Genomic DNA, 57,671 nt, shown 5'->3' on the forward strand with positions numbered 1-57,671 from the left:
TTCTACATATTCTTAAGATACCGCTGCAAAAATGTTGCTAAGAAATTCACCCGGTCGTTATGGATGGCTCTCCATTTTCCTACACTGGTCAATGGCATTGGTTATCTATGCCATGTTCGCCCTGGGATTATGGATGGTTGGGCTGAGCTATTACGATACCTGGTATCACAATGCGCCAGAAATTCATAAGAGCATCGGGGTCATTCTGATGCTGGCCCTGATTATTCGTCTGATATGGCGCGTGGTTTCGCCGCCGCCTAAACCCCTGAGCAGTTATTCCCCTCTTGTGCGCATCACGGCTGTCGTGGCGCACGGATTACTTTATGGCCTGCTGATCGCCATCCTCTTCAGTGGCTATTTAATCTCTACCGCCGACGGCAAACCGGTTTCGGTGTTTGGCTGGTTCTCTCTGCCTGCTGTGCTGACCGGCGCGGGCGAACAGGCAGATTTAGCGGGAGATATTCATTTATGGCTGGCCTGGAGCATCGTGATCCTGTCGGTGTTACATGGCCTGGCCGCACTAAAGCACCACTTTATCGATCGCGATATCACCCTGAAAAGGATGCTGGGTCTGGGCATCCGTTCACCCTCTGAAAAGGAAAAATAATATGTTCAAAAAAACGCTTCTGGCCATCACAGGTGCCGGCCTGCTGCTGGGTTCCCTGACCGCCAGTGCCGCTGATTACAAAATTGATAAAGAGGGCCAGCACGCCTTTGTACAGTTTCGTATCAAGCACTTAGGCTACAGCTGGCTGTACGGCACCTTTAAAGATTTCGACGGTTCGTTCAGCTTCGATGCCAGTAATCCTTCAGCCGATAAAGTGGATGTGACCATCAACACCAACAGCGTGGACACCAATCATGCCGAGCGTGACAAGCATATTCGCGGTCCTGAATTCCTGAATGTGGCTAAACATCCCACTGCGACCTTTAAATCAACCTCGGTGAAGAAAGACGGCGATAAACTGGCCGTTACAGGGGATTTAACGCTGAATGGCGTGACCAAACCTGTGACGCTGGAAGCCAAAATGATGGGTGAAGGTAAGGATCCGTGGGGCGGCTATCGTGCCGGTTTTGAAGCGGAAGGCGAGATTGCGCTGAAAGACTTTAATATTACTCAGGATCTTGGGCCAGCCTCTCAGAACGTTGAGTTAATCATCTCAGTAGAAGGCGTACGTCAGTAATCTTAAGCCGCCTGAAGCCAGGCTTCAGGCGGCTCCGGCTATTTGCGGGTTGGCGCAGGAATGGTCATGTTCAGCAAGCCACGCGACTTGTTGAAAATTTTATTGCCATTCTCACGTCCTGCCCGGCGAGCGCGTTGCTCTTCGGGTGACAGGCGGGCTTCCTCCTGACAGAGCGGGCTACAGCAGTGCTCGTACTTTTCGGCACAACGTTCACACTGGATAAACAGCAGGTGACAGCCGTCATTAACGCAGTTTACGTGGGTGTCACACGGCGTCCCGCACTGGTGGCAGTGGGATAACACATCATCCGAAATACGCTCGCCCATGCGTTCATCAAAAACAAAGTTCTTGCCTTTGAAACGCACCGGAAGATTTTGTTCCCGTGCGCGGCGTGCATACTCAATAATGCCGCCTTCGACGTGATAAACATCTTCGAACCCGTTATGGCGCATCCAGGCGCTGGCTTTTTCACAGCGAATCCCCCCGGTGCAGTACATGACGATTTTTTTATCCTTCTTATCCTTCAGCATGTCCACCGCCATCGGCAACTGGTCACGGAAGGTATCGGCAGGCACCTCAAGCGCATTATCAAAGCGCCCGACTTCATACTCGTAATGATTTCGCATATCCACGAATACCGCATCGGGATCGTCAAGCATAGCGTTCACTTCCGCCGCTTTCAGATAGTTGCCAACGTCGCTGGCATCAAAAGTTTCATCGTCGATGCCGTCCGCGACAATGCGGTCACGTACTTTCAGTCGCAATACCCAAAACGATTTGCCATCGTCGTCGAGCGCGATATTCATACGCAGATGATTTAACGCCGGATCAAAACCGTATAAATAGGCCTTCATCGCCTCGTACTGGCTGGCGGGCACGCTCAGTTGGGCGTTGATGCCTTCGTGCGCAACGTAAATACGCCCAAACACCTTCAATGCGGTTAACCCGAGATAGAGTTCGTCGCGAAACGCTTTTGGATCGGCAATAGTGAAATACTTGTAAAAAGAGACTGTGGTGCGCGGCTCGGTTTCCGCCAGCATGCGCGCCTTCAGCTCTTTATTGGAAACAAGGTTGTGTAACACTGGCATGGTGTTCGTTCCTGTTATCAATAGAAGAAATTTAGCGCGCACATGATACCTGAATTGAAAAAAATGCGAAGCGTATAAGAAAAATTGATAGTTTAACCTGTACATTTTCGGCGGTCCGGGTATTCATACTTCTCTTTTTGCTCCCGACAACAACCTGCGAAATGCTGTAACATTTCAGCAGTGGGAAAAAAATGGCACAATAACCGCAACTGACGAAAAACAGCACCGCTGGTGCACGACGCAGGATAATAATATTTAAGATGACCCAATTGCCCCAATTTTCACGCGCGCTTTTGCATCCCCGCTATTGGTTAACCTGGCTGGGCATAATTCTGTTGTATATCCTGGTATTGCTGCCCTATCCACTACTCTATGCACTTGGTTGCCGTATTGGTCGCCTTGGTATGCGCTTCATGAAGCGACGCGTGGCCATTGCGCGCCGTAATCTGGAGCTCAGCTTTCCCGAGATGCCGGAAGTCGATCGCGAAGCCATGATTAAGCATAACTTTGAATCGGTAGGGATGGGGCTGATTGAAACCGGCATGGCCTGGTTCTGGCCCGACTGGCGCATCCACAAATGGCACAAACCTTCTGGTCTGGAACATATTCAGCAGGCCCATGATAGCCAGCGCGGCGTGCTGTTAATTGGCATGCATTTCTTAACGCTGGAGATCGGTGCTCGCATGTTTGGCATCCATAATCCCGGCATTGGCGTCTACCGGCCTAACGACAATAAATTAATCGACTGGCTGCAGACGCGCGGTCGTATGCGCTCAAACAAAGGGATGTTAGATCGTAAAGATCTCAAAGGCATGATTCGGGCGTTAAAGCGCGGCGATATCATCTGGTACGCGCCCGACCATGATTATGGCCCGCGCAGCAGCGTATTTGTGCCCTTCTTTGGCGTGGAAAAGGCGGCAACAACCGTGGGTACGCATATGCTGATCCGCACCGGTAAACCCGCCGTCATCCCCTTTGTTCCACGTCGCCTGCCCGAAGGACGCGGCTACGAACTGATTATTCTGCCTGACGTCAGCGCGAATTTTCCCCTGACCAGCGACGAAGACACGGCTCTGCGCATGAACAAGGTGGTTGAAGAAGGCGTGCTCATCGCCCCTGAACAGTACATGTGGCTGCACCGCCGTTTCAAAACCCGGCCAGAAGGTGAGCCTTCACGCTATTAGGTCCGCTGCTCAGCCGCTGTTCGCGCTTACTGCGAGCAGCGGCTGCCGGGCGATAACGGACTGAACAGTTCCAACGTAATCAGGCGATGAATATGATTATCCGAGGCGGCGATGTCCAGCCCTGGCATATTGAGTATGCAAAGCCCGTCGAGCCCACAGACCAGACTAATTAGCCGCCAGGCAATATTGTCCGCTTTATCAAGTAGCCTGAACTCACCGGCTTCCTCCCCCGCCTTGATGACGGCGACGGTTTCCTGCTGCCACATCTCCATTGCAACGATATAGGCGCCGCGCATTTCTGCATCGCGTCCTGCCAGGATCTGGGCTTCGCGCCACAACCGAATGTAGGGCTCAAACCGGCCATCATCGCTACCCAGCATGGAGAAGAGTCGCTCACGCCAGCTGGCGTTTTCCGTTACGGTTTCGGTGTCCAGTATTCTTCGGCTCAGGCGAATAAACGCCTGGGACTTAAGCTCGCCAATACCCGAGAAGTGATGATGCACCTGACCGACGGCAACCTGCGCCTCTGCGGCGATACGTCTTACCGTCATGGCCGCATAGCCTTCCTGAAGGGCAACGGTCATTGCGGCCTGCAGTATGCCTTCCCGGCGCTCATCGCGACTTAAATAGTTCATCTCAACCTACCTGAAACGGTAAAGCGACGAGTCTAACAAAAAGCTGGACAAGCGTTCAACATTAAGTAGGATCCGTCTTGGACATGTGTTCAACTTTATTTCAAAGGGATCGTAATGCTTCGTCAGTGGGTCGCGTTGGTGATTATCGTCATGCTGTATATCCCGGTCGCAATCGATGCCACGGTGCTGCATGTTGCCGTACCGACGCTGAGCATGACGCTAAACGCCAGTGGCAACCAGCTGCTGTGGATCATTGATATCTACTCACTGGTCATGGCCGGTATGGTGTTACCTATGGGTGCACTGGGCGATCGTATCGGATTTAAACGCCTGCTGATAACGGGTAGCCTGCTGTTTGGCCTGTCATCGCTGGCGGCGGCGCTGGCCCCTTCGGCTGCGTGGCTGATAGCAACCCGCGCGTCACTGGCTATCGGGGCGGCCATGATCATCCCGGCAACGCTTGCCGGGATCCGGACACTGTTTGTTGAAGCGCGCGATCGCAATATTGCGCTGGGCGTCTGGGCCGCCGTCGGTTCCGGTGGCGCCGCGTTTGGCCCGCTGCTTGGCGGTGCCGTACTGGAACATTATGACTGGGGGGCGATTTTTTTCATTAACGTTCTGCTTGTCGTTGTGATGGTTGCGCTCGCCGTCTGGCTGATTCCAGGACAGCCGGGGCGACCGGAGCAAAAACTGAATCTGCCCCATGCGCTGCTGTTGATCGCCGCCATACTGCTGTTGGTCTACAGCGCCAAAACGGCGCTCAAGGGTGATGTATCGCCGTCGCAGGTCACGGCAGCCCTGATCGCAGGCGCCGCGATGCTTGCCTTGTTTATCCGTCTTCAACGGCGAGCGGAACAGCCGATGATCGATTTGCAGCTGTTTTGCCATCGCATAATTTTAAGTGGTGTGGTGATGGCCCTGACCGCGATGATCGCGCTGGTGGGGTTTGAACTACTTATGGCGCAGGAGCTGCAGTTTGTTCATGGCTTTACGCCCTTCGAAGCCGGAAAATTTATGTTGCCGGTCATGATTGCCAGCGGCTTCAGCGGCCCCATCGCAGGGATCCTGGTCGGCAAGCTGGGTCTGAGGCCGGTCGCAGTTGGCGGCATGGGATTCAGCGGTATCAGTTTTCTGGGGCTGTCGATGCTGGACTTCAGTACCCAGCAGTGGCAGGCCTGGAGCCTGATGGTGCTGCTGGGCTTTAGCGCATCCAGTGCCCTGCTGGCGTCGACCTCTGCCATTATGGCGGCCACGCCAAAAGAAAAAGCCGCCGCAGCCGGCGCCATTGAAACCATGTCCTATGAGCTGGGTGCCGGACTGGGCATTGCCCTCTTTGGTCTGCTGCTGACCCGTAGCTTTACCGCTTCGATTGTGCTGCCGTCGGTACTGGATCCTGGGCTTGCAGAAAAAGCCTCATCCTCCATCGGTGAGGCCATTAAAGTGGCACAGACGCTGGATCCTGCACTCGCCGGGGCAACGATTCAGGCGGCAAAAGCGGCCTTTATCACCTCTCACAGCGTGGCGCTCATCAGCGCGGCTGTGCTGTTACTCCTGCTGGCTGCCGGTATTGGATTTAGCCTGGCAAAGAGCACGCAGAAGTAACCGATGCGTTGCCGCGAACCGGCGCTGCAACGGGAGAACGATCCCGCAGTAACGATCGTGATAATATTCGCGATCGTTACTGCCTGAAGCCCTGTGATCAGGCTGGCGATAGCGCCGCTGAGCGGCTCAACAACGGAAAAATCTATGCTCTGGCTTATCTCTAAATATGCGATAACTGCCCTGATGGTGGTGATTATTTCTGAAGCGGCTAAACGTAGCGATCGCCTGGGTGGGCTCCTGGCCGCCCTGCCGCTTGTCACCATCCTGGTGTTGATCTGGATGAAACTTGAAGGACAGAGCCAGACGAAGATCGCCGCTCATGCCTGGTATACATTCTGGTATGTGGTACCGACCCTGCCGATGTTTATCCTCTTCCCGTTTTTGTACCAACGTACCGGCTTCTGGCTCACGCTGGGGCTGAGTTGCCTGATCACGATCGTCCTGTTCATGCTGTGGGCAGGTTTTCTGAAAAGGTTTGGTATTGACCTGTTGTAGCCTGCCGGTATGGCCAGCAGGTGTTCACACAACACCGAGCTAGAGCAGCTAACGGATGCGATTCAGGACTGGCTGTATGTGCAGAACGTTCGTCCTCTAAAGTGGCCCGACTTTCCCTCCTGAGATTTTCGTCTATTCTTCACTGAAATCACGTTAATCAGGCAAGGAGAGAAGCATGAGTATGTTCACTACACTGGAAGAAGCGATTGATGCTGCGCGTGAAGAGTTTCTCGCCAGCCATCCGGATATTGAGCAAGACGATGCGGCCATCAACCAGTTTGGCCTGCAAAAATATGTGATGCAGGACGGTGACATCATGTGGCAGGCAGAGTTCTTCGAAGACGAAGGGGATTCGGGCGAGTGTTTGCCTGTGCGCAGCAATGAAGCCGCTCAGGCTATCTTTGACGGCGATTTTGATGAGATTGAACTGCGTCAGGAGTGGTTAGCAGAAAATACGCTGCACGAGTGGGATGACGGTGAGTTTCAACTTGAACCTCCGCTGGACAGCGAAGAAGGTAAAGCCGCGGCGCAGGAATGGGAAGACGATAACAGCGACTCTGACCGCAGTTACTCATAAGGTCCATGGCTGGCATCTACCGGAATCAGCAGCGTGTCGACCACCAGTGACAGCGGCAGGTCGAGAATGGTGATAACCCGCCATGCGCCATCACGGATATCCCACTTTACGCCGGGGTAAAACTGATTACCGTGTCCCTGCCCGGGCACGGTGCGGCTGATGATACTGCCACAGCCGCTCAGCGTAACGACGGCGAGGGATAACAGGATGACTTTAGCGAATGTATTCACAATAGCGACTCAGGTTAAACAGGCGCTATTTTAATCATGAGTTGAGCCGGGTTGCCATCCCCATTCGTGCAAAGTGCAAAATAATGTTGCCGTCTGTAACCGGCGACGGGCGTAAAAAAAGCGGCATTTCTGCCGCTTTCTTCGTTGCTACGCCTGATGCGGTAAGGCATCGGGGTTGAGAGGCATTTTTTGATAGCTCTCTACCCACTGATGATACTTTTCACCACTTTCCCACAGGCGAGTATGTACACGCGCCAGCACCACCGGATCGCTGATCAGCTGCAAGCGCTGCTCTCGATTCAGTTTTTCCGGCGCATCGCTCAGTGCCTGATCGACGCGGCGATCGCGCGCATGATCCAGTAACTGGCTCTGCTTGTGGCGTGAGGTCGCAAGCGCGGTCGCCAGGGCGTTAAACGCAGGATGGAACAGCGCATGCATAAAGCCATTTTTCAGCACGCGCTGACGGTTGAGTTCCACATAGCGATCGGTATCCACCAGCTCTTTCGGCGGATCGTACTCTTCCGGGATCAGGAACAGCTTCGCTTTCTTACTCTTGATGCCGAGGCCAGAGCGGCTCGACATCACCGATACAAACGGCGACAGAATAAGCGAGAACACGATTGGCGCCAGCCACCACAGGAAGTTGAGATCCAGCCATCCCATCCCGGCAGCCCAGACAATGCCCAGGGCCATCTGCGAACCGTGACGCTTGAAGGCTTCGCTCCAGGGTGTGGCATCATCGTCACGCTGCGGTGAGTTCCAGACCACTTCCCAGCCCAGGAACGCGCTTACCACAAATACGGTGTGGAACAGCATACGCACCGGTGCCAGCAGCACCGAGAACAGCATCTCCAGCAGCAGCGAGACGAACAGACGTAGCGCACCGCCGTAGGGTTTCGCCCCCTTACACCAGATCAGCACGACGCTGAGCAGTTTCGGCAGGAACAGCAGCACCAGCGTGGTCGAGAACAGCGCAATCGCCAGCTCAGGACGCCACTGGGGCCAGACCGGGAACAGCTGCCTTGGCTGCAGGAAGTAGGTGGGCTCCATGAGCGTATGCACCACCTGTAACGCGGTGGACAGTGCCAGGAACAGGAACCACAGCGGTGCCGACAGATAAGACATCACGCCCGTCAGGAAGACGGCACGGTGCACCGGGTGCATCCCTTTCACCAGAAACAGGCGGAAGTTCATCAGGTTACCGTGACACCAGCGGCGATCGCGCTTAAGTTCGTCCAGCAGGTTTGGCGGGAGCTCCTCATAGGAACCCGGCAAATCATAGGCGATCCATACGCCCCAGCCAGCACGGCGCATCAGTGCCGCTTCCACGAAGTCATGCGACAGGATGGAACCGGCAAACGAGCCTTCACCCGGCAGCGGTGCCAGTGCGCAGTGCTCGATAAACGGCTTCACACGAATGATGGCGTTATGGCCCCAGTAGTGCGACTCACCCAACTGCCAGAAGTGCAGACCGGCGGTAAACAACGGGCCGTAAACGCGGGTCGCAAACTGCTGACAACGCGCATAAAGCGTGTCCATGCCCGAGGCTTTTGGCGAAGACTGGATGATACCGGCATTAGGGTTAGCATCCATCATGCGCACCAGGCCCGTCAGACATTCACCGCTCATGACGCTGTCGGCGTCCAGCACCACCATGTAGCTATAGTTGCTGCCCCAGCGACGGCAGAAGTCATCGATGTTGCCGCTTTTACGCTTCACACGGCGACGACGACGGCGATAGAATATCTTGCCCGCGCCACCGACGTCACGTACCAGCTCCATCCAGGCTTTCTGCTCAGCGATAGCGATATCGGCATCGTAACTGTCACTCAGGATGTAAACATCAAAGTGCTCAGCATTGCCGGTACGCACCACTGATTCCCAGGTCGCCCGTAAACCGGCAAAAACGCGTCCTACATCTTCATTACAGATCGGCATGATCAGCGCGGTACGGTGCGCGGGATTAAGGGGTTCATCGCCGACGGTAGAATAGGAAATGCTGTATTTATCCCGACCAATCAGCAGTTGCAGGAAGCCCATCAACGCCGTCCAGAAACCCGCTGAGACCCAGCAGAACAGGATCGCAAACAGGAACAGAATCCCGGTCTGCAACACATAAGGCAGAATCTGCATAACAGACTGCTGCCAGTTCTGGTTGATCATGTCCATGGGATCCAGCAGCGTCCAGCCCTGGTAAGGCAAAATGGTTTTCATGTACCACGTCGCCACCACGGTCTGCATAATCGTGAGGATCAACAGAATATAACGACGAATGGACCCCACGTGGCGCCACTTCTCTTCCGCGCGCTGCTCTTCGGCCGAAGCATAACGGGGAACAGACTTGTGTCCCCGTAGCGAGTCCCAGGCGCGAGCCAGCGGGTTAGTGCGCCAGGCTTCCGGGAACATCAATGAACGCTTCACTTTTGGCATCGCCTTTAACGTGGTGCGATCAAGATAGTCCTTGCCTAACTGTTGTCCCCCGGCAAGTGAATCGGGCCAGGCCATTTCCACTCGCGACGACACCGATTTTAAAGGTGCATCCTCAGGGCGATCGCTGGCAGCCACATCCTGGCCCAGCGATTCGTGTAACTGGTGAAACGTCTGCGCATTTTGCAACGAAGCGGCCAGACGCGTTTTTCCTGCCGCATCCAGCGGCAGGGCTTCTACATAGCGTTGAGGTGTAAAAGTCAAATTATTCATTGGCAGGTAACTGATAGCTCCAGGTTTCCGTCAATGTCTTGTCACCGCTGACCAGCGCTGCACGCATCTCTGTCGCCTGCTTGTTATCTTTCACGCGCAGACGCAATACCAGACGCCAGCCTTTGGTGACCGGATTGTAGCGAACGCTTTGTTCGACCACTTCGGCGTTCTTGCCTACGCTGACCTGCGGCGCAACCTGACTGTCGGCAGGCATTTCACTCATGTCTTTGCCGACGAAATCGATGGTGAATGCAACAGTGCCATCCGGTTGACGGACTAAATTCGACTGCTTCACATCGCCCGCTGAACGCAGCGTATCTTTCACCCAGGCAACATCGTCAGAATGCAGTTTGTTTTCATTACGGCCAAAGTGCAGACGGTATTTGAAATCCATCGCTTTACCCGGTTCCGGCAGGTTTTCCGGTGTCCAGAACGTCACGATGTTATCGTTCGTCTCATCTGCGGTAGGAATCTCAACCAGCTCAACGCGTCCTTTACCCCAGTCGCCGATTGGCTCAACCCAGCCGCTTGGACGCAGGTCGTAACGGTCATCCAGGTCCTGATAGTTATTGAAATCACGTCCGCGCTGTAACAGCCCGAAGCCTTTTGGATTTTCAATGGTATAGGTGCTGACGGCCAGGTGACGCGGGTTATTCAGCGGACGCCAAATCCACTCACCGTTGCCGCTGTGAATCGACAGACCGTCTGAATCATGCAGTTCAGGACGGAAATTAGACACTGGCGACGGCTGATTGCGGCCAAACAGGAACATGCTGGTTAACGGTGCGATACCCAGTTTACCTACGTTGTCGCGTAAATAGACTTTGGTCTGCACATCAACCGTGGATTCCTGGCCAGGATGGATGGTAAAGCGATAAGCACCGGTCGCGCGTGGAGAATCAAGCAGTGCGTAGATCACCAGCTGCTTGTCCTGCGGTTTGGGTCGTTCAATCCAGAACTCTTTAAAACGCGGGAACTCTTCGCCTGATGGCAGCGCGGTGTCGATAGCCAGACCACGGGCAGACAGGCCATAAACCTGACCGGCACCGATCACGCGGAAATAGCTGGCGCCGAGGAAGCTGGCGATTTCGTCATCTTTCTTGTTCTTGCTGTTCAACGGATACAGCACTTTAAAACCCGCAAAGCCGAGGTTTTTCACCGCATCGGCATCGTGTTTCACATTGCCGAAGTTGAAATAATCAGGACTGTATTTGATTTCGCGTACGGTATTGGCGGTGATCTCGTTAATTTTCACCGGCAGATCAAAGTACATCCCCTGATGGTAGAATTCGAGTTTGAACGGCGTACGCAGTTTGCCCCAATACGCTTTATCGTGGTTGAACTGAATCTGCTGGTAGTCAGCAAATTTCATATCACGAAATTGAGAGGGTAAATTGCTTTTTGGCGCTTCGAAGCTTTTTCCGGACAGATCTTTGGCTTGTTTTGCCACATCATCAAAATTAAACGCCCAACTGTTGTTGGCATACAAAGCCAGCAGGACTGCCGCGCCAATCCAGCGCATTTTCGTCAGCCCAACATTATTTTTTTCTTTAGTCAGCACATCCCCCCCTTTCGTGTGCTTAATACAAACCCGCTTATCTTAATGGATAATTCGGCTTTCCGACAGCACATGCACAACAATGTTCCCGATAATCCTCTGCTCGAGGGGTGATTTTAGGACAATTAAACGTTACGGGCTCAACTGAGATTCAACTGATAGTATACTCTGTTATCTGCAGCTAGAATTTCCTTCCGACATAATACGGTTTCAGGGCGAAACCGGCTAAAAACGTACTAACGAACTGGAACTTTATGAGTACAACAAAAACTGAGCGTGAGTATTTTCTCGACTCGATCCGGGCCTGTTTGATGTTATTGGGCGTGCCGTTTCACGTTTCCCTGATCTATTCGTCGCAGAAATGGGCCGTCAACAGCAGCGACGCTTCGCTATGGCTTACGACCCTGAATGATTTTATTCATGCGTTCCGCATGCAGGTGTTTTTTGTCATCTCCGGCTACTTCTCTTACATGCTCTATCTGCGCTATCAGCCCCGACGCTTTCTGAAAGTTCGTCTGGAGCGGGTCGGCATTCCGATGCTGACGGCGGTGCCCTTAATTACGCTGCCGCAGTTCTTTATGCTGAAGGCATGGACAAGCAAATACGCGGACTGGAGCGCCCTGCCGCCCTACGCGAAATTCAACAACCTGATGTGGGAGCTGATCTCCCACCTGTGGTTTTTACTGGTGCTGTTAATTCTTACCACACTCGGCATGATCACGTTCCGCTGGTTGCGGGATCAAAAGCGTAACATTGATTATCAACACGTGGGCTGGGGGAAACTGGCGCTTGGCCTGTTGATCTGGGGCCTGATGTGGGGCGCTTTTCGACGTGTTGTCTTTTACACGAATCCAACCCTGTTAAGCGATGCGCTGTTTAATTTCGTGGTGATGCAGTCCCTGTTCTACCTGCCCTTTTTTATGCTGGGCGCACTCAGTTGGAAACATCAGGCGCTGAAACAGCTGTTCGTGCGGGTGAATCCCGTGCTGTTCATTGGCGCAGTGCTGCTGCTGGTGGCATATATTGTCAATCAACGCACAAGCAGTGGTGAAGGCTGGTTGTATGAGCTGGACGCGTTAATCAGCAGCATGATGGGACTTTGCATGCTGAACGTCTGTTACAGTCTGGGACATAAACTGCTTAACTCACATTCGCCAGGCATTATGTATCTGGTTAACGCCTCGCTGTTTATTTATCTGGTGCACCATCCCCTGACGCTGTTGTACGGCATTTATGTGACGCCTGTACTGCATAACAATACGCTGGGCTTCCTGCTGGGTCTGGTCATGGTATTTGGCGTGTCATTCACGTTGTATGAGTTGCACCTGCGTATTCCTCTTCTGCGTTTTCTGTTTTCCGGTAAGCCGCAGAAGCGCTAATGATAAGGCGATCGCTGCCGATCGCCTTGCTTCAAAGCAGCCACTCAATAGGCAATCGCCACACCAGTCGAACCTGCAGACGCTGCCACCAGCTGCAGCCGGGTTCATGCTTGTGAACAACCTGCTGCGCCTCGCCGGGATACTCCAGCCAGTTTACTCTTCCCCACTTGTCCAGCCGCAACGTCCAGGCCCGATCGCGCATTGAGTCGCTAAAACGCTGATGGGTTTCGGCGGCCAGTTTTTCACTTTCAATGACCAGCCCCATTTCGGTGTTGAGCACCGCCGAGCGTGGATCGAAGTTAAATGAGCCGATAAACAGGATTTTTTCATCCACTGAAAAGGTTTTCGCGTGCAAACTTGAGCCTGAATTACCGGTCAAGCCGCGATCGTGCGGCGTGTCATTCAGGCCGGCCTGGGGTTTTAATTCGAAAAGCGAAATCCCGTGCCGCAACAGTTTTTTCCGCCATTTTGCATAGCCCGCATGCACAATGGACACATCGTTTGCCGCCAGCGAGTTCGTTAACACCGCGATCTTCACCCCTTTGCGCTTCATCGCCAGCAGTTGGGCAACCCCCGCGCGGGTCGGCACAAAGTAAGCGGAAATGATGTCGAACTGATGCTGAGGCGCGCCGATCACTTCCATCATACGCTGAGGCAGAAGTGACTTGCGTCGCGCTTTTCCCAGGCCCTTGCGCGGATCGTCACTCAACAGTCGCGTTTTGGCCCAGACAAAAGGCAGATCGTCCTGAGTCAGTTGATCGATCAGCGAGGACTTATTCAGGCGCTGAAGATAATGCTGTACGGTCTCGCTTTCACGCCACTCCGGCGGTAACACCACATCCGGATGCGCCGACATCGGCTGATCCAGCACCTCGCTTAGCGGCGAAACGGGTTTACTGTTCCAGTAGCGTTCAAAATCTTCGGCCACTTCGTTAACCACCGAGCCGATAGCCAGCACGTCGAGATCGGCAAACAGGGGTTCGTTGCCCGTACCAAAATATTCGTCGCCAATGTTACGTCCACCGACTACCGTCGTGACGCCATCCGCCGTGAAGCTCTTATTATGCATCCGCCGGTTGAGGCGGGCGAAGTCGGTGAGATAGCCCAGCGCGCGCAGGGTACGAAAGGAGAACGGATTGAACAGCCTGACGGTAATGTTGGGATGGTGATTCAGCTGCGCCAGCGTATCATCCAGCCCTGGCGTATTGTTATCGTCCAGCAGCAGCCGTACGATCACCCCGCGATTGGCGGCCTCCAACATGGCACTGAACAGCAACCTGCCCGACATATCGTTTTGCCAGATATAGTATTGTATATCCAGCGTCTTCGCGGCTTTCTCCATCAGCAGGTAACGTGCGGCAAAAGCATCCAGCCCGTCACTGAGTGGATGAATGCCGCTCAACCCCGGATGGTGCAAACAAAGCGGAACCAGCCGCTCTTCAAGCCAGCTCTGCCGTGATGGGCTCTGGGGCAAATCAAACGCTTCGGTCATGAATATTCCCTGAATCATACTGTCATTTATTATTATTCCTCCGGGCGCCAGAGTATGCCAGCGCCGGTTGCACATCAGCCATGCTGATGGCACCGTTTTTTAGTCTAGACTTAGTCGAACGATCTGTGACTGTCATTTGCCCGGCAGGAGAGGAATATGAGTCAATCGCCCTTAACTGACGACCGTTTACGCCATCATCCCCGCCTGTTTCAGAGCTTTTTTCAGGGCAGCTTCCCCTGTTCCACCGCCTGCCGCACGCCGGGCAAACGGCTGGATATGGTGATCAGCAGCGGGCACGATATGCTGCTTAAAAAAGACTATGCGGCACTGGTCGATCTGCATCTGTTGACCGCGCGGGATGGTGCACGCTGGCACCTGATTGAAAAAACGCCTAACCAGTACGACTGGAGCAGTTTCCTGCCAATGGTCGAAGCGGCACGGGATAACCAGTTGCAGATCATCTGGGAACTGGCCCACTTTGGCTATCCCGATCATATTTCTGTCTGGAAAGCCGGGTTCGTCGACCACTTCGAACGTTATGCCCGGGAAATGGCGCGCATTATCCGCGATCAGGGCATTCAGCAGGCTTTTTTCACGCCCGTAAACCAGATCTCATTCTGGTCCTGGGCAGGCGCCGACGTGGCCTGGTTTAATCCCCATGCCAGTCAGCGTGGTAAAGAGCTTAAGCGGCAACTGGTTCGTGCTTCTCTGGCTGCCATGCAGGCAATTCGCGAGGTGATACCTGACGCCCGTTTTGTGCTGACCGATCCTTTGGTGCAGATTGCCCATCATCCCGATAACCCCGACAGTAAACCCGGGGCTGATGCACAGCATCAGGCGCAGTTTGAAGCCTGGGATATGTTAGCCGGACGTGTCGATAAAGAACTGGGCGGGCACGAAGATTTTCTGGATATTCTGGGCCTGAACTACTATCCGGATAACCACTGGTTCTTCCCCGATCGGCCAATGGACAGAGACGACCCGGTACGCGCCCCGCTCCATATTCTGCTGGCGCAATACTGGCAGCGTTATCAACGTCCTATGCTGATAGCCGAAACTGGTGCCGAAGGCGAAGCTCGCGCGCCCTGGCTACAGGAGGTCAGTGAAAACGTTGCCGTTGCCCTGGATCAGGGCATTGCGATGGAGGGCATTTCGCTCTATCCCGTGGTGGAGTATCCGGCATGGGCAGACGACAGGCGTTCTCCAGGGTCACTGCTGGGCCTCGCCGATCCCAATGGCAACCGCACCGTGCATGAGGACCTGGCACTGGTGCTGCGCAGTCAGCAGATAAAGTTCACTAAGCGCGATCAGAGCTGACGCGAGGGCGGTTTGGGATAACAGGTTTGCGTATCAAGGCGCTCCGGCGGCGAGGCAAGGCGGCTGTCGTTTAGCCACGTCACCACAAACAAGAAAGTGACACCGATCAGGCAAGCGGTCAGCAGGCCAATAATCGCAATCAGTTTATCATCTCTCGATTCCATCCCTCACTCCTTTCAGGTCCGGTTGATAAACACTAACTCATCCAAAGCGTGACGATCAAAACGAAAATAATCAGCGTGACCGAGGTTACTGCCAGCACCACAATCGCAAAGTGAGCATCGGCAAGGGGCTGAACCACAGGTTCATCGTGCTCTTCTGGTGGGCTGGGTAAAAGCATGCTCTTCCTGGTTAACGCGTGGCTCAAAGGTGCATTTGCGGGCTACAGTGTAGAGCAATCTTATTCAGGAATCCGTTATTTTACAAACCCGCCCTGATGGCGCGGCACGACCGGGATGTGCCGCCCTTCAGCCCCTGCCATACCGGATAGTGCAGCGCTATTTCCCGGCAGACCAGCCGCCGCCCAGCGCGCGATACAGCTCAATTTGCGCCTGCAGTAGATTATTTTTGACCGTCACCAGGTTCAGTTGAGTCGCAAACAAGGTGCGCTGTGCATCCAGCTCGTCCAGATAAGAGGCATAACCGTTTTGGTAGCGTTCGGTCGCGATGCGCAACGCGTCGGCGACAAACTGTTCCTGTTGACGAAGCGCTTCCTGTTGCGCCTCGCCCTGGCGAATCGCATCCAGTGCATTATTCACCTCTGAAAAGGCGTTTCGCACCACTTTCTCATAGCTGTACAAAGCCTGATTACGCGAAGCCATGGAGACATCCACCTGCGCGGTTAACGCTTCACGATTGAGTAAGGGGGCCAGAATACTGCCGCCGACGCTCCACAGGCGGAAAGGATCGTCCACCAGCTGATGCAACACGGAACTCTGAAGCGTGCCTGAGGCAGTGAGGTTAATTCCCGGCAGCAGCTTCGCTTTGGATAACGCCAGCGTGGCATCGGCGGCCAGCAGTTGACGCTGTGCCTGCACGATATCAGGACGACGATTCAGCAGTGCAGACGGCAGTACGCCCGGCATAACCTGCGGCATGATGGCCGTGAACGCCCGATGGCGTGCGATTTCACGCGGATTCATCCCTACCAGGATGCTGAGCGCATTTTCCTGTTGCGCAATTTGATGCTGGAGTTGCGGAACCTGAGCTTTAGCGGACTGATACTCAGATGAAGCCTGCATCCACTCCAGCCGGGAGGTATATCCCGTTTCGAACTGGCGCTGCGCCAGTTTGAGCGAGTTGTGCCGCGTTGCCAGCGTCGCCTCGGTAACGCGCAGTTGCTCATCCAGCGCGCACAGCGTCATATAACCGGATGCCACCGAACTGGCGATGGTCAGCTCGGCTGCCGAGGCGGCGGCCTGCTGTGCCTCCAGCGTCGCCTGCGCCGCATCGATCGAACGGCTGCGCGCGCCCCACAAATCCACATTGTAGCTGGCCTGTAGCTGTCCCTGAAAAACCGAGGTGTCATTAGGCTGTCCCGTCGCCGCGGATAATGCGCGCTGACGCGTCGCCGCGACGCCGCCGCTGAGCGTCGGAAAATTGTCCCCTTCCGTTGCACGTAGCTGGGCCCGATACTGATCAACCCGTGAACGGGCGATCAGGATATCCGGATTATTACGCAACGCCTGATCCACCAGGCGATTCAGATCGGCGTCGCCGAAGGCCTGCCACCATGCGGCTTCCGGTGGCGCAGAAGGCCCAACCCGATCGCGCCACTGTGGGGGAATGGGCAAGGCGGACGGGGCTTTGTCGACCTGGGTGCTGCACCCTGCCAGCACGACCGCCAGCAGGGCAGCGGCTATACGCAAGCCCTTCATGGCGTTTTCTCTCCCTCTCCGTCCACGTGTGCGGCCGTGTCAATGCTTACCTCAACCGACATCCCGGGACGCAGCTGTTGCTGGACCTCTGGCGCCACATCAATACGTACCGGAATACGCTGAGCGATTTTAACGAAGTTGCCGGTCGCATTGTCCGGCGATATTGCACTGAATTCTGAACCTGCAGCAGGTGAAAGATATTCAACGCGACCCTGGAAGGTTTTACCGTCCAGTGCATCCACACGAATCGTTACCGGCAGCCCCGGACGAATATGCGCCAGCTGCGTTTCTTTGTAGTTCGCGATAATCCACTTATGGTTGGGCACCACCGACGTCAGGCGCGTACCGGCCGTCACGTAGGCGCCTTTACGCACGGACAACTGTCCGAGTTGCCCTTCGTCAGGTGAGGTAATGCGCGTGTTGGCCAGATCGATTTCCGCCAGCTCCAGAGCGGCCTTCGCACTGGCCACGTCCCCTTCAAGCGAGGCACGGTTAACAATGACCGTTTGCAAGTTTTGCTGGGCCACCGCAACCTGCGCTTCCGCCTGATGCAGCTGAGCCAGCCCCTGCGCATTCGCCGCGCGCGCCGCATCGCGTTCGCGCACCGAGAGCGAACCGTCTGCGGCCAGATTTTCAACACGTTTTAGATCCAGACCGCTTTTCACCGCCTGGGCTTTGGCGTTTTCCAGCGCCGCTTTATTACTCTGAATCGTGGCCTGCGCGCTGAGGCGCTGCTGCTGATTATTATTGAGTGCAGCCTGCTTCATGGCCAGCTGCGCCTGCGCCTGGTGCACGCGCTGACGATAGATACGATCGCCAATGGTCATCAGTAACTGACCTTTTTTAACCGGCTGCAGGTCAACCACATCCACCTGGGTCAGATAACCATTTACCTGCGGGCTGATAAACGTGACCTGCCCGCGGACATAGGCATTTTCTGTGCTCTGAACGGAACTGGTGAAAGGCCAAAGCTGCCAGGCATACAGAATAACCAGCACGCCTGTCACCACAATACCGCTGCCTAAGGCAATCGAGAGAATACGACGGCGGTTGGCCCGATCGCGCTCTGCTGCCTGAAGTTCATCCTGTTGACTCATTGTTGCTCCGTTCGTTCTTGTGCGGCGGCAAGCTGACGCTGCTCTGCCAGATTGAAGGTGGCCTGTCGCCAGTCGAGATAGCGCCGACGCGTTAAGCGCCACAGCACCCACATCAGGGTAATCAGCGCCAGAGCCGCCGTCAGCAGATAGGTATCGTTATAGGCCAGTACGTTGGCCTGCAAGGTTGCGACTGACTGAAGCTGGCTGGTGCTTTGTGCACTAAGCAGGGCGCTGTCGTTGATCTGACTGGTAAACAGGGCGCCATATTGGCTAAGCCGTTCACTGACGTTGGGATCCAGTAACGATAATTGATCGCCAAGAAGACTGGAGTGATATTTTTCACGCCAGGTTTGAAAGGTGCCCAGAATCGCCGAGCCGATTAAGCCGCCCAGATTTTGGCTCATGCCAAACAACACCACAAAACTGACCAGATTTTTCGGCTGGGTCACCACGCTACCAATGCCCATCAGCATGGCGGGCGCCATAAAAAAGGCGCTGCCGAATCCCAGTAAAAACTGGCTTAAGTACATGTTGTTCGCGCGGGTAACCGGGCTGGATTGCGCGTCCATCAGTGAGGCGATGATCATCACGATGAGTGACACCACAATCGGCCAGTTGAGATGCGTTGGCTTAATGGTTAGCGCACTGGCAGCAATGCCGGCAATCACCCCGGCGATGATCGCCCAGGCTAAGCCGTGCAGCTGATCGTTTTGTAGGCCAATCTGCTGCAAAAAACCTATCGCACCGGTATTCTGCTCCGCCAGCACGATACGAATCATGATCATCACGATGCCCAGACGCACGATCATCCCGTTGCTGAGCCAGCGCGTATTGATCAGCGGATTGCGGCGGTTATGCTCGATCACGAAAGCCGTGACGATCAGCACCAACGCCAGCGCAGCACAAACGCCGAGCCAGGGCGTGCTAAACCACCATTCAATTCGGCCAAGTGACAGTACGCCGCACAGCAGTGCCATGCCCGGTGCCAGCAGCATAAAGGTGACGAAATCCATCTTCTCAAACGCCTTAATACGATCGCCCGGCGGCAGCTTAACCACTAACACCGCGCCCAACGCAATCAGCGCTAATCCCAGCTCAAACAGATAAAGCCCGCGCCACTCCTCAAGCTGGAGCAACTCGCTGGAAAAGAGTCGGGCCAGCGGAATCGCCAACTGCGAAACGGTCAGGCCAATAACCAGGGCCTTCAGGCGATGTTTCGCCGGCCACGCCTGCACCTGATAATAGATCCCCAGCGAGCTCAGGGCAGCGCCCACCATGCCATGGGCGGTGCGTACGATAATCGCCGAACTGAGATCGTTGGCAAAGAGATGGAAAAAGGCGACTAAGACATAAAGCACCAGAAAGGCTTCGGTGAAAACCCGCAGTCCAAACTGCTGACGAAATTTCACCAGCAGCAGGTTGATGGAGATATTCCCCATCACATATACCGCCGGTAGCCAGGCGATTTCATTGGAGTAAGCGGCAAAGGTTCCTTGCAGATTCGTGAGGTTCGCACTGACCAGCGCGTTGCTCAGTGCACCGGTCAGGGAGATCAGCAGGCCAATCAGCCCAAACGCAATGCGTTTAGGCGTTGAGTGCAGCGGCGTCGAAGGCGACCCCGGCAGCATAGGTTTTTCATGTGGCAACCATTCACGCGCAGCGTAGGGATTGCGCCGGGCCATAATTACATCGTTCCCATTCGGGTCAGCAGTGTCTCTAAAATTCGCTCAACCACCGCGAGCTCCTGAGGATCGATATCAGCCAGCAGCTCAGCACGTAAGGCATCCGCGTGGGTTTTAACGTTGGCGAACGCGTCATTCCCTTTTTCGGTCAGCACCAGGTGACGTTTGCGGCGATCTTCGGCTGGCTGTACGCGCGTCAGTAAATCCTGCTTCACCAGACGATCCACCAGCGGCACCATACTGGCATCCTCCAGCCCCATCCGCTGTGCCAGTTCCGTTTGCGTAAGCCGCTGAGGTTCGCTGGCAATAAGCCCAATCGCCATCCAACTGCTGGTACTTAAGCCACTGTCTTTCAAATGACGATCGACGGCCAGACGCCAGGCATGAGCAGTAAGATGGAGCAAGTGCGTAAAGGTACGGGTAGATGACATTTAAATAGCAACCTAATGATTAGAGTTCTAATTAGTTGAATAAGTTATTATACGCAAAGCAAATTGCGAATGAAAAGTGTCTGCTCTGTTAAATACTGGATAATCGCGGCAGAATGTCCAGGTTGATACTGTCGTAAAAGTTTAGTGGAGTAAAATGCGTGTGAAAGACTCAACAGACAGCTGGGTGGATTTGCGTCGCGACCCAAACAGCGGTATTGAATCTCTGCGGGCGCATTTTACCGGTCATGCCTACGATCCTCACTGGCATGACAGCTATTTAATTGGCGTGACTGAGCAAGGCGTACAGCAGTTCCATTCCCGACGTCAGCGTCATCACAGCCGCCCCGGCACCGTCTTTATGTTAGAACCTGAAGAACTGCATGACGGCGATGCCGTTGATGCCCAGGGTTTTACCTACCGTATGCTGTATCTTTCGCCCCACCAGCTACATCAGCAGCTTGCGCCAGCCTGTCTTGATGGACTCCCCTGCGGAGACCTACGCTTTGCCAGCACGCTGAAAGACGATGGTCAACTCTCCTGGGCGGTCTGGCACGCGTTTGACGCTTTCTGGCACGATCATCCCCGGCTCATTAAAGATGCAGCGCTGGATCGCTTATTCCAGCAACTCCGTTATTCTCCCGTCTTGCGCGGCGCCCGGGCAGAGACAGCACCATCGCTGGCGCATCAGGCGCGCGACTGGTTGATGGCTTATCATGCGGAAAATCCCGGCATTGCCGAGCTGGCGCAGGCGCTCAACGTCGATCGGTTCCGCCTCTCCCGGCTGTTTCAAAAACAATGGGGCCTGCCACCGCACGCCTGGTTAGTGCAGTGGCGCCTGAGCCAGGCGCGCCGTCGGCTGGCCATCGGTGAATCGCCCGCACAGGTTGCAGCCGAGCTGGGTTTCGCCGACCAGAGCCATCTGGGGCGCTGGTTCAAACGCGCCTGCCAACTGACGCCCGCGCGTTACCAGCAACTGTGCACAAATCTTCCAGACGCCTGAGCTGAGCCTTGCCACAATGGCTTTTTGCCTCAGGAGATGAAAATGACAGAACCACGATGTGTAATGATATTGAACAGCGCGTTACCCGCTGGCAAAGCAACCAATGCCGCAGCCGTTATCGCCCTGACCGTGGGTCAGCGGCACCCTTCCCTTGCAGGCGAAGCCCTTGAGGATGCCGCCACCCGGCGCTTTCCCGGCCTGATTCCGGCAGGCATCCCCGTGCTGGCCGCTGATGCACAGCAGCTCAGCGCATTATGGCCGCAGGCTGAGCAGGCGGAATGCGATATTGTGGTGTTTCCGGAAGAAGGTCAGTCGACGACAGACTATGGCGCCTTTACTGCCGCCATGAAGACACAACCGGCAGCGGAATGGCGTCTGCTGGGCGTGGCTATCGTCGGGGACAAGAAGAAGGTCCGTAAACTCACCGCGAAACTTCACCTGTTTGCTTAACCTGCTGTGAATCGTGCTGCTCACGCGCCGATTTTTCAACTTGTACACATTTCCCTGTACAGATTAACGGCAAATAATTTACCTAAAATGCTGATTGTTAATCATTAGCATTTTTTGCTTAATAATTTACTTGTACAATCAAAGTTACATTGTATAACTTTACAGCCAACGAGTTGTGATCACGACTCTGTAACGAATGATGCATCTGCGTCGCCTCTGAAGGTGTAATGGATTTCCACCCTCAGAGGTTTCTTTTTTGATTATCTCGACCTGTTTACGGCGTTGGGTTCCATTGTATTTTATGCGATGGCTTTTAGGTCTGTTTGTCCTGCTGTCCGCCCGGGTAGCTGGCTATTTGAAAGGCTAACACATGCAAAACACACTGCCCCAAACTGATAAAGAGATTGCTGACTACTTTACCGTTGCTGGTAACAAGCCTGACAGTGATATGGAAATTCTTGGACTGGTGGTTGCAGAAATTCTGCAGTCAGGCATGGCTGTGAATAACAAAGCGATAATTTCTAAGCTGATTCATCGTCTTGAACTGGAAAGTGACGAAGTTTCACTGGATGTTTATCGTCACCTGCTGGAGATGGTGGTGTATAAAACCCCTGACGACTTAACGGTATAGTCCTTTCTCCATGGATGGAGTCATTTCGCTTTCTCTGGCTTCTTCGTTTATCCATCGGTAACATCTGCCCCTCACCATATCCAGTCCTCCTTGCCTTTCGCGCAAGATATGAATAAAAGAGCCTGCACAACATTATGATTCAACAAAACGATGTCGCCACGACCGCCGTTGTGGAAAACGATATCAGTGTGGGGCGCGTACTGCGCTCGCCTGCACTGCTTACCCGAGAATGTCTGGCTGGCGTCATTACGGCCCTGGCACTGATTCCTGAAGTGATCTCTTTCTCTGTTATCGCGGGCGTCGATCCCAAAGTCAGCCTGGTCGCCTCTGTTGTACTTTGCCTGACGCTGTCCATTCTTGGCGGACGGCCGGCCATGGTGACGGCGGCGGCGGGTTCGGTGGCGCTGGTGATTGGCCCGATGGTACATGCCCATGGCGTGGCCTACATTCTGCCTGCGGTCGTGATGGCCGGACTGATTCAGATTCTGTTTGGTGTCACCGGCATGTCACGGGCGATGCGCTATATCCCACGTTCGGTGATGATCGGCTTTGTGAATGCGCTTGGCGTGTTGATTTTCTTTGCTCAGGTTCCCCATGTCTGGGGTCAGTCGCCTGTAGTATGGGCTCTGTTCGCACTCACTCTGGCGATTGTGCTACTGTTGCCCCGAGTGCTTAAAAGTGTTCCTTCCCCTCTGGTCGCCATTATCGTTGTGACCGGCGTGGCGCTGCTGATGGGTTACCGGGTACCGGATGTGGGGGATGAAGGCCCGATGAGTGCCGGCTTACCTGACTTTACGGCCTTAGCCGTACCGCTCGATCGCCACACGCTGCAAATCGTCTGGCCCACGGCGCTCAGCATTGCGTTTGTCGGGCTGATGGAATCGCTGCTGACCGCCAAATTAGTTGATGATCTTACGGACACGCCTTCCAGCAAACGGCGCGAATCCTGGGGGCTGGGCATAGGCAATATTTTTGCTGGCTTTTACGGCGGCATCGCCGGCTGCGCCATGATTGGCCAGACCATTGTTAACGTAGAACTCGGCAAAGCGCGCAGTCGGGTATCAACGATTGCGGCGGGCCTGGTCCTGCTGCTTCTCGTCACCGGCCTGAGCCACATTATGGCGAAGATCCCTATGGTTGTTCTGGCCGGAATCATGATGGTGGTCGCCGTCAAGACGGTAAACTGGCACAGCCTGCAACCGGCAACCCTGAAACGGATGCCCTGGTCAGAAACGCTGGTGATGGCGCTGACGGTAGGCATTACGGTACTCACCGGTAATCTCGCGCTTGGGGTACTGGCCGGGGTTATCGTTGCGATGATGTTATTTGCACGCCGCGTTGCGCATGTCATTCATGCCGAAAGGCAGCTAAGCGAAGACGGGCAGTCGGTGCGTTACACCGTGCGCGGGCCGCTGTTTTTTGCCAGCAGCAACGATTTGTTTGAGCACTTTGATTACGCGCAGGATCCGAAATCCGTCATTATCGACCTCACCCACGCGCAAATCTGGGATGCCTCCAGCGTCGCCGCGCTGGATGGAATCGAATATCGCTACCAGCGCTATGGCACGCACGTGACTATAGAAGGACTGGATCTGCGCAGCAGTGATTTCCATCGCCGCTTGACCGGTAATCTGAGCTGAGTCACTGGCCTGCTGCCTGAGCGCAGCAGGCCGCAGTCAGGCTTGCTGGCGGCGGGCTTTGTAGCGGGCCACCATGGTGATGAGTGCCTGGTATAGCAACCCGGCATACAGGCTCATTAAAATAGCCAGTCCAATCTCTTTGCCCTGCGCCTGCCATGACATAAACCACATGAAGACGCCCCACAGAACCGAAAAAATCAGCCATCCGCGGACGAATTTCAAAATGCCATTCATAACATTACTCCTCTACATTGATGCGCTACCTTAACCGGAGTGAAGACAAAAAGCCGAATCATCATCGTGAGATGAGAAGTATCTCAAAAAACAAACAAATGGCCTTCCTCGCTTCGCTTTTACCCTTCGCCGCCCTATTTTTAGTTACGGGTGTCTACAATTAGCTTACTGTTAATTTCATAAGGGAAATAGAATGAATCGTCGTCTGTCCTTTTTAGTCGCTGCTTTTGTCGTTTCCACGCTCAGCGCCTGCGCACCGCCGCCGCCAGGTCCGGGTTGCGGCGCGCCACCGCCGCCGCACGATCGTCGTCCACCACCACCGCCTCCACCGCCAGAACAGGCTTTCGCGCCACCACCTCCTCGGGCTGACGCCCCTCCTCCGCCCCCTCCAGCCGCAACCGGCGAACAGCCGCCTCCGCCACCGGCTCGCACCTGGTAACGTTTTAGCAGCGATGTTAAGTCTGACCGCCTTACAGCCGGGCCGCAGGATAGCGGCCGGGCTGACTCATCTGAACCACCTGTCCCAGGCTGTCACCGCGAAGTGGCAGGGCGAGAGCGATAAACACGTTTGACATGAATAAGCTCTGCCAGGGTTATCGCCGGGCGTAACAGAAGTTGAAGGCTGCCGACCACAAATAACCAGGTACCGCCGGTCATTAGCGAATCGAAGAAAAAAAGAACGCTTCCTGTCAAAAACCATATCGCGATAAAGAGATCGTTCAGTGCCCCAAGGGCCCGGTAGCGGCGCGCTATGATGATGTGATCTGAACCGAAATCGATTTCTGCTTGATGTCCGGGCACGGCTTGTCCTTGTCAGTTTGGTCGGTATGTATTGACAAGGTTAGTGCACTGAAAGGGGTAAGTACGCCTTTGTTGATTTAAGATCGCGATGACAGGAAAGCATTCTGTGCCAGAGCGAACAGTCGGCTGTTTTCATTTCGAAAGACGCGCGCCAACGCCACTCAACGGATCGCTGGCAACACTCTGGTTTAATGTTAAAAACAAGATTCGAAGCTTAGCTCGTTGTTTTAGCGAAGCGCGTAAATTCATGCTTGCGCTGTAACGGCATCTGTCGAAACACTTTTGTATTTCACGGCGCAAGAGGCCGTGAAGGCATGGCAGGGATACGCATTCGGAAGAGAGATTTTGGGCACACCGATGGATGAAGAGGACGGGCGAAATCACTATCAGAAACTGGCTCTGCAAAGCGCGTAACTTAGAGAGCAAATGGTTGAAATATAAATATTTTATAAAATAATCTCGTCGACCTGGTTTTATTCTTACTCATGCCTGAAGGTTTCTTCTTTCCGGCCGATAATCAAAATGTAATCGATAGTACCTTATCTTTATAGCCCTGTTCGCTATGCCCACATCCGAGTGGGCTTTTTTCTATCTGACACAGGCATATCGTGCCTTTTATCGATCAAATCTCATTCAGTTGTATCTAAAAAGCACGATCACTGTATGCTTCCACAGTCAGTCAAAATTGACTGCTGGATTTTCCCTTGTAACAGTTTCTGCCTGTGTAACGCAGGCCTTTTTAATTTACTGCCTTCCCTGCTCTGACAAACTCCGCCGCCATTCTGTAGACCTCCGCCTGAAGTGGATTCGTCTCCTCTTTCATCCAGTCTTCAAGTATTTCAGCAAGCTCTAAATCAAAAAAACCTTCTTTTACATCAAGCAGTTCCAGCACGGCTTTACCGATTGCGGTAAAGATAATATAGGGCCGTTCATCATCGTCGTCCATGTGAGCCTAAGTTGTGAAACGGAAATTCAGCATAGCACATAAAATGAGCAATTAATTTTATTCCTGCGGTTGAAGGCTTCCCTACTCTTTTGGCTGTTGCCCATTAAGCTCAAACGCTAGCGCTGATGCCGCTGACTATAGCCTGCACGCATCTGTTTTCCTTTTCAGTTCGTGAACGACCTGGCCTTGAGTTTTCGACGCGGGCCTAAAGCTGAGGGATGCCGAAATGCAGGTTTATGCAAGTCAGGAGAGTACGAGGATAAGGATGGGCTGAAAGTCCATGATGAAAGATGGCAGCAAAAAATGTCTGTTGCCACACTGCTGCCATTTTGCTACCACTGCCGAATGTCAGACACAAAAAAACCGCCCAAAGAGGCGGCTTAAACGACATTGCTACTACTTGATTTTATTGGTGTTTCAATATGGTGCCCGGGGCGGGACTTGAACCCGCACGACCTTGCGATCGAGGGATTTTAAATCACACATTAACATCTGTTAGAACAATAGATTACAGTCACTTTTCATAATATACCTCATTTATCTGTAGTAGATTTTTCAGTGTGTTAGGTGGTATAAATGCCCGATATTATGAAACACACTGTATATAAATCACCAAATGAGTAAAATTAACGAACGCCACAAAAAAAATTTTTATATTGCTTACTTAATAATTTTTATATTAACACTACCTTTTTCAATTCTTTTTTGGGTGGTACTTTTCTTTCTTTTCAAAAATAGCATAGCCCCAACATTAGAATACGGAAGCGTTAGTGATTGGGTGTCCTCAATAAGTACCGCATTAACCTTGCTTGTGGCATGGCAAGCCTATAAAGCGGCACCAGACTGGTTAAAGCAAAAGCATGATGAGCAAACCTTAGAGCTCGCTGCAAAACTCATTGAATCAGAGAATGATAAGTTAATAAAATTAAAGAAGGATCTTTTTGACACTGGTGGTGATTTTAGTAAATCAGTGAGAGTTTGCTACAGACACCATGACAACCAGCGTGCGCATGCATTGTCTGGCAAGTACAAAGAGCTTATTAGCGATCTTTCTCTACAAGTTGAAAACACCGAAAAAATCATTAGCTCATTGATAAGGCGTGGCTGGACGCTCAAGTCAAATTATTACGGAAAATATAAAGAAATAGATTCCAAACTCAACGGATCATTAGTGAGTAATTTCTTTGAGTTAACATACATTGCATTCCTAACGGAAAGCAAGCATATAAAAAACTGGGAGGAATCATTTGAAAAAATACCTAAACAAGATATTTCCTTTGCTAACTTCGACCAAAGCATAGCTGAACTTAATTACATTTTAACTGAATATACAGACTCGATAAAAAATGAAAAAATGTATTTAAAAGATTTTTTTGATATAAATAGAGATTGAATCCAATCATGGGGTGTCAGGGGTCGGAGGTTCAAATCCTCTCGTGCCGACCAAATTCTCCCAACGTTTTGTCTGGTGAAGTCCAGAGAGAACCATAAAAAACAGTTTAAACAGTAGGTTGTTGAAACCTGCTGTTTTTCTGTTGTCTAGTGAAATCCTGATTGATACAGTGGAATCCACCTGATTTAGGCATACTCATGGGCATACGTTTCTAAGACTGCCTTTTGATATGCCTAAGCCTTCCGAGGAACAGAATGGAGACTGCTCATGGCAAGAAAGACCAAGCCCTTAAACAATACCGAAGTGAAGAACGTCAAAGCTGCTGGGCGAGCATTGGTTCTTTATGACGGGGATGGTCTGGAACTGCAGGTTACTCCCGGAGGCTCAAAACTCTGGCGGTTTCGTTATTACAAACCCTTCACTCGTAAACGGGCCATGATTAGCTTTGGTTCATACCCTTCCGTTTCGCTTTCTGAAGCCCGCCAAAATCGTGAATCAGCCCGCGCTCTTCTCAGCAAAGACGTCGACCCTCAAGAGCACAAAAAAGCAGAGCAACTTCGTCAGAAGAGTGTGAGTGAAAGTACTTTTGAAAAAGTGGCAGCTGAGTGGTTTAAGACAAAAGAGGCAGCAGGATTAACAACTCACACTCTTAACGATATCTGGCGTTCAATGAGTAAATATGTGTTCCCACATATTGGCTCTATGCCTATTTCCAGCATTACAGCCCAACAGTTTATTGGATCCCTTAGCCCAACTCATGCTGCAGGCAGACTCGAAACTGTTAAAAGGTTGAGTCAGCGTATTAATGAGGTTATGGATTACGCTTTGAACTCTGGCTTAGTCACTTCAAACCCAGCGGCAAAAATCGGTAAGACGTTCCATAAGCCAAAAGTAAAACACCGCCCCGCTCTCTTACCTGAACAGCTACCTCTGCTTATGAAGAATCTCGCATTTGCGAGTATTGGCAGACAGACGCGCTGTCTTATCGAATGGCAGCTCCTTACAATGACACGACCGGCAGAAGCGGCGATGACACGCTGGGATGAAATCAACTTCGAGACAAAGGAATGGCACATTCCTGCTGGGCGCATGAAAATGAAACGTATGCATATTGTACCGCTGTCTGAACAGGCACTTGCTGTGCTAGAAGTTATGAAGCCAATCAGCCAGCATAGACCACACGTTTTTCCCGGTTACCGCAATCCCCTGGAACCAATGAACAGTCAGACTGCAAACATGGCGCTGAAACGTATGGGCTTCAAAGATATCCTTGTTGCGCATGGTATGAGATCCATAGCCTCAACTGTTCTCAACGAGAAGGGATTTCAACCTGACGTCATTGAAGCAGCACTGGCTCATATTGATACCAATGAGGTCAGGAGAGCATATAACCGTTCTCAGTATCTTGATCAACGAAGAGAAATGATGGCTTGGTGGGGTAGGCATGTTGAACAATCAGCAAGTGGCAACTATAGCTTTTCATCAGGATTGGAAAATGATTCAGTAAATCATTAACATGAGGTGAAAGTATGAAAAGTATTTTCGTCTAATATTATACTCAACTAAAAGAGTAGCAACTAAACCTTAAGATCCAAAGACCGTGACTAAGCCTAATAATTTCAAAAGGAAATAGCCTAATGATTTATCAGTGTTACTCATGCAGCAAGACATCTTTCGAAATTATTTGTCCCTGGTGTTCTGGCGGGGTACAAACTGCAACGAATTCATGGGGCACAAAAACGCCTCCCCCTGTAACCTCAGAACAAATGATTCCTCTTAATCCCTCTTTTTATCCAGAGTTTCAATATCAGTCAAAAGGAATCATAAAAGACTTATTCGGAAAAAAGAAAGAGCAATCCCAACTCAATAGTCTCCTGCAAAATGTCCTAGATAAATATGCAAAATTTAAGGATCCTTACTTCACAAATTTCATTTACACGACAAAGTTTTCACATGATAAGCGTTCAGAGAATAATCTGACTGAAGACAAAAGTACCTATTCTGATTTTGTTTTGTTTCGCGAAGTACTTGTTCGGAAGGGCTTTGATGAGTTAGAAGAGCTGCCAATGCTTTTGGACAAGCTTTTACTTACCACATCATTCAACGCTTTATATAGTGGATTTTCGAATGAGATCAAAAGGCATATCAAACCTACATTAACGGAATCTTTAAAATCATGGATTGAAGAAGCAGGAACAACCTTTAGAGCAGATCTATCTTTATTTCTATATTTTGTCTGGAACAATAAAATAACCTTCCCTGCATTAGATTTCAATGAGAATGCTCAAAACACTCCAGGCACACCATTGATATCGATTGATAATGTTAGAAAATATATATCAATCTGTGAAACTATATACTTTGACATTTTAGTCGAAAGATTGGCTACACGCCTTGAGCACTTCAATCCCGATAAATATGTTAATATGTACTCAGTGGATTCAATGAATGGTTTTGAATTTGAAGACTTCTTAGTCAAAATTTTTCAGACTCTTGGGTATGATGTTAAAGAAACCAAGAGAACCCAAGATCAAGGAGCAGATCTATTTGTCACTCGCTTTGACAAAAATATTGTTATCCAGGCAAAAAACTACTCTGGCTCAGTTGGTAATTCAGCAGTACAACAAGCGATCTCCGCTAAAGCATTTTACTCATGTGACGAAGCAATGGTTATTACAAATTCATATTTCACTAATTCGGCTAAAGAACTTGCTGAATCAGCAAAAGTACGCTTGATTGACAGAAATGAATTACAAAAATACTTAGAAGACTACAATCAAAAAATAATAGAAGAATTTAAATGATTTTAAATCTTCAAATATTAAAAAAATAGTTACTGTTAATTATGACTTGTGTTTTGATTTAAATTACGAAGATAGATTTCCTAAATCAATAACATTTAAATTTAGAAGTGCGAGAACAAAATGAATAGAGTTAATCAGATAGTTAGCATTCTTAGTAAAATGGAATCACATACTCCATTTGCGTTGATAAAATCTAAGAAAAAAACCTCAATGAAAATACAAAACTACTCTTTGCTTGGATGCCTTCTATGTCTTCTGCTGTTGGGGGTACTAATTATTCTATGCATAACTTTTAATATTGATAAAAAGAGCGTAGAAATTTACGCTTTATTGCTACTTATAATGAATCATATATTTGGAATTATATGCTTATCAACACCTATAGTCGCTAATATGAAATTCTTCTTTAATATGAGAAAGGAAGTATTAAACGACTTTCAAATAGAAATCAATCACGGTGAGAAGAATGTTGAACAACTCGATCACTATTCTATTCTCGAGTTGGAATATGCAACATATTGGTTAAATCTTAAAATTGAACGATTTAAAGCACGTATATCAGATTTCTTTGGTACTAAAACAGCCATTATATCTATTTTAGGATTATCATACTCTGCTGTACAATCTCTGGGTGGATTTGAAAAAATAGGCAGCAATTTATTTAAAGGAATATTAAACTCTGACGTTTCTAATATAATTTCGATATTAGGTTTGTTTTTTCTTCTCGGGATTTCCCTTGGAGCCATTGTAATGAAAAATATTATCAATCATTTTGAATATCTAAAAAACATTCTAGCACTGGCAAAACAGCGAAAAAAAGAGTCCTCCTAAAAAATACATCGGTCAGAATAATGAACTATTATATCTTTAAGCCTCAATTAAAATTTAATACTAGGCGAGAATCTAAGATAACTTTAACAAACTCTCAATCATTTGCATGAACAAACAGCCAATTCCAATGCCGCTATCATTCGAATGGGATTCGGAGGTGAGCTTGTAGCCCACGGTATGCGCTCAATAGCGAGGACAGCCGCAGAAGAATCCGGCAAGTTTAGAATTGAAGTTCTCGAAGCAGCACTTGCTCACTCCAAGAAAGACGAAATTGTACCTGCGTATTCTCGCGCAGATTATCTTACAACGAGATGTACTTATGCAGTGATGGAGTGATGGAGTGATGGAGTGATGGAGTGATGGAGTGATGGAGTGATTATGTGCAATCTCAAAGTTTAAAGAGGTTACTGAATTAAATCCCCTTCACAGATCATGTAGTAACATTATTAGAAATGTAACGTATTAAAATTAATAGATATTTTTCTTAAAATCCAAAAATTAAGCATAGTTACAATACTTTTTCCTCCCCTCCTTCAAAAAAGCTTTGAATTTTCCTATTTTCATGAGTAAAGTTAATGTTTAAAGGGAATCGCTAAAAGGAGCACAATGTGGTAAACGCCACCAACTCATTGAAAAATAAAGGAATTTCATTTTTCGGAAAAAATGCAGTCAACATTAATACTAATAAAATTATCATTAAAGAAGAAACTATCTATGGAAGACCTTATACAATTCTAGTATTGCCATTACTTAACAGTAAAAAGGCATATAAATTAGTATTAAAAGAGGGTAGCGAAGTTATTCTAGGTCAAAAAAATGATTTTAAGAAAAAGTTAATGAATTCAATTTTATGGAGAATATTTACTCCTTTTATTATTTTTTGTGCTTTGAGCTTACTTTCCTTTTATTTTTCAGATCTTAGTATAGTTGTTATGTTGCTTTTTCCTGTAGTATTTGGATTTATGACCTATGCAATGAGTTATATTGAACTGAAGGATTATCTAAAAAAAATCGCTGATACAGTATCTTTTTTTAGCGGCACAGTTACGGCTTGTCTTGCAATAATAAAATTTGATATTGCCACCGAAAGCCCAGCCTCAACTATACACAGTCCTTTTATTAATGGCATATTAATATTTTTTTTAGTTTTCTTTGCTTTTTTTGCAAGCATCAAATTCTTCATCTCTGCTGATGAAACATTTAAAGCAAGAAAAATTTACTTATCACAATTTTCAGCACCTAAAAAAAGAAAAACCTTTCTCAGAAATATGAAAACTAAATACCTTAGACTTCAAAGAAAGGTACGTACCTTCATGACTTGGAAAATTTAATACACTTTAAAAAAAACAATTTCTTCAAACTTTTGGTAAAGTGGAACGAAGCAATAAATTATAAAAAAAGGAAAAAGCATAACTGTAGCAGCAAGTAAACAAGATGCAATTATACTGATAAGAGATACGCTTTTATTATATCCAGCAAGACCCGAAACAAAAAAAGAGAGATAAACAATAAAAAAAATCAATCTATAAAATTCACTTTTAATAAAAATAAAAAAATTTTTCATAAATTCTCCTATTGAAGAGCACCTAAGCTTTATTGATAATCAATCATTTAATAAAATGATTGATTAATAGATAACATCAAATTTAAAACTGTCAACAAAAAATAAGAAAATAGTACAATTGTATTTATAGTCACAAAAAACAAAGCAAAATGGGGACTGCAATGCTTTAAAAAATTATTATTCAAATCCTTCATTACATTAAAAATATGCTCTCTTTTATTGGTGACCTTCATACACTTTGAATAAAATTATGCCAAACCGTAAGAGTGCCCCTATAAAAAAAATTTTGACACGTTAATAAAAAACTTGGTTAGCCAACCCAATATTAAGGAAATATTAAAAGTAAAATCGGCAGACTTTTTATTACCCCGTAAATATTAAAAGCATCTCCGTCATTACATCAAATTAATAGTTATATCTTATCGGAGGCCATTTAAATACTCTGTAGATTTCATTCTAAACGCATTTAAAGCATACATGAGTCGGGCTTCTTTATTTCTTTGATGCTATTTTTAACAACTATAACCTGAGAGATTCCGGACATTTTGAATCAATGAATTGCCGTATATTTTTCAATACAATAAGCTATAGTTAATATCAATTTTTATTTCATGGAAAAGATTTAGAGTTAAAAATTCATGAATTTCATTGGTTGTCTAAATGTTTACAGATATGCTTTATTGCTGTTCGTGCCGTCCTTAGAGAACACCATACATAAGCAAACAGGGAAAATATCGCACTCTATTCTATGGTTTACTGGCTATAAATTACTACTATATGATATTTATCAAATAATCTTTTGATAAAGTTCCTGTAATCTCATGACAATAACCTATAGACAATCCTTTAAAATCATCATTACTTAGATAAATATAGTTGACCGAGATTAGCGTTGAGTTTATTCTATATTTTCTTTTACACTTTAATATTCATTGAGGGATATTCAAAATGAGCCAGCTTTTAGATCTTACCTTTGAAGTAATAAAAAAGAATGTTATAGCTCAAAACAGTGCGGGTTGTAAGACTAACGGTACTAGTACTTGCTGTTCAACATACTGCACAGCAAAAAATTGTCGGGGTATTGAAAACGGGTCGGAAACTGAATCTGGAATGGATGCTTGGGATCAATACTTACAAATGAATGCAGGTGTATTACAATACTAATCACTCCAGCCCATTTTGCAGTCATAAATGGGCTGAACTTTTAACCACACTTAAATCAATACATTATGTTAAATAAAAAATTTTATTTACAACACACAGTGGATGTATACGTTACTGAACTGAAAGATGAAAAAGTTAGAATTACTTTTCATAGAATGACTACTCGTGAAAAAGTAGAAATCGTTACATCGAAAACAATTGCTGAATTTTTAGCTTTGTTAGATGGAAGAAAATCAGTCCAAGAAATACTAACTATGTTAGGGGCATTCGAACAATATTCAGCTAAAAATTTAATTGAATTTCTTTTAGGTCAACATTTGATTACTGAAGACAATGAAAACGTTGATGCAAAGTCTCGGTATGCTCGGCAAATTGCCTACCTTGATGATATGATATTAGAAAGGAAAGGGCATGAAACACAAGAAATATTAGAGTCGTAAAAAGTCGCAATAATAGGTTGCGGAGCCGTTACGGGGAATATAGCAGAAAACTTAGCAAGAGCTGGCATCCTAAATTTCATTCTTGTCGACTTTAAAAATTTCAAAAAGTCTAATTTAAACAGGCATATTTTTTCAAGAGTCTCAGATATAGGTAAAAATAAAGCTGAGGTCTTAGCCAATTATTTAAAGAGAATAGACTCAAGAATTAAAATAGAATTTTACCATGAAAAACTTTTACCTAATTCCAATTTATCTAAATGGATTGATCAGGACGTTAATCTTGTAATTAATGGTTGCGATGAACCTTATATAGGTCACACATCTGTAAAGTTAGGACGATTTCTTCAAAAGAAAAATATTGCTTTATACGTTTCGGGCGGATTTGATGCTCACCTGATGAGTTCTGGAGAATTAGTCTATCCTCCCAATACCCCCTGTATAGATTGCATTCAAAAGACATTCAGTAATGCATTAAGTGACTGGAAACCAATATATAGCAGGACAGATAATATTGAACCTTTAGTGAGCGACTTTAACAATAAAAATGACATACTTACGGAATATGTCATCGGTGGTCCTGGTGGCATAGCTTCGATGAGCGGGTACTCAGCATTTTTAAGCACTTTCAAAATAATTCACTTCTTGTCGGAAGACTCTCAATATAATTATTCAACCATCCGTTATGAATATCTTCCAAATAGCGGTGACCTAACAAGCTTTACATTATCAAAGCAAGGTGATTGTAATGTGTGTAATAGATAAGCTAAGATTACGAGAAAGCATTGGGATAATATCTCATGAATCCGGCATAGATTTCTTTAAATCAAATACTCGTGAAAATCTTTCATTAAAAATTAATTTCCCTGACATTGTTAATCTTTTAAATCAGTTTGATGGTAAGACATCCATTGAAAAAATTTCAGAAAAGCATGGGTTTATTGATGTAAAACAATTGAATAAATTAGCTTCCTATTTGAAAGAACAGTTTATTCTCATTCAACAAGACATGCCTTACCCTATCGAAATATTGGAAAGTGATTACCGCCTAATTAATTTACTAGAGGATTATTTCCATTCTACAAGTGACGTTGTTAAAGCAGTAGAGAGGCTAAAAAATTCGACAGTAATGATCATTGGATTAGGTGCCGTAGGTAGTATCATTTCTGCTTATTTAGCTAAAAATCATGTAAGTAATTTAATATTGGTTGATAGTGACATCGTTGACTTGAGCAACCTTCATCGACAATATTACTTTGAAAGTCATGTTGGTTTAGATAAAGCCACGGTTTTGAAAAAAGAATTAAAAGGTATTAATCCAGACATTAATACTATTATTATTTCGAAGTTTTTAACTTCCGATTTTTTTGAAGTAACTCAATTACCAAATAACATAGATTTGATAATAAACTGTTCTGATGAGCCAAGTGTTGATGCAACAAGTAGAATTATCGCTAAATATGCCATGGATCATAATATCCCGCATATTGTTGGTGGTGGTTATAATTTACATCTTACATTAATTGGCCAGACTATAATTCCATTCCAAAGTGCTTGCTTCGATTGTTTTAAAACAGCTTTAAATTCAATTAACGATGATGATTTGAAAAACGTAAAAGCTTTAAATAGAAATAATCGCAAGCTTGGTTCTTTCTCACCTCTATCTGGAATAGCAGCAAGCTTGGCTTCTCTAGATGCATTCAAGATTCTTATCAACAGATATGATATGTTACAGCAAACGAACAAAAGGATAGAATTCAATTCAATAGATTTTAGTATGCAGATTATGGATATAACTAGAAATCCTAAATGTGAATGGTGCGGAGAGTGATCTAATGAATAGTATCCGACTTAATGGCGTGTCTACACATAATTTAAAAAATATAGATATTGAAATATATAAAAACAAAATAACAGCAATTTATGGTCGGTCAGGAGCTGGGAAAAGTTCACTTGCATTTTCTAGCCTATATAAACTATGTAGTGATGAATTTGACGCATTAGAGAATGGTTATGGAGAAAATCACGAATACGAAATAGAAAGTTACGCTGGTATTATACCGGCAATAGCCATTGCGCAATCGAATAATAATAACAACCCTAGATCTACTTTGTATTCATATTTGAACATTCCGCAAACATTATCGTTTCTTGCAAAGAAAAACAGTAAACATATTCCAAGCTTCAAATTCCTAAAAATTAACAAGCCTGATAATGAGTGCCCTGTTTGCAAAGGCCTAGGTGAAATATCCTCTATTAATTCAAATGCAATTATTAATGAAAATCTAAGTATTGAAGAAAAACCCTTTTCTATTTGGAGGACAGGGACTTTTTCAGGTTTATATCATAATTTGTTACTATCTTATTGCCAACTTGAAAATATCAACATATCAACCCCTTACAAGAATCTTTCTGAAACTGTAAAGAGAAAAATTCTCTATGGTGTATCGGAATCGAGATTAGCTTTTAAATTTAGATATAAAGGTTCAACAAGACAAAGGCGAGCATATTATGAAGGTGTGATGATCTTTGCTCAAAGATTGGTAGGCCAAAAATCACTTGTAAATTCAACTATAAAAAATACCTGTACAGAATGTCACGGATCAAGAGTTAATCTTAACTATTATAGTAAAAATAACATCCGTGTTCTTGGATTTGATATGCTGGAGTTTATGACGCTCTCTTTTTCAGACATCTTAGAGAGAATATCTAGCATTCCTGAAACTGATGAAATCAAAAAGATCCTTCAATCAATCTGTGAAATGGACTTAGGGTACCTTAATTTTTCACGTTCAATTCCTAGTTTATCAGGCGGCGAATTACAAAAGCTTAGATTTAGTCGATTACTCATTTCAAACATATCTGGCATTTTATTAGTCATAGATGAAATATCAGCTCAAATAAACAGGGAAGACTTCCCCAAAATATATGAAAAAATTATTAAACTTTCTTTAAATAACACTATTGTTTTAATCGAACATTCATCGTATTTCATTGATAATGCAGATTACAAAATACATATAGGAATCGAAGCAGGTGATAAAGGTGGGTACATTTGCCCGAGTGAATACATTTCACCAATTAAAATGGACTTGAAGAGGCGCAAAACAAATGATTTTATTGAATTTAAGGCAATAACTAGAAATAATGTCATTAATCAGGAATTTAAAATCCCAAGAGGTTGCTTAACTGTCCTAACTGGCCCATCTGGTTCTGGAAAATCATCAATTGCAAAAGTGATAGAAGAAAATGAAAATGCTATTTATGTTTCACAGAAGACCTCAAACTTCAGCGGACGTTCTGTTTTAGCGTCTACGATAAAAATAAATACTCTTATAGCTGAATATTACTCCAAAGAGACAAATTTGGAACCAAAAAACTTTTTACTTTCAAAAGAAGCTGGTTGTAAATCCTGCGATGGCACAGGGATCATCAGGTATGAAAGAGGATATGATAAAGACATTTATTTGACTTGCCCAACTTGCGAAGGCAGTTTGTTTGATAAAAAAAGCGAAGGTGTTGAATTAAAAGTAAACGGTTTGAATATTGTTGAGTTTTACGATAAAGAAATAAAAGAGTTACATTCATTATTGGAAAAGTCCGACATACCGTTTCATAAAAACATTGAAACCATGGTTTCTCTAGGCTTAGGACACTTGAAATTAAATCGCAAAACTCAAACATTATCTGGTGGTGAATTACGTAGGATAAAACTTTGCGAGCATCTGTCCAGAAAAAAAGAAACAAAAAAAATACTTATTGTAGATGAGCCTGTAGCTGGATTAGATCCGGAAACTGCAAGCAAAGTTGCTGAATACATTTATAAAAAAACCCCATTATTTAATTCAGTTATTATTATTGAGCATAGACAAGAAATTATTGACCTCGCTGATTACGAGATCAAAATTGGCCCCTCCGCTGGCATATTAGGCGGGAAGATTTTATCACAAAATTTTTTAGAATGAAGTGCCTGATTATATTAAGTAAACCCTTTAGAAAGCAAGGGCTAACTCAGCGAAGCTGAGTAGCCTTGCTTTTTCTGCCCTTCGGTTGAAAAAGGGAAGTCAAAACCTACATCGTTGACATAATTCATCTATCGGTTATAAATAGAACAGGCATAAGGAATATGCTTATTTTTAGAAATGGAGATTATATGAAAGATATATACCGCCCTCCCCTTGCAGAAAATCTACGTATTCATTGCGTCAGCGTCAGACTCAATAACTCAGAGCTAAATATTTTGGATCAAGAGCGTAAGCAACACGCTAAGGGCGAGTGGCTTCGCATGTGCCTTTTAAATACCCAACCTCCTGTCGTTCCAGAGATCAACAGAGCGGCATGGAAAATATTTGGCGAGATAAATCACAGGCTCAATGAGATTGTTAACCACCTTAACGCAAAGCAGTCATGTAACCCTCTTACAAAGACTGAACTGTTCGCCGTAAAGCGGCAAATTAGTGAGCTTCGTTCTCGCCTCCTTACCGCTGATCTATGGAGTATCCCCTCTAATGAAGGGCATGCAGAAGATCAAGCGAGGTAAGAGCTTCGCAGGAGTTGTTCTATATGCGTTGAAGCCAGGAAAGCACCATAAAACCGATCCGGTTGTTATCGGCAGGAACATGTTGGGCGATTCGGCAACAGATCTGATTGCTGAATTCTGCGCTTCTGCTTCACTTCGCTCTGACGTTGCCAAACCGGTTTGGCACAACTCGCTTCGCCTACCTATTGGTGAATCACTCACGACAAAACAATGGGTGTCATTTGCTGACGACTACATGAATCGCATGGGGTTCAGTGAGACGCACCTACGCTGCTATATAATACATGACGATGAGGCCGGCCAACACATTCATATCATTGCGAGCAGAGTGGATCTTATTGGAGGGAAGCTTTACCTGGGCAGGAATGAAAATCTAATCAGCACGCGAGTAATTCAGGAGCTTGAGATAGCGCATGAACTGACTAAAACAAAAGGTCCCTCGCCTTCACATAGCCCTTCCCTATCCAGTAAGCGTAAAAGGCTATCACGAAATGAGGAACAGAAGGAGAAGCGTGAAGGTCAGCCAACGCCCAAGACGTTCTTACAGAACACTATCGACGAGATCCTTACCAATGCCAATGATATCTCGGGCTTCGTTGAAGCGCTTGCTGAGAACGGTATAGCGACAATACCCAACATTTCCTCCACGGACCGCATGAATGGTTTCTCATTCGAATACTCCGGGATCGCCTTCAAAGCTTCCCAACTGGGAAAGTCTTACTCATGGGCCAACCTGCAAAAGAAGCTTCTCTACGAACCCGAACGTGACAATCCTCTGCTCTTAACTTTGAAAGCTTCGGCTATGGGAGGTGATGAGACGAGTGATTCAGTTATAGAAGCTGCTAAGGTAGCTATTACACCGTCATTACCAGCTGCTTTGGAATTCGAAGGTACGCCTCCTCCTGTGTATGAACATAGAGCTAGAGCGTCAGAGACAACTGAAGCGCAGACACTGCTCGACATGACGCGTAAGCCAAGCGAGCAAACCAGAATCGCTGACTTCTTCATGACAAGGGTATTGAGCTGGCTACTGAGCATTCCTTACCTGGCCACTTTCATAGACCTGCTCAAAAAGGCAGGTAAGACGTTTCTCCACCAAAAATCCTCATTTGCGACAATTCATACAGTCCTCTTAGCTGAGCCTGAGTTATCTGAGCCATTAGCCAGCAGCGAAATACTGACTGAACGCGCAGCAGTGCCCTTTCGATAAACTCCTGCCTCAACAAAATTTTCAAGCCTAAGTCCTTATTTGAGCAAATAATTGATCGTTTTTACAGATCGATAAACTATATATGATAGCTATAAACTATCAAAATAAGATCATCGATCGGTACAAGTGATTTGCTTAAGTTTTGAACTCGTTCAAAAATGCGTCGTAAAAGCAGTTACCAATCAGCTAGTTATGAATCACATAACGTTAAAGGTATATAAAATGGATACAGCGGCTTTGAATGGTCAGAAAGTACGTAAACCTTCGTTCTTTCGTTCTATCAGGTTATGGATTGTTGTACTGGTGATTGTGTGGATACTGACTGATTCAAATCCAAAAGACACTGCAGGGTTCCTGTTCATGTGGACATTACCTGCCTTCTTCTTACTCCTTACGGCATATGTGTCATACACACATAAAAGGGCAAACGCCTCCACAGTCGACCTGCTGAACGTCAATGACAATGGATTGTGGAGCCATCAATTCCAGGGCAGCAAAATGACGATTGATACGAATCGTGAGTTGCTAACTCTCGAGGCTGGTAAGCGTAAAAAGGCTTACAAGTTCAGTGAAGTCAAAGGCTGGAGATACCACCTGGCTAATGGAGGGGAAATCGTAGCTCTTGATTTAGTCGGTATGGCAGGAGCTAAAGGTCAAAACAACCTAACCCGCCTTAAAAACTTCGAGAACTCAGGGTTCTTCATTGAAGTCAAAGACATCGAAATCCCAGAGTGGCAAATCAAATTTCACCCACGGAAAGGTCGGTTCCACCATGAACGAGGGATCCGGGATACAGAAATGCAGTTGAAGCAATGGTGCGAAATTTTCGACCAGACACTCAACAAATCCACAGAAACACACTGACCAACAAGTTCAAATAAGGGATTAAGAAATGAATAAACTTTCAACAGTAGCAGTCCTGTCCTTGGCGGTTTTACTTACAGGCTACGATAGCGAACCCTCGTCTTCTGAGATCCAAAAGGCTATGCAGGATGGATTTGACCCTATATATCCAGACGTTTTTGCTCTTATGATTGTGATAACTTCCTGCGTATATATTCCCGTGGTGAGCGATGTCCCAGTGCACTATGCGGATGATGTTCGTTGTAATGGCTGAACGCCACCGCCAGATTCATCACCGCAGCCTGGCTGTCCGGTTTCGGCATGATGCTGATGTAATCCCGCTTTATCGTCTTCACGAAGCTCTCTGCTATGCCGTTGCTCTCCGGACTACGCACTCTTGTCGTGCAGGGTTCCAGGCCCAGCATCCGGGCGAACGCCCGCGTTTCATGTGCCCTGTAGTCCGAACCATTGTCCGTCAGCCATTCCAGTGGCTCTGTTGGCAACTGCCTTCCGAAGCGTTTTTCTACCGCACCCAGCATGACATCCTGCACGGTTTCTTTGTCATAGCCACCTGTGCCTGCGGCCCAGTCGATGATCTCCCGGTCACAACAATCCTGCGCGAAGGTTACCCGCAACTTTTCGCCATTATCGCAGCGGAACTCAAAGCCGTCTGAACACCAGCGTCGGTTGCTCTGAGCCACTGCCACGCGTCCTTTACGGGCACGCTTCCGGTGGTTATCCGCAGGTTTTCGCTCAAGAAGCAGATGGTGAGTACTCATAATGCGGTACACCCGTTTTGCATTAACTACAGGCTGCCCGTCACGCTCAGATTCTCGTCGCAACAGTGCCCATACCCGTCGATAACCGTACGTGGGCAGGCTGGCCACAGCCGTATTTATCCGGGACAACACCGCGTTATCGTCAAAACGGGGTTGTTGCCGGTGATCCTGCCAGTCAGACAACCGGCGAACCCTGATACTCAGCTGCGCACGCGACACGCCAATACTTCGGCAGACGTCGGTTATTCGTCGTCCCCGGGCAACAAGGGCGCATGCGCAATCCATTTTTTTGCCCGACCGAACTTCACGGCCTCTTTAAGTATTTCAGCTTCCATCGTCTTTTTGCCCAGAAGGCGCTGTAGTTCACGGATTTGCTTATTAGCGGCAGCAAGTTCAGAAGCAGGCACAACTTCTTCACCTGAAGCCACGGCAGTTAGCGAGCCGTCTTCGTATTGCCTGCGCCATTTGAAAATCTGGTTGGCATTGATGCCATGCAGGCGGGCGACATGAGACACGGTCATACCGGGTTACATTGTCTGCTGAATAATGGCTATTTTTTCCGACGGTGTACGGCGGCGACGCCGCTCAGGTCCTGATAACACTTCAACCATCTTATTATTCTGACTGGTGTTAAACATAGGTCTAAGACTACCTCTTATTTTAAGAGAGGCGAAGTGTCTGGTGATCTATGGGGCTAATCTACCGCAGGGCAAAGCATATTTGCCTTTCGCTGGCTCCGTAGCGTGCCTGCAGATCCCGGACCCAGTCGCGCCAGCGTTAGTTTTTTGGCAACACATCCTGCAGCATGGCCCTGTCGAGGCTCAGATCGGCACCCCGCTTTTTCAGCCTGAGATTCTCTTCCTCAGGCTGCTGCATGTGCTTGAGTTCAGATGGGGAAATCACACCGTATTGCTTGCGCCACGTATGGAACGTGGCATCGGAGATACTCAGCTTGCGACAGACCTCCAGTACTGATGTACCCAGTTCAGCCTGCCTGAGGGCAAAGACAATCTGTTCTTCAGTGAATCGTGACTTTTTCATCGGCTCAACCTCCGCTCGGGGGGAGTATTAGTCATGCCAGAATTCTGTTTCTGAATGGAGCAGGATGTTGAATCAGGGTCACTAATCAGAACGGAGCATTGCAATAAAAAAAAGGGCAGTGCCTGATGGCCCTGCCCTCGAATTATCATGCATTAAGTTCCTGATCAGGTGACGTCGGTGCTACAACGTCTTCGTGCGGCATATCTGGATTAGGCGCAGGAAGATTCAGCAGCTTGGCCAGGATGCTGGCAAGTTTAAAGCGCATTTCAGGACGGCGAACAATCATGTCGATGGCGCCTTTCTCAATCAAAAATTCGCTGCGCTGGAACCCCGGCGGTAATTTTTCACGCACGGTCTGTTCAATAACGCGAGGCCCGGCGAAGCCGATGAGCGCTTTCGGTTCGGCGATGTTGAGGTCGCCGAGCATCCCAAGACTTGCAGAAACCCCGCCAAGGGTTGGGTTAGTCAACACCGAGATATAGGGTAGCCCCCGCTCCTGCATCTTCGCCAGCGCCGCAGAGGTTTTCGCCATCTGCATTAGCGACAGCAGCGATTCCTGCATACGCGCACCGCCGGATGCGGTAAAGCATACCAGCGGGCAGTTTTTTTCCAACGCTTTATCGACAGCCAGAACGAAACGCGCACCAACCACAGAGCCCATCGAGCCAGCCATAAAGGAGAATTCAAATACCGCCCCGACCACTGGCATGCCGAACAGCGTGCCTTCCATCACCACCAACGCATCTTTCTCGTCGGTTTCTTTCTGCGCTGAACTCAGGCGATCTTTGTACTTTTTGGCGTCACGAAACTTTAGCACGTCTTTCGGCTCAATCTCGCCCCCCAGCTCCACTGCCGTTCCTTTGTCCAAGAAACTATGCAGACGAGCGCGTGCTCCGATACGCATATGATGATCGCACTTAGGGCAAACCGTCAGGTTACGCTCCAGTTCTGCGCGATACAGAACCTGACCACAGCTGTCGCACTTGGTCCATATCCCTTCCGGGATATTAGTCTTGCGGGTGGAGATAATGTTGCTCTTAATTCGTTCAATCCAACTCATTGATGACCTTTTTCCTGAACCTAGTCGATGTATGTTTTGCCATGAGCGGCATACAGTGCTTCTATCCGCTTTGAGACTATGAAATGTTGCACATTAAAACATATGAGACAGAAACTAAAACATAAGAGAAAGAAACATGGGACAAAAAAGTGGTCCGATCTCTCCCGGTCCGCTACCTGACTCTGCTCGTGGAACCATTCTGGCCTGTCTGGCTACTGCTGCTCCAACCTCCAGGACAGAGGGTAAAACAGATGACCCATTCAGTTGGAATAATGGTAACGCACTTATACCTCAAATATCTCTTCCTCTCTTCTGAAGACACTCTTCCTCACCGCAGTTCGTGGCCGGTAGCGAATAAGATTGGATTCATCGTAAGCGATGAGGCAACCGGGCGAGGCCATCATTTCATCCGCAATCTCATCCAGATATTGCAGCAACTCTGCGCTGAGATGGTCCGACTGATACGGGGTCAGAACATAATCATAAACCGATAATAAAAGATTGTTCATCATTGCCAGGTCATTCACAAATATCCGAGCCACCTCTTCTATTACCTGTTTTCTTCCTTGCCTGTCATTAATACCACGGTACATAGTGAAATCCAGCTCACCTTTTCTTAGATAATACCATACCTGGTGAATAGGTTGAGACAGCGTGTTATCTACATTACAAAAATTCACACTTACCGAAATCTGATTGTGATCCAGTACTTCCTGGTTCATTGAGGGATCACCCAATAACCAGGCTTCCTTGTCCTCACACCAATATTCAATCAGAATTTGCTCTGGGTAAATATCCTGACTGAAGTAGGTACAATAGGCGTACCGTAATCTGGAAGGGATTTTTTTGTACCTCATCATGTCAAGCGCCACGATGGCCAGGGTCAAACAGTGCCCGACGAGCTTATTTTCAAAGGGGATTGGATTAATAATGGATGTCACACCAGCATCAGACAATCTGTCCAGTATGATTTCAGGCTGAGTGATATCAATGTCGTTGTACCTTTCAGGGCTAATTTTATATTTATTAATCCCTTTATAATGCTCTACTATATTCCTTGCCACCTTAAATATTTCACTCACAGAGCTGGAAATATGCTGGTAGTAATCATCATGTTTTGTTGGCCTGCGTTCAGTATACAACGCCTTAATATCTTCAGAATTCAAAATCATTTCCTTTTCTCTCTGTTTTTACAATGACTTTCTCTAACGTCATGCTTAACATTCATAAAAGAAACACTTCCCGTGTCAGATAAAAAATCAGATCGTCTGTAAAGTCATTCAGATATAACGAAAGGATCGGTCAAAGGGGCCTGTCCGGTCGGGAAACGCCAGGTCAAAGGGCTGGCGTGGTGCATTCAGCAATCACTGTAACAACGGTATGATCAAAAAACCTGAACCATCCAGTAAAATGAGAACCCGCACTATACTCTCCACTCCACGCGCAGGTGAGCTCAATCTGAAACTGTGCCGATTCTTCACATATCCACGTCAGCCTTGCGGAACTGAAATTCTGAAACAGCAACGTGTGGGGGAAAAGCGCTTTATATAACGCTTCTTTAGCTGAAAAAATCAGAGTGACCAGTTGCGGATGCGTAAGAGTGCTCCCCCCCAGGATAACGTCATTCCATTCGGCTTCAGACACGATGGCACGTGTTAATCTGGTACATTGATCGGCCGTGAATATTGTTTCTGTATCAATGCCCACAGCCTGGTAGTGCTCCTGATGACAGACAGCCGACACCGCTAATGCCCGCGTGTGAGAAATGGACCCACGGTAACCGGAAGGCCACTGAGGAAGTCGATGCTTCCCGATGGGAAGAGCGAGTGTTTTGCAGCCAAGGAACTGGAGCGCACGTCTGGCAGCTAGGCGACCGGCAAAGTACTCGGCCTTTCTTTTTTTCACTGCTCCGGTTAGCAGCGCCGGGCATTCCACATCAAAATCATGGAAGAGTGACTGCTCGAAATACCTGAGTTCGAAGGCATTGAACCAAAGCACCATATGCCTGAACTGCGGAAGCACCACCCTTTTACTGAGGCTTAAAAATGGAAGCATGTGTCAATTTCCTGAGCGATAAATCACCTGCATTGAGCAAACCCGACCCGTACCAATATGTCAGGTTTGCCCTGTTGGCTTATGGCGTGGCCGTTGACAGCTTTTGATGCTTGAGTAGTTGCTTTAAGACCAGTGGCTGCACGAGCGTAAGGGCTAACGCACAGGCGGCCAATATCTCAAGGTTGAGCAGCTTTTGTTGCTCTTCTACCAAGATACATGACGAGAGGATGGCAGCTAAGCCACTAAATACATGCTGGCAGATGCTTTGAAGAGACATAAAAGCTGCTCGTGTGCTGGGGGCTGGAACGGTGGTATTGACTGTGGCGGCAACGATGGTTCGCGTTGCCGTCAACGCAGTGAATGCCGTAAAAACAATTACCGTGGGTAAGACAGAAGAATGCATAAATCCGTCGAAAATCACCGCAAAAATTCCGATGGCAAGCCCAATCGCCACGGTAAGCGGCCCTATTTTGTCAACCATGCGACCACATATTTGTAGCGTAATCACACTGACTCCTCCCCCGATCAGGTAATACAGACTTAAATCGTCGCGGGCGACACCAGCGTTGAGTTGCATCCAAACGGCCAGATTTGGTAACAAAAGGAAGGTACTTAATACGGCCAGGCCCAGCGATGAAATTGCCAGCACAACCCGCCGATTAGAAATTAATGCCCGTAGAGACACATCAGGTGGCACGAACGCCGTTTCCTGAAGATGCCCTTTCAGGCCTGGCAGTAATACAAACACCATCACGGCCACAAGCATTCCTGAAACACCGACAACATGAAAAGGCATTGACCAGTCATACATAGTTGCCAGCTTGAGGCCCAAAGGCACGCCAGCAATCGCAGCAATAGAAAAAGCCCCCATCACAGTAGCCATGGCGCGCCCACGACGCTCTGCAGGGACACAGTCCGTTAAAATGGCCAGAGAGATAGCGACTAATGGGCCAGCAAAAAAACCGGCAAGAATGCGTGCAAACATCAGGCTGTTCATATTCCAGGTATGCGCGCATATCAGGGTAGCTGCTGACAATCCAGTCAACATGACTAACAGCACCCGTTTACGATCGAACCTGTCAATATACTTCGCCACCAGCAGTGAAGAGACAGCAGCAGCTAAGGTGTATGCCCCCCCAAGATAACCCATATTTGCTGCCGACATATGTAACGCACCTGCAAGATCGGCTCCGAGAGGCATAACGATCATAAAATCTACAGCATTAATAAATTGAATAAGTGCCATCAACCAGATGACTTTTTTCTCATGCATGAGAGAGTCCTTCATGTACGTCTCCACTTTTCAGACTTACTAACCGCTGGAATGCGCCACTAAGTTTGAAAATACTTAGATTAAAATTATATGCACTCAAGTTCATTTATCAGCTTATCGAAACATGGCCGTTCAAAGATTTCATGCAGCTGTAAATTGGGGTATAACTCAAGCATATCGAGGTGCAGAGAGATGGCCTGCATTGACGTTAACCCCAGTTCAAAGAAGTTGTCATCTTTTGACATCCGGGTGATGTCTATATACTGACCCAGGATTTTACCCGCAGGATGGGATGCCAGAGCGGAGGGTTCGCCCACTGACGAGGAGCCACTGGCTGTGGGCACCTGACTCAAAAGAGTGCGGCTCATCTCTTCAAGCCTGTTCCCGTCGACTTTACCGCTCAGCGTGTAAGGTAAGGCCGGAATAGTGAAAATATGATGAGGTATCAAATAGTAATTTAACTTTGACTGAAGAAATGCCCTTATTGCTGCCTCAGTCACCTCCGTACACTCCACCCAGCCTATCAGTTTTGAGGAATCAGATAGATCGTCATGAAGGCAAATGACCGCAGAACCTGAGACGCCCGCTATTGCTTCAAAGGTATCCGTTATTTCCGTTGGTTCAACCCGATACCCATTGATTTTGATAAACCCACCTTCTCTGTGAAGAAAATTGACGATACCTTCGTTATCCACATAACCAATATCATTGGTGTCATACATCCGTTGATTGACACCCCTTATACACAATTCTGTGAATTTACTCGCCGTCAACTCAGGGTTATTAAAGTACCCCATTGCCAGGCCATCCCCGGAAATATAAATACGCCCCGGCTCACCCTGTGCGCACTCTTGCTGATGCTCGTTCAATATCAGGATCTCGGTGTTACGTATTGCTTGACCAATACGCGTATCCCCTGCTTGTCGAATGACATGCGCACCCGACCAGACGGTGGTTTCTGTGGGTCCATACACATTGCACAGCCAGTCACTGCGTGCAAACAACGCTGAAGACAGCTGTGGAGACAGCGCCTCGCCACCCACTAATACTTTTTGGAAGTGCCACCCCTGCTCGAGATAACCTAACAACCCTTTAAACAATGAAGGCGTGGCCTGGTACACGGAAGGTGACCAACGTATGACTTGTGCTGCAATCTGTTGTGGCGAGTAGATCTCTTGATCTGTCAGCAAGATTAAGGTTCCCCCACTCACCAGAGGGACTGAGTATTCCAGGAAGAAAATATCAAAGGCAATCGACGTTGAAGATAACCATGTTTGCCCGGGCTTGAATGCTAATAAATGGCAAAAGTACTCAATGAGGTTAGCACACCCAATATGGCTGACCATCACCGCTTTGGGCGCACCGGTTGAGCCAGACGTATATATTCGATAGGCCTCTTGTGAGGCGTGTATAAGGTTTTTGTATTCGAAAGGGGCACTGGTATTTAACAGACCAATGACGTCTATTGTTTTTTGGCACTCAGTTATCTTCACGTTACTGATATACAGGTAACGCGCTTGAGAGAGGATATGTTCAATTTTATTGTATGTGGTTCTGGGGTCTACAGGAATATAAGGCATTCCAAGGTAATGGCACGCTAATATCGTGACGATTAGAGATTCATCTCTCCGTAAACACAGTACCACGCCCTCGACGTCGTCATCGATTTCAGACTGGATACCGGCAGCAACTCGCTTTGCCTGATATTGAAGTTGAGAGTACGTGATTGAACGATGACCAGATATGAGTGCGATATTCGCGGGGAATAATGCCGCAATAGATTCAAACTTTTCGATAAATGTAGAATTCATACTTTTTCGTCTAATGTAGGTTTCATCGATTAAACAAGGCACGGTCTATATTAGATACAAACATAGACATCAGGCTTGATACCATTTCACGCGGGTAATTCGCTTGATTAAAGATCATCTCGATTGCGATCCTCTCTTGCTCAGGCACGAGATTGACCGTCAAATTTCCATATACTGGCTGGTAGCGCACTGGATATTCAGAAAGCGTGAACTGCCGATATTTTAAAATATTGCCTTTGTTTTGGTTCTGATACATAAAAAGAATATCATAAACCCCCTGGCCGTTTTTCCCTGTCTGGGACGAAATTCTCTCCAGCGGCACGTGAGCATGAGGCAGGCTGTTTTTGAGTGCGCTGTCAGTCTCATTCAGGATTTCTTTGAACTGTGCCGACTCACAATTAACGACAACTGGAATATTATTCATTCGACAGTCAATTACTGCTCTGTCCGCTTCCGAGCGATTGGCCAGCGTCATTCCTGTGCAGATAACGGTAGCATTCAGGAATTCTGATAAGGTTGTATTGAACAGAGCATAGATCACGACAAAGAGGGGTTTCTTATGGATCCTGGCAATATCCAGTATTCCTGAAACCTGTTCCGGTGAAAGGCAAGAGACCACCGACCCGTTGATCAATTCCTTCGCCATGATCGGTCGAGCGGGGTCGACCGGTAATGACGTTTGCGGAGCGTTACGCAGAGAGTCTTGCCAAAACGCCAGGCTGGCATTGGAAATTTCAGGCTCTCTGCGCTGAGGAATACGGATTCTGTCTAAGGGCGCGTTTTCTTCACCGGACAAGACTTCCAGTAAATTGTGCAAGCCCGTCCCATCAATCGCAATGTGATGAAAATTCAACACCAGCAGCGTTCTGGCGCCATGTCGAAGCGTCGTTACCCGGCAAAGCGGCCCCTTATCGAGATCAAACCGTTGCTCATACACGGCCTGCAATCGCATTTCCAGAGAGGCTTCTTCAGACACTTCCACCAGCGCCGTTTCAATGACCTGTGCACGTTTGGCCGCCAGTGCAATACCCTCTTTGGTAATATGGTACTGATGAATGAACTGAGGGAGCTGCGCAAGAATTTCATCCAATGTTTGCGTGAAGGATTCAATCGGAAATGCCTTCGTAACCTCGACACAAATTGGAACGTTATATTGACTACTATTGCCTCGCTGAAGCTTTTCCAGCAAATAAAAACGTTGTTGATAAGGTGACAACAAACCCTGTGGGTGAAGAGGAGCAATCACCGGCTGGCGATCCTCCTTAGGACTGGCGCACAACAATGGATCCATGGCAATCGCGTTCGCGAGGGCCTCGGGCGTCGAATGCTTGTAGAGGGTTTCTGTCGTGACATCAATGCCGAGTTCTGATTTGAATAACGCAAGTAGCTCAACGGCCGTCACAGAGTCGCCATACAGATCGAAGTAATCACTGTCTGGGTAAATATCATCCTCCCCAAGCACTCGCTGATAGAAAGACAAGACCTGGGGCAACAGGGAGGAGAACGTAAACGGCGTCTGTTCTCCAGCGGGATCGTGCCTTGAGGTCTGTTTCTCACCGCAGGCATCTTTTGCCGGGGCCGGCTGAGAGAAGAATGAATACACGCAGCCCTGTGCCGCCTTATGGCTCGGTTTATCCAGCATGTGGGAAGTTGCGTTGCCGTAGCTTTCAATCACAATGTGCGCATTGGTCCCCCCCACGCCCATCGAGCTTATAGCGGCCAGAGAGGGCTTATCAGGATCCAATGAAATATTGTCCGCCGTAAACAATAAATTCTGCTTCTCCGACTCGCGGAGTAATTCATTGAGCTGAGACAGGTTGGACGTCCCAGGATAAACGCCTTGCTTGAGTGCCAGAACAGACTTAATCAGGGAAGCGATGCCCGAGGCCCAGAAAAGATGGCCAATGTTACCTTTGACCGATCCCACGACCACCGGGGATAGCGTGTTTTCCTCAGGGAAACTTTCCATTAACTGGCTAAGGGCCTGAACTTCCATTGGATCACCCACGACAGTTCCTGTTGCATGGCATTCTATAAACTGCAGCTGGCGAGGAGTAATGGCCGAATTTTGATAGATTTTAGACAGCAATTGCGACTGGCCCTTGACCGAGGGGGCGGCATAACTGGCCTTGTTCCTTCCATCATTATTACTCAATGCATTCGAAATCACAGCATGGATAATGTCCCCGCTCTTTTCGGCATCCTGAAGTCGCCTGAGGATCACGACCCCCCCACCATCCGAGGGAACGGTGCCATCTGCACTATGGTCAAAAGGCCGACACATGCCGGTTTGAGAATAAATGGACCCGGGTTCGTACTTGTAGCCTTCCTCCAAAGGATAGGAGATATGCACTCCGCCACAAATCACGGCATCACAACGCTCTGTTTGCAGCATCCAGCAAGCTTCAACAATCGCGGTCATTGACGAAGAACAGGCGGATTGCAGATTGAAACACGGGCCCTGAAAGTTAAATATATGGGCGACACGGGTAGCCATAAAATCGGTACCCTTATTGAGGTTAAGCAGCAGCGCATTAGGCGCTTCAGTCTGCCCTTCTGCGACGCTATTTTGCAGTTGATCATGATAGGTATGATTGCTGCCCTGCGTCGCTATCACCGCAACGGTTCCGAGTGCGCCTGGGTCGTGATATTCGCCATCAAGCAAGGCCGAGTCGACAAGTTCGATAAACTTTCTCAGCTGCGGATCCATAACTAACGCTTCCTTTTCAGAAAGACGATAGCGCTGCGCATCAAATGTTTCCGGATTCGGGCACTGCCCCTTCGATCTGACGTATCCTTCCTGATCGATATATGACTGATAGGACACCCGTCCCTGGCACAGATTGTCCCAGAACGCGTGGTAGTCGCTGGCTTCTGGAAACAGTCCCGCCATTCCTGTAATTGCGATCTTTTCTTTCATCTCTTTTCCTCGGCCACCACCATATCGAAGACAATCGCCTCTAAAATGGCAGAGTTAAGTCTTTCGTTAATAAAGGTTTGATGGTGATCGTTAATTTGATAGGCATCTCTGTCTTTTTTCGAGCTAAATTCCATAACGAATGCATACTCAAATCCTGAATGATATGCATTGTCACCATCATTTATTCCATAGCTATATTTTATGATGCCGGGGATTTTATCTTTCAACTCACCTAGCTGGTGAAGCAGTTCCAGAGCCTCTGTTTTAGAAACAGACGTCTGGAATTTAAATAAAATAATATGCTTATACATGCTGTTCTAAAAACTCCAGAATGAAATCTAAAACGTCATCAACATTTGATTCGGTGACTAATCCAACATGGTCAGTGTTGATTTTCCTGACTATCATTAAATCGCTTACTGGCCAGTTATTGTTGGCCTTTTTCAACGACTCAAATGCACTGGCGAGCATCTTGTTTTTTACCTCTACAAGAGAAGCGGTCGCCACGACATTGAGCAGGGGCACGCTGATCCCAGAATACGCAAATGCCTTAACCATATTTCTTTCAATATCAAATAATGATTTGAGATTATCCCTTGCTCTTTCATCTCCGCTAATCGAATTTGAAAAATAGCTGAGATCCATAAAACAGGAGAGATAGTCATCCGTAAAGAGCACTGAGCTATCCGGAGAGTACAGAACAGAATCCAGCAATACGTTGCCTTTGATTTCTATCTTCCCTCTTAATAATTCCGTTATTTTAATAGCCAGCAGCCCACCGAGTGACCAGCCGCCAATAAAGACTGGAGCAGTGCTATCTTTCACACTTTCGAAAATATCAGACGCATACTTTTCAGCGAGTTTATCTATTGAGCTAATTTTTTTTTCATTATAGAGATTATAAGAGTCGACTCCGAGCACTTCGATGTCACCGGCAATTTTTTTGGACAGACTTTTGTACATCTCCACGCCTGAAATCGATGCGTGAATTAATATAAGCGTTGCTCGTTTCTCGCCCGGCGGAACACACAGCGTTTTTATCAGCGAAGAGGCTGTTTTAGTACTGGCCAGTCTATTCAGTTCTTTCAGTTGGTCATTGAAAATATCGTATTTCTCAACCCATTCCATGGTCAAAGTCAGACCGAGGGTGGTATTAATATCAGTGACCAATGACAGCGCGAGGATAGAGTGCCCCCCCAGGTCAACGAAGCTGTCTTCTTTGTTTATTGATTCCAGCATAAAATTATCCAGCCAAATCTCACGCAGTGCCTCTTCGCAGCTAACCACATTGTCTCTGGTGGCTTCCCGCGGAACGTCGTCCACCTGGGTTTGCGGTTGAGGGGTGGACTGGAGCGTGACGACGTGCCTGGCATCAATTTCGCTCACATTAAGCGCGATCGCTTTCCCCTTATACTCTTTCAGACAAACGTCAAGGGGCTGACCGACAACGTTTGATCGCAATGTAGCGGCAATTTGCTGTTCAAGATCGCTCAGAGATGCAACAGCAAAGGTTGTAATACAGCTTTTCCCCACAGAGCGTCTTGTCAGGGTGTAGGCCACATCGTTAAGCGAATGAGAGATGTTTTTTAATTCCTCCCGGAGCTGGCACAACAAGTGCTGCAGGCGTCCACTGGTATTTGCGCCAATCATGACGACGACTGTCTGCGGCTTCTCTTCCACCATCAATGAAGTGCACTCTTCCCCACGAATGACTAGCGCACAGTTGGTTCCGCCGATCCCTAAAGAGTTAACCAGGCCTGTTAAATTATCCTTTCGATGGCTTTTTTCAGGGATGTAAAAAGGCGTCCGCTCAAAGGATATATTCGGGTTAAGCGATGAGAAATTGGCTGCTGGATAGAGCTTATTATTCCACACTTGCAGTACAGCCTTTAACAGGCCAGCATGACCGGCAACGACATCCAAATGGCCAATATTGGCTTTAACTGATGACAGTGCCGTGCTATTTTCAGCTGGCTCATCACTCATGAAAACTTTTCTCAGTGCCGCGACTTCGAGCACATCCCCAATCCTGGTGCCCGACCCGTGACCTTCAACAAAGTTGATGTCCTGCACCCTTAGCGCCGATTTGGCGAGCACGTTTTGGATGTTTCTGGCAATACCACTGGTTGAAGGCGCGGTATAACTCGATTTGGCTCTTCCGTCATTGTTAATGCTGCTCGCGGTAAGCACACCGTATATCCTGTCTTTGTCGCTGCGAGCCTTATCCAGAGATTTCAGCACAAATACGACACAGCCAAACCCGGGAACCATGCCATCTGCCGTCTGAGAATAAGAGGATAAAACACCGCTTTCCGACAGATTCATCCCCGGCTGGAACTGATACCCGGAATGAAGAGGATAAGGGAGGCTGGCTCCGCCTGCGATCGCCACATCACAGTCTCCGGTTGCGATCCCTTGCATCGCCATGTGGACAGAGAGTAAGCCGCTTGAGCATGCTGACTGTACCCCTACAGCCGGACCTTTCAGATCAAAAAGGTATGCGCATCGCAATGACTGCTGTTCCTTATTCGAGCCAATCTCGATCTCGAAAGGATCGTACTTATCCAATGCTAACTGGCTGCCTGAAAGAAAAGAGGGGTAATGGCTGTCGGAAGATGTGGAATAGACACCGGCGTTCAATGCGCAGCGGGTAGGGTTATAACCAGCATGTTCCAATGCCCGCCACGCACATTGAATAAACATACGCTGTTGAGGTTCAATGATGTAACTGTCCCGCAGTGACATCCCGAACAGGTCGTAGTCAAACTGATCGGCTCCCTGCACATAGCCCGCCCGGCTGACCCAACCTTCACGAGGGGTGACACAGGAGAGAGGGTCGGACAACGCATCCTGACCGGATTCCAGCAACGCGTCCAGCTCTTCCATATTACTTGCGCTAGGCAAGAGAAAAGAGAAGCCAGTAATCGCTATATCCATTTTAAATTACCTGTTGTCATAGGCATAGAATGAACACTCTATGCCTGGGTTATCGGGTTATGCTGACGGCTGTTTTAGCCAGATTTCGCTGTACATTTCGTCATCGACCATGAACCACAGTTCTGCGACTTTCCCATCAACAAATCGTTTTTCTACCATGATCTCAATATCACGGGCTTGCTCTTCACCTTTTAACGTAGCCCGGCGATTAAGGCGAGCATAGGTGCGGTCACCGGCAGCAAAGACCGACTCGACAGAAGTTAAGATCGACGCATGTTTAGCAACAAACTCCCCCATTCCCCCTTTCATCTGTTCAATGTGCAGCGTTTTACCTTTTAAATGACACTTCGCACCCTCATGGTAATAACTGTTCACGACAGGGCAATTGCCCGTATCAAAAACATCCGTATACAATGATTTTACAATTTCAATGTTTTTTAATTCGTTTTCACTATACTCAGTCATAATGTCGCTCCATTAATATAAAGCCCAGTACTGGCTGTTATTTGCAAGGTTGATAAATAGTAAGCTAAAGTCGTTTACTGGATAATGAATAATCCATGAGATGACTTTTTTGATTAAAAATTAAAATGCAGCAATACCTATAAAAAACGTTCACTCATTCGACATACTTTTCCGGTAGCGAAAAAGTAAAAATAGATTCTAAGCATTGACCTTGTTGTTGACTAAATCATCCACGCCTTGCAATGTGCCAGCGCTATAAAGATCAAGAAGATTTATTTTAATATCAAATTTTTTATTCAATTCGTAACTAAACGTGAGCATAGATATTGAATCAAACCCAAGTTCAAATAAACCAGCATCAAGCATTTCAACCGGCTTATCCAGCACCTGTTCAGCAACACTCTTCACCGAGCATTCGGTGGAATCATTTTGACGCATTTCAAGATAGTTTATCGTCTGATTAATCAGTGACTTTGTATCGAGTTTGCCATTCTTTGTGAGCGGCCATTGCGTGTTTTCGATTAAAAAATCAGGAAAAGAAAAGGAACTCAATTGAGCGCGTAGCCGGGTAGCAATCGTATCGAGATCGGCCGTTTCATCATGTATTTCGATCAAAGAAACAAGATGGCTATTCCAAATAAAACACAGTGCTTTGACAATAGAGCGATCGTTTTCTAATGTCTTTTCAATGTCATCTAATTCAACCCGATGCCCATTCAATTTAACCTGACGGTCCTGCCGACCCAAAAAATAAAATTCGCACTCTGATGTGCATTCGACAATGTCCCCGGTATCGTAATATCGGGTGCCGTCAATAATCATAAACACCTTGTCGGTTTCAACAGGATTATCGTGGTAACCCAGCGAGAGACCTCTTCCCGTTACATGGAGCCTCCCAATACCCAATTTATGGTATTCACCGGTGTGTTCATCGAAAAGAAGGTGTTCACTTCCTCTTACCAGCTTTCCTGTCGGGACCCGTTTCTCACGTTTCAGTTTGTGAAGGTCTAACAGAGCAACGGTAGTGAAAACGGTGTTTTCCGTCGGCCCATAACCGTTGTATAGCTGCGTATTAGGCGAACGTTCCAAAAAGGACACCGCAGCGTTAAAATTTACTTTATCTCCACCGACGATCAAATGTCTGAGACGTGCTAATGCGCGGCAATCTCCGGATAACATATGGCTCCTGAAGAGACCGGCCGTCATCCACATGCAGGTTATTCCGTAGCGATCAATGGCATGAAGAAGGCGTGCCTCATCCAATACCACCATCTTATCCAGCAGCACCAGGGTGCCGCCAGAGAGCAAGGGGGTAAAAATTTCGAACGTGGATGCATCAAAGGAGAGTGATGAATAAGATGCCACAACGTCTTCATCACTCAAGGAAATGAAAGAAGGACGATGAAGTAAATTGAGCACAGAACTCGCTCTGACCTGAACGCCTTTAGGTTCCCCCGTAGAACCTGATGTGTACATGACTGACATCACCCCTTGCTCAAGAGCACGATGAAGTACCTGCGCATGTCCATGATGCGTCAGGGGGTGTGAGACAACCTGCCCAGTATCAAAACACACATCATTAATCACCCGAATCAGAGGGAATTTCGTCGCGATTTTAGTCAAAAACGAACGAGGCCGATCGCCATCAACCGGTATAAATGTTACACCACAGTCTATAGCGGCTAGCATCAGTATGATGGCTTTAAGTTTATCTTTAACATTTATAATGACTGCAGTATCACTGCATGAAATAGCCTGATTGCAGATTTCAATGCGTCGTTCTAACTCCTGATACGAACAGACCATCTCATTGAACACGATAGCGTTTTTATGACTAAAACGCCCTCTTATCGTGCGAAGCACATTTTTCAAGTCATTATCTTGCACAGATTCACCTCTCCGTGTTTTTTGACCATTTGTCATGTATTAAAGTCTTTTACGTCTCCTGAATGTTTTATTTTCGTAAGCAGGAAACTGATAAGAAGCAGATACTCAGGCGAAAACACCCGCCACTCAGCGTCACGTACTGACATGAAATAAGGATGCTTTCCGAAAGACAAAACAACACTGAGCCGATTGAAAGTTGATTTATTTAATATGCAATGAGATGATTTTCTTATCGTTTATACATCCTTTGGAGCGGACAAACGCTGAGTGGACAGAATCTTTGACCTTACTCCTGTCTAACTTTGCGCTCCTCAGTTTAGGGAGTGAATCGAAAATGGCGAAGACATTTGGGATCATGTATTTCGGCAGCCGCTTTCCTAACAAAGAAATACATTCTTCCGGATTCAGTAATAACGTACTCTCGTAC

The 57,671-nt window shown here is 47.7% G+C and carries 52 protein-coding genes and 3 pseudogenes (1 of these 55 only partly in view); 26 read left to right on the forward strand and 29 right to left on the reverse strand.

Going from position 1 to position 57,671, the window contains the following annotated elements; all coding sequences use genetic code 11:
- Nucleotides 1-31 precede the first annotated feature (31 nt).
- Both NXS97_RS05370 and NXS97_RS05375 read left to right on the forward strand, forming a co-directional pair.
- Nucleotides 32-607 (forward strand): cytochrome b, encoded by a 576-nt coding sequence (locus NXS97_RS05370; protein ID WP_014593409.1) that lies wholly within the window; start codon nucleotides 32-34, stop codon nucleotides 605-607.
- Between the two features lies 1 nt (nucleotide 608).
- The gene (locus NXS97_RS05375; RefSeq protein ID WP_013025331.1) at nucleotides 609-1,184 is read left to right on the forward strand and encodes a YceI family protein; all 576 of its coding nucleotides are present in this window, start codon (nucleotides 609-611) and stop codon (nucleotides 1,182-1,184) included.
- A gap of 38 nt (nucleotides 1,185-1,222) precedes the next feature.
- Here the strand turns inward: NXS97_RS05375 and NXS97_RS05380 are convergent, their stop codons facing one another.
- Complete coding sequence (locus NXS97_RS05380) at nucleotides 1,223-2,272, reverse strand: rhodanese-related sulfurtransferase (RefSeq protein ID WP_028715005.1); 1,050 nt, start codon at nucleotides 2,270-2,272, stop codon at nucleotides 1,223-1,225.
- A gap of 260 nt (nucleotides 2,273-2,532) precedes the next feature.
- Here NXS97_RS05380 and NXS97_RS05385 point away from each other — a divergent pair, with 260 nt between their 5' ends.
- Nucleotides 2,533-3,456 (forward strand): Kdo(2)-lipid IV(A) acyltransferase, encoded by a 924-nt coding sequence (locus NXS97_RS05385; protein WP_013025329.1) that lies wholly within the window; start codon nucleotides 2,533-2,535, stop codon nucleotides 3,454-3,456.
- A 26-nt stretch (nucleotides 3,457-3,482) separates the two neighbouring features.
- Here NXS97_RS05385 and NXS97_RS05390 read toward each other — a convergent pair whose 3' ends face one another.
- The gene (locus NXS97_RS05390; RefSeq protein ID WP_028715004.1) at nucleotides 3,483-4,091 is read right to left on the reverse strand and encodes a TetR family transcriptional regulator; all 609 of its coding nucleotides are present in this window, start codon (nucleotides 4,089-4,091) and stop codon (nucleotides 3,483-3,485) included.
- Nucleotides 4,092-4,205: 114 nt separating this feature from the next.
- Between NXS97_RS05390 and NXS97_RS05395 the strand changes: the two genes are divergently transcribed.
- The 3 genes from NXS97_RS05395 (at nucleotide 4,206) to NXS97_RS05405 (ending at nucleotide 6,765) form a co-directional block, all read left to right on the forward strand.
- A complete protein-coding gene (locus tag NXS97_RS05395) occupies nucleotides 4,206-5,693 on the forward strand; it encodes an MFS transporter (protein ID WP_116219639.1) in 1,488 nt (495 codons plus the stop codon).
- Between the two features lie 144 nt (nucleotides 5,694-5,837).
- Nucleotides 5,838-6,188, forward strand: a complete 351-nt coding sequence (locus NXS97_RS05400; protein ID WP_013025326.1) for a DUF3147 family protein — start codon at nucleotides 5,838-5,840, stop codon at nucleotides 6,186-6,188.
- Between the two features lie 175 nt (nucleotides 6,189-6,363).
- Entirely contained in the window at nucleotides 6,364-6,765 is a 402-nt protein-coding gene (locus NXS97_RS05405; protein WP_013025325.1) for a MysB family protein, read from the forward strand.
- Here NXS97_RS05405 and NXS97_RS05410 read toward each other — a convergent pair.
- The 3 genes from NXS97_RS05410 to NXS97_RS05420 form a co-directional block, all read right to left on the reverse strand.
- The gene (locus NXS97_RS05410) at nucleotides 6,756-6,995 is read right to left on the reverse strand and encodes a YceK/YidQ family lipoprotein (RefSeq protein ID WP_013025324.1); all 240 of its coding nucleotides are present in this window, start codon (nucleotides 6,993-6,995) and stop codon (nucleotides 6,756-6,758) included. The genes NXS97_RS05405 and NXS97_RS05410 overlap by 10 nt on opposite strands.
- 147 nt (nucleotides 6,996-7,142) lie before the next feature.
- Entirely contained in the window at nucleotides 7,143-9,695 is a 2,553-nt protein-coding gene (gene mdoH / locus NXS97_RS05415) for a glucans biosynthesis glucosyltransferase MdoH (RefSeq protein WP_013025323.1), read from the reverse strand.
- Nucleotides 9,688-11,226, reverse strand: coding sequence for a glucan biosynthesis protein G (locus NXS97_RS05420; protein WP_041457564.1), 1,539 nt, complete (start codon nucleotides 11,224-11,226; stop codon nucleotides 9,688-9,690). Before NXS97_RS05420 ends, mdoH begins: the two co-directional genes overlap by 8 nt.
- 281 nt (nucleotides 11,227-11,507) lie before the next feature.
- On the opposite strand from NXS97_RS05420, the gene mdoC reads away from it, so the two are divergent.
- Nucleotides 11,508-12,632 (forward strand): glucans biosynthesis protein MdoC, encoded by a 1,125-nt coding sequence (mdoC, locus tag NXS97_RS05425; RefSeq protein WP_013025321.1) that lies wholly within the window; start codon nucleotides 11,508-11,510, stop codon nucleotides 12,630-12,632.
- A gap of 31 nt (nucleotides 12,633-12,663) precedes the next feature.
- Here the strand turns inward: mdoC and NXS97_RS05430 are convergent, their stop codons facing one another.
- On the reverse strand, nucleotides 12,664-14,124 hold the full coding sequence (locus NXS97_RS05430) for a phospholipase D family protein (RefSeq protein WP_019105718.1): 1,461 nt from the start codon (nucleotides 14,122-14,124) through the stop codon (nucleotides 12,664-12,666).
- Nucleotides 14,125-14,280: 156 nt separating this feature from the next.
- Here NXS97_RS05430 and NXS97_RS05435 point away from each other — a divergent pair, with 156 nt between their 5' ends.
- Nucleotides 14,281-15,441 carry a beta-glucosidase gene (locus tag NXS97_RS05435; RefSeq protein ID WP_014606150.1) on the forward strand — a complete coding sequence of 387 codons (1,161 nt, stop codon included), beginning with the start codon at nucleotides 14,281-14,283 and terminating at the stop codon, nucleotides 15,439-15,441.
- On the opposite strand, the gene NXS97_RS05440 is transcribed toward NXS97_RS05435, so the two are convergent.
- The 6 genes from NXS97_RS05440 to NXS97_RS05465 all read right to left on the reverse strand — a co-directional run bounded on the left by NXS97_RS05440 (nucleotide 15,432) and on the right by NXS97_RS05465 (nucleotide 20,528).
- Complete coding sequence (locus NXS97_RS05440; protein WP_014606151.1) at nucleotides 15,432-15,605, reverse strand: hypothetical protein; 174 nt, start codon at nucleotides 15,603-15,605, stop codon at nucleotides 15,432-15,434. The two genes, NXS97_RS05435 and NXS97_RS05440, sit on opposite strands and share 10 nt — an antisense overlap.
- A gap of 32 nt (nucleotides 15,606-15,637) precedes the next feature.
- Nucleotides 15,638-15,781: a hypothetical protein gene (locus NXS97_RS05445; protein WP_014606152.1), complete on the reverse strand. Its 144-nt coding sequence runs from the start codon at nucleotides 15,779-15,781 to the stop codon at nucleotides 15,638-15,640.
- A 157-nt stretch (nucleotides 15,782-15,938) separates the two neighbouring features.
- On the reverse strand, nucleotides 15,939-17,318 hold the full coding sequence (locus tag NXS97_RS05450) for an efflux transporter outer membrane subunit (RefSeq protein ID WP_116219638.1): 1,380 nt from the start codon (nucleotides 17,316-17,318) through the stop codon (nucleotides 15,939-15,941).
- Nucleotides 17,315-18,415 (reverse strand): HlyD family secretion protein, encoded by a 1,101-nt coding sequence (locus NXS97_RS05455; RefSeq protein WP_116219637.1) that lies wholly within the window; start codon nucleotides 18,413-18,415, stop codon nucleotides 17,315-17,317. The genes NXS97_RS05450 and NXS97_RS05455 overlap by 4 nt, the downstream gene beginning before the upstream one ends.
- On the reverse strand, nucleotides 18,412-20,097 hold the full coding sequence (locus NXS97_RS05460; RefSeq protein WP_072136618.1) for an MFS transporter: 1,686 nt from the start codon (nucleotides 20,095-20,097) through the stop codon (nucleotides 18,412-18,414). The genes NXS97_RS05455 and NXS97_RS05460 overlap by 4 nt, the downstream gene beginning before the upstream one ends.
- A 2-nt stretch (nucleotides 20,098-20,099) precedes the next feature.
- Nucleotides 20,100-20,528 carry a MarR family winged helix-turn-helix transcriptional regulator gene (locus tag NXS97_RS05465; protein WP_013025313.1) on the reverse strand — a complete coding sequence of 143 codons (429 nt, stop codon included), beginning with the start codon at nucleotides 20,526-20,528 and terminating at the stop codon, nucleotides 20,100-20,102.
- A 154-nt stretch (nucleotides 20,529-20,682) separates the two neighbouring features.
- Here NXS97_RS05465 and NXS97_RS05470 point away from each other — a divergent pair, with 154 nt between their 5' ends.
- The 4 genes from NXS97_RS05470 (at nucleotide 20,683) to NXS97_RS05485 (ending at nucleotide 24,249) form a co-directional block, all read left to right on the forward strand.
- Nucleotides 20,683-21,528, forward strand: a complete 846-nt coding sequence (locus NXS97_RS05470) for an AraC family transcriptional regulator (protein ID WP_014606156.1) — start codon at nucleotides 20,683-20,685, stop codon at nucleotides 21,526-21,528.
- A gap of 42 nt (nucleotides 21,529-21,570) precedes the next feature.
- The gene (locus tag NXS97_RS05475; protein ID WP_116219636.1) at nucleotides 21,571-21,978 is read left to right on the forward strand and encodes a DUF2000 domain-containing protein; all 408 of its coding nucleotides are present in this window, start codon (nucleotides 21,571-21,573) and stop codon (nucleotides 21,976-21,978) included.
- Nucleotides 21,979-22,348: 370 nt separating this feature from the next.
- Nucleotides 22,349-22,609, forward strand: a complete 261-nt coding sequence (locus tag NXS97_RS05480) for a biofilm/acid-resistance regulator YmgB/AriR (protein WP_013025310.1) — start codon at nucleotides 22,349-22,351, stop codon at nucleotides 22,607-22,609.
- Between the two features lie 134 nt (nucleotides 22,610-22,743).
- Entirely contained in the window at nucleotides 22,744-24,249 is a 1,506-nt protein-coding gene (locus NXS97_RS05485; RefSeq protein ID WP_042677728.1) for a SulP family inorganic anion transporter, read from the forward strand.
- Nucleotides 24,250-24,285: 36 nt separating this feature from the next.
- On the opposite strand, the gene NXS97_RS05490 is transcribed toward NXS97_RS05485, so the two are convergent.
- The 4 genes from NXS97_RS05490 to NXS97_RS05505 all read right to left on the reverse strand — a co-directional run bounded on the left by NXS97_RS05490 (nucleotide 24,286) and on the right by NXS97_RS05505 (nucleotide 26,230).
- Nucleotides 24,286-24,483 (reverse strand): DUF6404 family protein, encoded by a 198-nt coding sequence (locus NXS97_RS05490; protein ID WP_013025308.1) that lies wholly within the window; start codon nucleotides 24,481-24,483, stop codon nucleotides 24,286-24,288.
- 242 nt (nucleotides 24,484-24,725) lie between these two features.
- A complete protein-coding gene (locus NXS97_RS05495; protein WP_181901411.1) occupies nucleotides 24,726-24,905 on the reverse strand; it encodes a hypothetical protein in 180 nt (59 codons plus the stop codon).
- 109 nt (nucleotides 24,906-25,014) lie between these two features.
- Entirely contained in the window at nucleotides 25,015-25,284 is a 270-nt protein-coding gene (locus NXS97_RS05500; RefSeq protein ID WP_013025306.1) for a YrhK family protein, read from the reverse strand.
- A gap of 739 nt (nucleotides 25,285-26,023) precedes the next feature.
- A complete protein-coding gene (locus tag NXS97_RS05505; RefSeq protein WP_013025305.1) occupies nucleotides 26,024-26,230 on the reverse strand; it encodes a hypothetical protein in 207 nt (68 codons plus the stop codon).
- A gap of 616 nt (nucleotides 26,231-26,846) precedes the next feature.
- Between NXS97_RS05505 and NXS97_RS05510 the strand changes: the two genes are divergently transcribed.
- The 14 genes and pseudogenes from NXS97_RS05510 (at nucleotide 26,847) to NXS97_RS05570 (ending at nucleotide 41,037) form a co-directional block, all read left to right on the forward strand.
- The gene (locus NXS97_RS05510; RefSeq protein WP_116219634.1) at nucleotides 26,847-27,623 is read left to right on the forward strand and encodes a hypothetical protein; all 777 of its coding nucleotides are present in this window, start codon (nucleotides 26,847-26,849) and stop codon (nucleotides 27,621-27,623) included.
- A 267-nt stretch (nucleotides 27,624-27,890) separates the two neighbouring features.
- Complete coding sequence (locus NXS97_RS05515; protein ID WP_116219633.1) at nucleotides 27,891-29,138, forward strand: integrase domain-containing protein; 1,248 nt, start codon at nucleotides 27,891-27,893, stop codon at nucleotides 29,136-29,138.
- Between the two features lie 122 nt (nucleotides 29,139-29,260).
- The gene (locus NXS97_RS05520) at nucleotides 29,261-30,427 is read left to right on the forward strand and encodes a restriction endonuclease (RefSeq protein ID WP_116219632.1); all 1,167 of its coding nucleotides are present in this window, start codon (nucleotides 29,261-29,263) and stop codon (nucleotides 30,425-30,427) included.
- Between the two features lie 210 nt (nucleotides 30,428-30,637).
- Nucleotides 30,638-31,258, forward strand: a complete 621-nt coding sequence (locus NXS97_RS05525) for a hypothetical protein (protein ID WP_259231779.1) — start codon at nucleotides 30,638-30,640, stop codon at nucleotides 31,256-31,258.
- Nucleotides 31,259-31,351: 93 nt separating this feature from the next.
- Nucleotides 31,352-31,594, forward strand: a pseudogene (locus tag NXS97_RS05530) (integrase); the annotation flags it as partial.
- Nucleotides 31,595-31,866: 272 nt separating this feature from the next.
- Nucleotides 31,867-32,589 carry a hypothetical protein gene (locus tag NXS97_RS05535; protein ID WP_116219630.1) on the forward strand — a complete coding sequence of 241 codons (723 nt, stop codon included), beginning with the start codon at nucleotides 31,867-31,869 and terminating at the stop codon, nucleotides 32,587-32,589.
- A gap of 1,181 nt (nucleotides 32,590-33,770) precedes the next feature.
- Nucleotides 33,771-33,986 (forward strand): hypothetical protein, encoded by a 216-nt coding sequence (locus NXS97_RS05540; protein ID WP_071999622.1) that lies wholly within the window; start codon nucleotides 33,771-33,773, stop codon nucleotides 33,984-33,986.
- Between the two features lie 65 nt (nucleotides 33,987-34,051).
- Nucleotides 34,052-34,426, forward strand: a complete 375-nt coding sequence (locus tag NXS97_RS05545) for a hypothetical protein (RefSeq protein ID WP_259231780.1) — start codon at nucleotides 34,052-34,054, stop codon at nucleotides 34,424-34,426.
- Nucleotides 34,427-34,465: 39 nt separating this feature from the next.
- A complete protein-coding gene (locus tag NXS97_RS23300; protein WP_405037453.1) occupies nucleotides 34,466-35,188 on the forward strand; it encodes a HesA/MoeB/ThiF family protein in 723 nt (240 codons plus the stop codon).
- Complete coding sequence (locus NXS97_RS05550; protein ID WP_116219627.1) at nucleotides 35,172-36,254, forward strand: ThiF family adenylyltransferase; 1,083 nt, start codon at nucleotides 35,172-35,174, stop codon at nucleotides 36,252-36,254. Before NXS97_RS23300 ends, NXS97_RS05550 begins: the two co-directional genes overlap by 17 nt.
- Nucleotides 36,255-36,258: 4 nt before the next feature.
- The gene (locus NXS97_RS05555; RefSeq protein WP_116219626.1) at nucleotides 36,259-38,388 is read left to right on the forward strand and encodes an ATP-binding cassette domain-containing protein; all 2,130 of its coding nucleotides are present in this window, start codon (nucleotides 36,259-36,261) and stop codon (nucleotides 38,386-38,388) included.
- Between the two features lie 188 nt (nucleotides 38,389-38,576).
- A complete protein-coding gene (locus tag NXS97_RS05560; RefSeq protein WP_116219785.1) occupies nucleotides 38,577-38,963 on the forward strand; it encodes a hypothetical protein in 387 nt (128 codons plus the stop codon).
- Entirely contained in the window at nucleotides 38,932-40,173 is a 1,242-nt protein-coding gene (locus NXS97_RS05565) for a relaxase/mobilization nuclease domain-containing protein (RefSeq protein ID WP_246874091.1), read from the forward strand. The genes NXS97_RS05560 and NXS97_RS05565 overlap by 32 nt, the downstream gene beginning before the upstream one ends.
- A gap of 222 nt (nucleotides 40,174-40,395) precedes the next feature.
- Nucleotides 40,396-41,037 (forward strand): DUF4755 domain-containing protein, encoded by a 642-nt coding sequence (locus NXS97_RS05570; protein ID WP_158151133.1) that lies wholly within the window; start codon nucleotides 40,396-40,398, stop codon nucleotides 41,035-41,037.
- A 164-nt stretch (nucleotides 41,038-41,201) separates the two neighbouring features.
- Here the strand turns inward: NXS97_RS05570 and NXS97_RS05575 are convergent.
- From NXS97_RS05575 to NXS97_RS05635, 13 genes and pseudogenes are all read right to left on the reverse strand, one after another.
- A pseudogene (locus NXS97_RS05575) lies at nucleotides 41,202-42,406 on the reverse strand (IS3 family transposase).
- A gap of 172 nt (nucleotides 42,407-42,578) precedes the next feature.
- Nucleotides 42,579-42,836, reverse strand: a pseudogene (locus NXS97_RS05580) (transposase); the annotation flags it as partial.
- Nucleotides 42,837-42,981: 145 nt separating this feature from the next.
- On the reverse strand, nucleotides 42,982-43,896 hold the full coding sequence (gene accD, locus NXS97_RS05585; protein ID WP_116219623.1) for an acetyl-CoA carboxylase, carboxyltransferase subunit beta: 915 nt from the start codon (nucleotides 43,894-43,896) through the stop codon (nucleotides 42,982-42,984).
- A gap of 284 nt (nucleotides 43,897-44,180) precedes the next feature.
- On the reverse strand, nucleotides 44,181-45,062 hold the full coding sequence (locus NXS97_RS05590; RefSeq protein ID WP_147301580.1) for a hypothetical protein: 882 nt from the start codon (nucleotides 45,060-45,062) through the stop codon (nucleotides 44,181-44,183).
- 169 nt (nucleotides 45,063-45,231) lie between these two features.
- Nucleotides 45,232-45,951, reverse strand: coding sequence for a 4'-phosphopantetheinyl transferase (locus tag NXS97_RS05595; RefSeq protein WP_116219621.1), 720 nt, complete (start codon nucleotides 45,949-45,951; stop codon nucleotides 45,232-45,234).
- A 79-nt stretch (nucleotides 45,952-46,030) separates the two neighbouring features.
- Complete coding sequence (locus tag NXS97_RS05600; protein ID WP_116219620.1) at nucleotides 46,031-47,239, reverse strand: MFS transporter; 1,209 nt, start codon at nucleotides 47,237-47,239, stop codon at nucleotides 46,031-46,033.
- Between the two features lie 71 nt (nucleotides 47,240-47,310).
- Nucleotides 47,311-49,035 carry an AMP-binding protein gene (locus NXS97_RS05605; protein WP_116219619.1) on the reverse strand — a complete coding sequence of 575 codons (1,725 nt, stop codon included), beginning with the start codon at nucleotides 49,033-49,035 and terminating at the stop codon, nucleotides 47,311-47,313.
- Nucleotides 49,036-49,057: 22 nt separating this feature from the next.
- The gene (locus tag NXS97_RS05610; protein WP_116219618.1) at nucleotides 49,058-51,955 is read right to left on the reverse strand and encodes a beta-ketoacyl synthase N-terminal-like domain-containing protein; all 2,898 of its coding nucleotides are present in this window, start codon (nucleotides 51,953-51,955) and stop codon (nucleotides 49,058-49,060) included.
- Nucleotides 51,952-52,266, reverse strand: coding sequence for a Dabb family protein (locus NXS97_RS05615; protein ID WP_116219617.1), 315 nt, complete (start codon nucleotides 52,264-52,266; stop codon nucleotides 51,952-51,954). Before NXS97_RS05615 ends, NXS97_RS05610 begins: the two co-directional genes overlap by 4 nt.
- On the reverse strand, nucleotides 52,259-54,892 hold the full coding sequence (locus NXS97_RS05620; protein ID WP_116219616.1) for a beta-ketoacyl synthase N-terminal-like domain-containing protein: 2,634 nt from the start codon (nucleotides 54,890-54,892) through the stop codon (nucleotides 52,259-52,261). Before NXS97_RS05620 ends, NXS97_RS05615 begins: the two co-directional genes overlap by 8 nt.
- 57 nt (nucleotides 54,893-54,949) lie before the next feature.
- Complete coding sequence (locus NXS97_RS05625) at nucleotides 54,950-55,357, reverse strand: ester cyclase (RefSeq protein WP_116219615.1); 408 nt, start codon at nucleotides 55,355-55,357, stop codon at nucleotides 54,950-54,952.
- Between the two features lie 198 nt (nucleotides 55,358-55,555).
- Entirely contained in the window at nucleotides 55,556-57,244 is a 1,689-nt protein-coding gene (locus NXS97_RS05630; protein ID WP_181901410.1) for a non-ribosomal peptide synthetase, read from the reverse strand.
- Nucleotides 57,245-57,445: 201 nt separating this feature from the next.
- Nucleotides 57,446-57,671, reverse strand: partial view of an AMP-binding protein gene (locus tag NXS97_RS05635; protein WP_181901409.1) — the 3' portion only. The gene runs 1,343 nt beyond the window's last position; the window shows 226 of its 1,569 coding nt (coding positions 1,344-1,569); its start codon lies off the right edge, out of view; it ends in the stop codon at nucleotides 57,446-57,448.

The organism is Pantoea sp. B623 (assembly GCF_024814475.1).
Classification (GTDB): Bacteria; Pseudomonadota; Gammaproteobacteria; order Enterobacterales; family Enterobacteriaceae; genus Pantoea; species Pantoea ananatis.

What these genes read in the sequence shown, in the direction of transcription:
- NXS97_RS05620 (WP_116219616.1), bottom strand. Translation starts at nt 54,892, where the DNA reads ATGGATATAGCGATTACTGGCTTCTCTTTTCTCTTGCCTAGCGCAAGT.
- mdoH (WP_013025323.1), bottom strand. Translation starts at nt 9,695, where the DNA reads ATGAATAATTTGACTTTTACACCTCAACGCTATGTAGAAGCCCTGCCG.
- NXS97_RS05560 (WP_116219785.1), top strand. Translation starts at nt 38,577, where the DNA reads ATGAAAGATATATACCGCCCTCCCCTTGCAGAAAATCTACGTATTCAT.
- NXS97_RS05570 (WP_158151133.1), top strand. Translation starts at nt 40,396, where the DNA reads ATGGATACAGCGGCTTTGAATGGTCAGAAAGTACGTAAACCTTCGTTC.
- NXS97_RS05475 (WP_116219636.1), top strand. Translation starts at nt 21,571, where the DNA reads ATGACAGAACCACGATGTGTAATGATATTGAACAGCGCGTTACCCGCT.
- NXS97_RS05485 (WP_042677728.1), top strand. Translation starts at nt 22,744, where the DNA reads ATGATTCAACAAAACGATGTCGCCACGACCGCCGTTGTGGAAAACGAT.
- NXS97_RS05610 (WP_116219618.1), bottom strand. Translation starts at nt 51,955, where the DNA reads ATGAAAGAAAAGATCGCAATTACAGGAATGGCGGGACTGTTTCCAGAA.
- NXS97_RS05490 (WP_013025308.1), bottom strand. Translation starts at nt 24,483, where the DNA reads ATGAATGGCATTTTGAAATTCGTCCGCGGATGGCTGATTTTTTCGGTT.
- NXS97_RS05550 (WP_116219627.1), top strand. Translation starts at nt 35,172, where the DNA reads ATGTGTGTAATAGATAAGCTAAGATTACGAGAAAGCATTGGGATAATA.
- NXS97_RS05600 (WP_116219620.1), bottom strand. Translation starts at nt 47,239, where the DNA reads ATGAAGGACTCTCTCATGCATGAGAAAAAAGTCATCTGGTTGATGGCA.
- mdoC (WP_013025321.1), top strand. Translation starts at nt 11,508, where the DNA reads ATGAGTACAACAAAAACTGAGCGTGAGTATTTTCTCGACTCGATCCGG.
- NXS97_RS05625 (WP_116219615.1), bottom strand. Translation starts at nt 55,357, where the DNA reads ATGACTGAGTATAGTGAAAACGAATTAAAAAACATTGAAATTGTAAAA.
- NXS97_RS05405 (WP_013025325.1), top strand. Translation starts at nt 6,364, where the DNA reads ATGAGTATGTTCACTACACTGGAAGAAGCGATTGATGCTGCGCGTGAA.
- NXS97_RS05565 (WP_246874091.1), top strand. Translation starts at nt 38,932, where the DNA reads ATGAAGGGCATGCAGAAGATCAAGCGAGGTAAGAGCTTCGCAGGAGTT.
- NXS97_RS05370 (WP_014593409.1), top strand. Translation starts at nt 32, where the DNA reads ATGTTGCTAAGAAATTCACCCGGTCGTTATGGATGGCTCTCCATTTTC.
- NXS97_RS05400 (WP_013025326.1), top strand. Translation starts at nt 5,838, where the DNA reads ATGCTCTGGCTTATCTCTAAATATGCGATAACTGCCCTGATGGTGGTG.
- NXS97_RS05380 (WP_028715005.1), bottom strand. Translation starts at nt 2,272, where the DNA reads ATGCCAGTGTTACACAACCTTGTTTCCAATAAAGAGCTGAAGGCGCGC.
- NXS97_RS05450 (WP_116219638.1), bottom strand. Translation starts at nt 17,318, where the DNA reads ATGAAGGGCTTGCGTATAGCCGCTGCCCTGCTGGCGGTCGTGCTGGCA.
- NXS97_RS05470 (WP_014606156.1), top strand. Translation starts at nt 20,683, where the DNA reads ATGCGTGTGAAAGACTCAACAGACAGCTGGGTGGATTTGCGTCGCGAC.
- NXS97_RS05465 (WP_013025313.1), bottom strand. Translation starts at nt 20,528, where the DNA reads ATGTCATCTACCCGTACCTTTACGCACTTGCTCCATCTTACTGCTCAT.
- accD (WP_116219623.1), bottom strand. Translation starts at nt 43,896, where the DNA reads ATGAGTTGGATTGAACGAATTAAGAGCAACATTATCTCCACCCGCAAG.
- NXS97_RS05435 (WP_014606150.1), top strand. Translation starts at nt 14,281, where the DNA reads ATGAGTCAATCGCCCTTAACTGACGACCGTTTACGCCATCATCCCCGC.
- NXS97_RS05445 (WP_014606152.1), bottom strand. Translation starts at nt 15,781, where the DNA reads ATGCTTTTACCCAGCCCACCAGAAGAGCACGATGAACCTGTGGTTCAG.
- NXS97_RS05375 (WP_013025331.1), top strand. Translation starts at nt 609, where the DNA reads ATGTTCAAAAAAACGCTTCTGGCCATCACAGGTGCCGGCCTGCTGCTG.
- NXS97_RS05455 (WP_116219637.1), bottom strand. Translation starts at nt 18,415, where the DNA reads ATGAGTCAACAGGATGAACTTCAGGCAGCAGAGCGCGATCGGGCCAAC.
- NXS97_RS05605 (WP_116219619.1), bottom strand. Translation starts at nt 49,035, where the DNA reads ATGAATTCTACATTTATCGAAAAGTTTGAATCTATTGCGGCATTATTC.
- NXS97_RS05555 (WP_116219626.1), top strand. Translation starts at nt 36,259, where the DNA reads ATGAATAGTATCCGACTTAATGGCGTGTCTACACATAATTTAAAAAAT.
- NXS97_RS05395 (WP_116219639.1), top strand. Translation starts at nt 4,206, where the DNA reads ATGCTTCGTCAGTGGGTCGCGTTGGTGATTATCGTCATGCTGTATATC.
- NXS97_RS05505 (WP_013025305.1), bottom strand. Translation starts at nt 26,230, where the DNA reads ATGGACGACGATGATGAACGGCCCTATATTATCTTTACCGCAATCGGT.
- NXS97_RS05515 (WP_116219633.1), top strand. Translation starts at nt 27,891, where the DNA reads ATGGCAAGAAAGACCAAGCCCTTAAACAATACCGAAGTGAAGAACGTC.
- NXS97_RS05390 (WP_028715004.1), bottom strand. Translation starts at nt 4,091, where the DNA reads ATGAACTATTTAAGTCGCGATGAGCGCCGGGAAGGCATACTGCAGGCC.
- NXS97_RS05460 (WP_072136618.1), bottom strand. Translation starts at nt 20,097, where the DNA reads ATGGCCCGGCGCAATCCCTACGCTGCGCGTGAATGGTTGCCACATGAA.
- NXS97_RS05595 (WP_116219621.1), bottom strand. Translation starts at nt 45,951, where the DNA reads ATGCTTCCATTTTTAAGCCTCAGTAAAAGGGTGGTGCTTCCGCAGTTC.
- NXS97_RS05540 (WP_071999622.1), top strand. Translation starts at nt 33,771, where the DNA reads ATGAGCCAGCTTTTAGATCTTACCTTTGAAGTAATAAAAAAGAATGTT.
- NXS97_RS05510 (WP_116219634.1), top strand. Translation starts at nt 26,847, where the DNA reads ATGAGTAAAATTAACGAACGCCACAAAAAAAATTTTTATATTGCTTAC.
- NXS97_RS05615 (WP_116219617.1), bottom strand. Translation starts at nt 52,266, where the DNA reads ATGTATAAGCATATTATTTTATTTAAATTCCAGACGTCTGTTTCTAAA.
- NXS97_RS05525 (WP_259231779.1), top strand. Translation starts at nt 30,638, where the DNA reads ATGAAAATACAAAACTACTCTTTGCTTGGATGCCTTCTATGTCTTCTG.
- NXS97_RS05385 (WP_013025329.1), top strand. Translation starts at nt 2,533, where the DNA reads ATGACCCAATTGCCCCAATTTTCACGCGCGCTTTTGCATCCCCGCTAT.
- NXS97_RS05545 (WP_259231780.1), top strand. Translation starts at nt 34,052, where the DNA reads ATGTTAAATAAAAAATTTTATTTACAACACACAGTGGATGTATACGTT.
- NXS97_RS05480 (WP_013025310.1), top strand. Translation starts at nt 22,349, where the DNA reads ATGCAAAACACACTGCCCCAAACTGATAAAGAGATTGCTGACTACTTT.
- NXS97_RS05520 (WP_116219632.1), top strand. Translation starts at nt 29,261, where the DNA reads ATGATTTATCAGTGTTACTCATGCAGCAAGACATCTTTCGAAATTATT.
- NXS97_RS05440 (WP_014606151.1), bottom strand. Translation starts at nt 15,605, where the DNA reads ATGGAATCGAGAGATGATAAACTGATTGCGATTATTGGCCTGCTGACC.
- NXS97_RS05430 (WP_019105718.1), bottom strand. Translation starts at nt 14,124, where the DNA reads ATGACCGAAGCGTTTGATTTGCCCCAGAGCCCATCACGGCAGAGCTGG.